At 71.6% G+C, this 54,920-nt stretch carries 53 protein-coding genes and 1 pseudogene (1 of these 54 running past the window's edge); 28 read left to right on the top strand and 26 right to left on the bottom strand.

Going from position 1 to position 54,920, the window contains the following annotated elements; genetic code table 11:
* The 5 genes from ACZ4UU_RS28590 to ACZ4UU_RS28570 form a co-directional block, all read right to left on the bottom strand.
* Positions 1 to 1,226, bottom strand: partial view of an alpha-galactosidase gene (locus ACZ4UU_RS28590; protein ID WP_471906237.1) — the 5' portion only. 844 nt of this gene lie to the left of the window's left edge; the window shows 1,226 of its 2,070 coding nt (coding positions 1-1,226); it begins with the start codon at positions 1,224 to 1,226; its stop codon lies beyond the left edge, outside the window.
* A complete protein-coding gene (locus tag ACZ4UU_RS28585) occupies positions 1,223 to 2,071 on the bottom strand; it encodes a carbohydrate ABC transporter permease (protein ID WP_471906236.1) in 849 nt (282 codons plus the stop codon). The genes ACZ4UU_RS28590 and ACZ4UU_RS28585 overlap by 4 nt, the downstream gene beginning before the upstream one ends.
* On the bottom strand, positions 2,071 to 3,009 hold the full coding sequence (locus tag ACZ4UU_RS28580; protein WP_471906235.1) for a carbohydrate ABC transporter permease: 939 nt from the start codon (positions 3,007 to 3,009) through the stop codon (positions 2,071 to 2,073). The genes ACZ4UU_RS28585 and ACZ4UU_RS28580 overlap by 1 nt, the downstream gene beginning before the upstream one ends.
* 1 nt (position 3,010) lies before the next feature.
* On the bottom strand, positions 3,011 to 4,291 hold the full coding sequence (locus ACZ4UU_RS28575; protein WP_471906234.1) for an ABC transporter substrate-binding protein: 1,281 nt from the start codon (positions 4,289 to 4,291) through the stop codon (positions 3,011 to 3,013).
* A gap of 75 nt (positions 4,292 to 4,366) precedes the next feature.
* A complete protein-coding gene (locus ACZ4UU_RS28570) occupies positions 4,367 to 6,478 on the bottom strand; it encodes a DUF8189 domain-containing protein (RefSeq protein WP_471906233.1) in 2,112 nt (703 codons plus the stop codon).
* 294 nt (positions 6,479 to 6,772) lie between these two features.
* Here ACZ4UU_RS28570 and ACZ4UU_RS28565 point away from each other — a divergent pair, with 294 nt between their 5' ends.
* Together ACZ4UU_RS28565 and ACZ4UU_RS28560 are read left to right on the top strand one after the other, a co-directional pair.
* Entirely contained in the window at positions 6,773 to 7,933 is a 1,161-nt protein-coding gene (locus ACZ4UU_RS28565) for a S1 family peptidase (RefSeq protein WP_471906232.1), read from the top strand.
* A gap of 100 nt (positions 7,934 to 8,033) precedes the next feature.
* Positions 8,034 to 8,363, top strand: coding sequence for an antibiotic biosynthesis monooxygenase family protein (locus ACZ4UU_RS28560; RefSeq protein WP_471906231.1), 330 nt, complete (start codon positions 8,034 to 8,036; stop codon positions 8,361 to 8,363).
* A 31-nt stretch (positions 8,364 to 8,394) separates the two neighbouring features.
* On the opposite strand, the gene ACZ4UU_RS28555 is transcribed toward ACZ4UU_RS28560, so the two are convergent.
* The gene (locus ACZ4UU_RS28555; RefSeq protein ID WP_471906230.1) at positions 8,395 to 9,186 is read right to left on the bottom strand and encodes a DUF817 domain-containing protein; all 792 of its coding nucleotides are present in this window, start codon (positions 9,184 to 9,186) and stop codon (positions 8,395 to 8,397) included.
* 117 nt (positions 9,187 to 9,303) lie between these two features.
* Here ACZ4UU_RS28555 and ACZ4UU_RS28550 point away from each other — a divergent pair, with 117 nt between their 5' ends.
* Entirely contained in the window at positions 9,304 to 10,230 is a 927-nt protein-coding gene (locus ACZ4UU_RS28550; RefSeq protein ID WP_471906229.1) for a GNAT family N-acetyltransferase, read from the top strand.
* Between the two features lie 109 nt (positions 10,231 to 10,339).
* Positions 10,340 to 10,810: a MarR family winged helix-turn-helix transcriptional regulator gene (locus ACZ4UU_RS28545; protein ID WP_471906228.1), complete on the top strand. Its 471-nt coding sequence runs from the start codon at positions 10,340 to 10,342 to the stop codon at positions 10,808 to 10,810.
* On the opposite strand, the gene ACZ4UU_RS28540 is transcribed toward ACZ4UU_RS28545, so the two are convergent.
* From ACZ4UU_RS28540 to ACZ4UU_RS28515, 6 genes are all read right to left on the bottom strand, one after another.
* Complete coding sequence (locus ACZ4UU_RS28540) at positions 10,780 to 12,522, bottom strand: PP2C family protein-serine/threonine phosphatase (protein ID WP_471906227.1); 1,743 nt, start codon at positions 12,520 to 12,522, stop codon at positions 10,780 to 10,782. The genes ACZ4UU_RS28545 and ACZ4UU_RS28540 overlap by 31 nt on opposite strands.
* On the bottom strand, positions 12,519 to 13,592 hold the full coding sequence (locus ACZ4UU_RS28535; RefSeq protein ID WP_471906510.1) for an ATP-binding SpoIIE family protein phosphatase: 1,074 nt from the start codon (positions 13,590 to 13,592) through the stop codon (positions 12,519 to 12,521). The genes ACZ4UU_RS28540 and ACZ4UU_RS28535 overlap by 4 nt, the downstream gene beginning before the upstream one ends.
* Positions 13,592 to 14,035: an anti-sigma regulatory factor gene (locus tag ACZ4UU_RS28530; protein ID WP_471906226.1), complete on the bottom strand. Its 444-nt coding sequence runs from the start codon at positions 14,033 to 14,035 to the stop codon at positions 13,592 to 13,594. Before ACZ4UU_RS28530 ends, ACZ4UU_RS28535 begins: the two co-directional genes overlap by 1 nt.
* Positions 14,032 to 14,454, bottom strand: a complete 423-nt coding sequence (locus ACZ4UU_RS28525) for an STAS domain-containing protein (RefSeq protein WP_471906225.1) — start codon at positions 14,452 to 14,454, stop codon at positions 14,032 to 14,034. Before ACZ4UU_RS28525 ends, ACZ4UU_RS28530 begins: the two co-directional genes overlap by 4 nt.
* Positions 14,451 to 15,344, bottom strand: a complete 894-nt coding sequence (locus ACZ4UU_RS28520) for an STAS domain-containing protein (protein WP_471906224.1) — start codon at positions 15,342 to 15,344, stop codon at positions 14,451 to 14,453. Before ACZ4UU_RS28520 ends, ACZ4UU_RS28525 begins: the two co-directional genes overlap by 4 nt.
* Positions 15,345 to 15,406: 62 nt before the next feature.
* Complete coding sequence (locus ACZ4UU_RS28515) at positions 15,407 to 16,621, bottom strand: PP2C family protein-serine/threonine phosphatase (protein ID WP_471906223.1); 1,215 nt, start codon at positions 16,619 to 16,621, stop codon at positions 15,407 to 15,409.
* Positions 16,622 to 16,776: 155 nt separating this feature from the next.
* Between ACZ4UU_RS28515 and ACZ4UU_RS28510 the strand changes: the two genes are divergently transcribed.
* Positions 16,777 to 17,265: a MarR family winged helix-turn-helix transcriptional regulator gene (locus ACZ4UU_RS28510; RefSeq protein ID WP_471906222.1), complete on the top strand. Its 489-nt coding sequence runs from the start codon at positions 16,777 to 16,779 to the stop codon at positions 17,263 to 17,265.
* Positions 17,266 to 17,429: 164 nt separating this feature from the next.
* Here ACZ4UU_RS28510 and ACZ4UU_RS28505 read toward each other — a convergent pair whose 3' ends face one another.
* Complete coding sequence (locus ACZ4UU_RS28505) at positions 17,430 to 17,828, bottom strand: STAS domain-containing protein (RefSeq protein ID WP_471906221.1); 399 nt, start codon at positions 17,826 to 17,828, stop codon at positions 17,430 to 17,432.
* Positions 17,829 to 18,153: 325 nt separating this feature from the next.
* Between ACZ4UU_RS28505 and ACZ4UU_RS28500 the strand changes: the two genes are divergently transcribed.
* Complete coding sequence (locus ACZ4UU_RS28500) at positions 18,154 to 18,627, top strand: ATP-binding protein (protein ID WP_471906220.1); 474 nt, start codon at positions 18,154 to 18,156, stop codon at positions 18,625 to 18,627.
* 522 nt (positions 18,628 to 19,149) lie between these two features.
* Here the strand turns inward: ACZ4UU_RS28500 and ACZ4UU_RS28495 are convergent.
* Positions 19,150 to 20,025, bottom strand: coding sequence for an RNA polymerase sigma factor SigF (locus ACZ4UU_RS28495; RefSeq protein ID WP_471906219.1), 876 nt, complete (start codon positions 20,023 to 20,025; stop codon positions 19,150 to 19,152).
* 381 nt (positions 20,026 to 20,406) lie between these two features.
* On the opposite strand from ACZ4UU_RS28495, the gene ACZ4UU_RS28490 reads away from it, so the two are divergent.
* From ACZ4UU_RS28490 to ACZ4UU_RS28480, 3 genes are all read left to right on the top strand, one after another.
* Complete coding sequence (locus ACZ4UU_RS28490) at positions 20,407 to 21,297, top strand: SigB/SigF/SigG family RNA polymerase sigma factor (RefSeq protein WP_471906218.1); 891 nt, start codon at positions 20,407 to 20,409, stop codon at positions 21,295 to 21,297.
* A gap of 71 nt (positions 21,298 to 21,368) precedes the next feature.
* Positions 21,369 to 21,632: a DUF5133 domain-containing protein gene (locus ACZ4UU_RS28485; protein WP_471906217.1), complete on the top strand. Its 264-nt coding sequence runs from the start codon at positions 21,369 to 21,371 to the stop codon at positions 21,630 to 21,632.
* A 149-nt stretch (positions 21,633 to 21,781) separates the two neighbouring features.
* The gene (locus ACZ4UU_RS28480; RefSeq protein ID WP_471906216.1) at positions 21,782 to 22,222 is read left to right on the top strand and encodes an ATP-binding protein; all 441 of its coding nucleotides are present in this window, start codon (positions 21,782 to 21,784) and stop codon (positions 22,220 to 22,222) included.
* A gap of 42 nt (positions 22,223 to 22,264) precedes the next feature.
* Here ACZ4UU_RS28480 and ACZ4UU_RS28475 read toward each other — a convergent pair whose 3' ends face one another.
* The 3 genes from ACZ4UU_RS28475 to ACZ4UU_RS28465 all read right to left on the bottom strand — a co-directional run bounded on the left by ACZ4UU_RS28475 (position 22,265) and on the right by ACZ4UU_RS28465 (position 23,480).
* The gene (locus ACZ4UU_RS28475) at positions 22,265 to 22,702 is read right to left on the bottom strand and encodes an ATP-binding protein (protein ID WP_471906215.1); all 438 of its coding nucleotides are present in this window, start codon (positions 22,700 to 22,702) and stop codon (positions 22,265 to 22,267) included.
* Positions 22,703 to 22,820: 118 nt separating this feature from the next.
* On the bottom strand, positions 22,821 to 23,237 hold the full coding sequence (locus ACZ4UU_RS28470; RefSeq protein WP_471906509.1) for a hypothetical protein: 417 nt from the start codon (positions 23,235 to 23,237) through the stop codon (positions 22,821 to 22,823).
* A gap of 84 nt (positions 23,238 to 23,321) precedes the next feature.
* Positions 23,322 to 23,480: a hypothetical protein gene (locus ACZ4UU_RS28465; protein ID WP_471906214.1), complete on the bottom strand. Its 159-nt coding sequence runs from the start codon at positions 23,478 to 23,480 to the stop codon at positions 23,322 to 23,324.
* A gap of 218 nt (positions 23,481 to 23,698) precedes the next feature.
* Here ACZ4UU_RS28465 and ACZ4UU_RS28460 point away from each other — a divergent pair, with 218 nt between their 5' ends.
* The 5 genes and pseudogenes from ACZ4UU_RS28460 (at position 23,699) to ACZ4UU_RS28440 (ending at position 28,742) form a co-directional block, all read left to right on the top strand.
* Positions 23,699 to 25,513: an ABC transporter ATP-binding protein gene (locus ACZ4UU_RS28460; protein ID WP_471906213.1), complete on the top strand. Its 1,815-nt coding sequence runs from the start codon at positions 23,699 to 23,701 to the stop codon at positions 25,511 to 25,513.
* A 31-nt stretch (positions 25,514 to 25,544) separates the two neighbouring features.
* Positions 25,545 to 25,742 (top strand): annotated as a pseudogene (locus tag ACZ4UU_RS28455) (MarR family transcriptional regulator); the annotation flags it as partial.
* A 55-nt stretch (positions 25,743 to 25,797) separates the two neighbouring features.
* Positions 25,798 to 26,091, top strand: coding sequence for a hypothetical protein (locus ACZ4UU_RS28450; RefSeq protein WP_471906521.1), 294 nt, complete (start codon positions 25,798 to 25,800; stop codon positions 26,089 to 26,091).
* Positions 26,092 to 26,122: 31 nt separating this feature from the next.
* Entirely contained in the window at positions 26,123 to 26,824 is a 702-nt protein-coding gene (locus ACZ4UU_RS28445; RefSeq protein ID WP_471906212.1) for a class I SAM-dependent DNA methyltransferase, read from the top strand.
* 52 nt (positions 26,825 to 26,876) lie between these two features.
* Positions 26,877 to 28,742, top strand: a complete 1,866-nt coding sequence (locus tag ACZ4UU_RS28440; protein WP_471906211.1) for a SpoIIE family protein phosphatase — start codon at positions 26,877 to 26,879, stop codon at positions 28,740 to 28,742.
* Position 28,743: 1 nt separating this feature from the next.
* Here the strand turns inward: ACZ4UU_RS28440 and ACZ4UU_RS28435 are convergent, their stop codons facing one another.
* Positions 28,744 to 30,426 carry a tetratricopeptide repeat protein gene (locus tag ACZ4UU_RS28435; protein ID WP_471906210.1) on the bottom strand — a complete coding sequence of 561 codons (1,683 nt, stop codon included), beginning with the start codon at positions 30,424 to 30,426 and terminating at the stop codon, positions 28,744 to 28,746.
* A gap of 347 nt (positions 30,427 to 30,773) precedes the next feature.
* Between ACZ4UU_RS28435 and ACZ4UU_RS28430 the strand changes: the two genes are divergently transcribed.
* From ACZ4UU_RS28430 to tgmB, 10 genes are all read left to right on the top strand, one after another.
* Positions 30,774 to 33,305 (top strand): SpoIIE family protein phosphatase, encoded by a 2,532-nt coding sequence (locus tag ACZ4UU_RS28430; RefSeq protein WP_471906209.1) that lies wholly within the window; start codon positions 30,774 to 30,776, stop codon positions 33,303 to 33,305.
* A gap of 165 nt (positions 33,306 to 33,470) precedes the next feature.
* A complete protein-coding gene (locus tag ACZ4UU_RS28425; protein WP_471906208.1) occupies positions 33,471 to 36,239 on the top strand; it encodes a SpoIIE family protein phosphatase in 2,769 nt (922 codons plus the stop codon).
* 133 nt (positions 36,240 to 36,372) lie between these two features.
* On the top strand, positions 36,373 to 37,197 hold the full coding sequence (locus ACZ4UU_RS28420) for a chitosanase (RefSeq protein ID WP_471906207.1): 825 nt from the start codon (positions 36,373 to 36,375) through the stop codon (positions 37,195 to 37,197).
* A gap of 163 nt (positions 37,198 to 37,360) precedes the next feature.
* Complete coding sequence (locus tag ACZ4UU_RS28415; protein WP_471906206.1) at positions 37,361 to 38,725, top strand: FAD-dependent oxidoreductase; 1,365 nt, start codon at positions 37,361 to 37,363, stop codon at positions 38,723 to 38,725.
* Positions 38,726 to 38,838: 113 nt separating this feature from the next.
* Positions 38,839 to 39,804, top strand: a complete 966-nt coding sequence (locus ACZ4UU_RS28410) for a DUF1152 domain-containing protein (RefSeq protein ID WP_471906205.1) — start codon at positions 38,839 to 38,841, stop codon at positions 39,802 to 39,804.
* Positions 39,805 to 39,905: 101 nt separating this feature from the next.
* Complete coding sequence (locus ACZ4UU_RS28405; RefSeq protein WP_471906204.1) at positions 39,906 to 40,400, top strand: lamin tail domain-containing protein; 495 nt, start codon at positions 39,906 to 39,908, stop codon at positions 40,398 to 40,400.
* A 223-nt stretch (positions 40,401 to 40,623) separates the two neighbouring features.
* The gene (locus tag ACZ4UU_RS28400; RefSeq protein WP_471906203.1) at positions 40,624 to 41,811 is read left to right on the top strand and encodes a hypothetical protein; all 1,188 of its coding nucleotides are present in this window, start codon (positions 40,624 to 40,626) and stop codon (positions 41,809 to 41,811) included.
* Between the two features lie 287 nt (positions 41,812 to 42,098).
* Entirely contained in the window at positions 42,099 to 42,395 is a 297-nt protein-coding gene (locus tag ACZ4UU_RS28395; RefSeq protein ID WP_234761062.1) for a DUF1232 domain-containing protein, read from the top strand.
* A 117-nt stretch (positions 42,396 to 42,512) separates the two neighbouring features.
* Entirely contained in the window at positions 42,513 to 42,704 is a 192-nt protein-coding gene (tgmA, locus tag ACZ4UU_RS28390) for a putative ATP-grasp-modified RiPP (RefSeq protein WP_217206879.1), read from the top strand.
* A 16-nt stretch (positions 42,705 to 42,720) separates the two neighbouring features.
* A complete protein-coding gene (tgmB, locus tag ACZ4UU_RS28385) occupies positions 42,721 to 43,695 on the top strand; it encodes an ATP-grasp ribosomal peptide maturase (RefSeq protein ID WP_471906202.1) in 975 nt (324 codons plus the stop codon).
* A gap of 6 nt (positions 43,696 to 43,701) precedes the next feature.
* Here tgmB and ACZ4UU_RS28380 read toward each other — a convergent pair whose 3' ends face one another.
* Together ACZ4UU_RS28380 and ACZ4UU_RS28375 are read right to left on the bottom strand one after the other, a co-directional pair.
* Positions 43,702 to 43,941: a hypothetical protein gene (locus ACZ4UU_RS28380; protein ID WP_471906201.1), complete on the bottom strand. Its 240-nt coding sequence runs from the start codon at positions 43,939 to 43,941 to the stop codon at positions 43,702 to 43,704.
* Positions 43,942 to 44,097: 156 nt separating this feature from the next.
* Entirely contained in the window at positions 44,098 to 44,559 is a 462-nt protein-coding gene (locus ACZ4UU_RS28375) for a DUF2269 family protein (RefSeq protein WP_471906200.1), read from the bottom strand.
* 156 nt (positions 44,560 to 44,715) lie between these two features.
* On the opposite strand from ACZ4UU_RS28375, the gene ACZ4UU_RS28370 reads away from it, so the two are divergent.
* Positions 44,716 to 45,681 carry a GlxA family transcriptional regulator gene (locus tag ACZ4UU_RS28370; protein ID WP_471906199.1) on the top strand — a complete coding sequence of 322 codons (966 nt, stop codon included), beginning with the start codon at positions 44,716 to 44,718 and terminating at the stop codon, positions 45,679 to 45,681.
* Between the two features lie 73 nt (positions 45,682 to 45,754).
* Entirely contained in the window at positions 45,755 to 46,102 is a 348-nt protein-coding gene (locus ACZ4UU_RS28365; RefSeq protein ID WP_471906198.1) for a hypothetical protein, read from the top strand.
* Positions 46,103 to 46,210: 108 nt separating this feature from the next.
* On the opposite strand, the gene ACZ4UU_RS28360 is transcribed toward ACZ4UU_RS28365, so the two are convergent.
* Genes ACZ4UU_RS28360 through ACZ4UU_RS28350 form a run of 3 tightly spaced genes read right to left on the bottom strand, consistent with a single transcriptional unit; the run spans position 46,211 to position 50,198 of the window.
* Positions 46,211 to 48,118 carry an acyl-CoA synthetase gene (locus tag ACZ4UU_RS28360; protein WP_471906197.1) on the bottom strand — a complete coding sequence of 636 codons (1,908 nt, stop codon included), beginning with the start codon at positions 48,116 to 48,118 and terminating at the stop codon, positions 46,211 to 46,213.
* Positions 48,115 to 49,074: a fumarylacetoacetate hydrolase family protein gene (locus tag ACZ4UU_RS28355; RefSeq protein WP_471906196.1), complete on the bottom strand. Its 960-nt coding sequence runs from the start codon at positions 49,072 to 49,074 to the stop codon at positions 48,115 to 48,117. The genes ACZ4UU_RS28360 and ACZ4UU_RS28355 overlap by 4 nt, the downstream gene beginning before the upstream one ends.
* Complete coding sequence (locus tag ACZ4UU_RS28350) at positions 49,071 to 50,198, bottom strand: VOC family protein (RefSeq protein ID WP_471906195.1); 1,128 nt, start codon at positions 50,196 to 50,198, stop codon at positions 49,071 to 49,073. The genes ACZ4UU_RS28355 and ACZ4UU_RS28350 overlap by 4 nt, the downstream gene beginning before the upstream one ends.
* Before the next feature lie 137 nt (positions 50,199 to 50,335).
* Between ACZ4UU_RS28350 and ACZ4UU_RS28345 the strand changes: the two genes are divergently transcribed.
* Both ACZ4UU_RS28345 and ACZ4UU_RS28340 read left to right on the top strand, forming a co-directional pair.
* Positions 50,336 to 50,986, top strand: coding sequence for a TetR/AcrR family transcriptional regulator (locus ACZ4UU_RS28345; RefSeq protein ID WP_471906194.1), 651 nt, complete (start codon positions 50,336 to 50,338; stop codon positions 50,984 to 50,986).
* 126 nt (positions 50,987 to 51,112) lie between these two features.
* Complete coding sequence (locus ACZ4UU_RS28340) at positions 51,113 to 51,739, top strand: TetR/AcrR family transcriptional regulator (RefSeq protein WP_471906193.1); 627 nt, start codon at positions 51,113 to 51,115, stop codon at positions 51,737 to 51,739.
* 39 nt (positions 51,740 to 51,778) lie between these two features.
* Here ACZ4UU_RS28340 and ACZ4UU_RS28335 read toward each other — a convergent pair whose 3' ends face one another.
* The 3 genes from ACZ4UU_RS28335 to ACZ4UU_RS28325 are packed head-to-tail and all read right to left on the bottom strand — an operon-like array spanning position 51,779 to position 54,797.
* Entirely contained in the window at positions 51,779 to 52,636 is an 858-nt protein-coding gene (locus tag ACZ4UU_RS28335; RefSeq protein WP_471906192.1) for an SDR family oxidoreductase, read from the bottom strand.
* Positions 52,637 to 52,692: 56 nt separating this feature from the next.
* Positions 52,693 to 53,532 carry a transferase gene (locus tag ACZ4UU_RS28330; protein WP_471906191.1) on the bottom strand — a complete coding sequence of 280 codons (840 nt, stop codon included), beginning with the start codon at positions 53,530 to 53,532 and terminating at the stop codon, positions 52,693 to 52,695.
* Positions 53,529 to 54,797 carry a glycosyltransferase family 4 protein gene (locus ACZ4UU_RS28325; RefSeq protein WP_471906190.1) on the bottom strand — a complete coding sequence of 423 codons (1,269 nt, stop codon included), beginning with the start codon at positions 54,795 to 54,797 and terminating at the stop codon, positions 53,529 to 53,531. The genes ACZ4UU_RS28330 and ACZ4UU_RS28325 overlap by 4 nt, the downstream gene beginning before the upstream one ends.
* Between the last annotated feature and the right edge of the window lie 123 nt (positions 54,798 to 54,920).

The following is a 54,920-nucleotide window of genomic DNA, read 5'->3' as shown; positions in this document are numbered from 1 at the left end:
AGCTGGTTGCGGACGAGGCGGGCGGGCCGGCCGTCGACGCGGTAGACCCAGTCGGGGTGCTCGGCGTGCAGGCGGCTGCCGGGGCTGACCGCCTCGGGCTCGACCCATAGCCCGAAGTCCAGGCCCAGGCCGCGTACGTCGGCTGTGAACCGGTCGAAGCCCTGCGGGAAGGCCGCCGGATCCGGGTACCAGTCACCCAGCCCCCCGGTGTCGTCGCCGCGCCCGGTGAACCAGCCGTCGTCGACGACGAACAGCTCGGCGCCGATCTCCGCGGCCGCCTTGGCCAGTTCGAGCTGTGCGGAGGCCTCGACGTCGAAGCCGGTGGCCTCCCAGGAGTTGTAGAGGACCTTGCGGGTGCGGTTCAGGCGGTCGCCGGCGAGGTGGCGGTCGTAGCGGTGCCAGACGCGGGAGAGCCCGTCGAGTCCGTCCGGGCTGAACGCGCAGGCGAGACGGGGCGTGGTCAGGGCGGTGCCGGGGGCCAGGAGCACCGCGCCCTGGTGCGGCACCCGCCCGGCCCGTACCCGGAGCGCGCCGCCGGGTTCCGCTTCGGCGGTGATGTGCCAGTTGCCGGACCACTCCAGGGCGACACCGTAGGCGGGGGCGTCGTCGCTCGTGCCGTCCTGCACGGCGAGCCAGGGGACGTAGGCGTGTCCGGGGACGCCTTGCAGGCTCCCGATGCCGAACGTGCCTCTGGCCAGGTCGATCCGGGTGCGCTGGAACTCCTGCGACCACTGTCCGCACAGGTACGTCAGCCGGGCGGCGCCGGTGACCGGAACGTTCACGGCGGCCGAGTCGAGCCGCTCCAGGTGGAGTTCCGCCGTGGAGGTGTGCTCGGTCCAGCGCAGGATCACGTCGGTGCCCGGCACCGTCTCGTAGCAGAGGACCGTGCGCAGGCCGAGCACGTCGTCGGTGAAGGCGAGCCGCAGGGTGCCCGCTGTCTCCTCGGCTCCGTCGAACTCCCACCACACGCCCCGCTCGCCGCCCGGCCGCGAGACGACGAGTTCGGAGCCGGTGAACGGCCGCAGCCCGTACGGCAGGTACTCGGCGGGCGCGGCGTCCGCGGGCGTGATGAAGTGCGTGCGCCGCGACCAGTCGAGGGCGGAGGGGCCGTCCTCGACGCCGAGCGGCCCCCAGGCGTCGAGTTCGGCCCACGGTCCGTCCGGGGAGAGGCGGACGGTGTAGCTGGTGCGGTCGGTGCGCAGGGTCCAGCGCCGGTACGGGGTCATTTCACCGCTCCCAGGTTGAGCCCGGCCACGAAGTGCCGCTGGAACCGGAGGAACACGGCCACGGTGGGGGCGGCGGCGATGACCGATCCGGCGGCGATCACGTTCCACATCGACACGTACTGCCCCTGAAGTCCGATGAGCGCGGCCGTGATCGGCATCTTGGTGTCGCTGCGCAGCACGGTGATCGCCCACAGCAGGTCGTTGAAGATCCAGGTGAACGACAGGGCGCTCAGCGCGGCGAGCGCGGGCCGGGTCAGCGGCAGGATGATCCGCCGGAAGATCTGCCACGGTCCGGCGCCGTCGACGACCGCCGCCTGCTGGATCTCCGCCGGGATGGCCCGCATGAACCCGTGGAGCACGAAGACGTAGAAGCCGACGCCGAAGCCGATCTGTACGCCGATCAGCGCGGGCAGGGTGTCGTGGACTCCCATGAGCTCGCTGAGCTTGGAGACGGGGATGAGCAGGATCTGCGGCGGCAGCAGGTTGCCGCCGAGCATGAGCAGCAACAGGGAGCGGCGCAGGGGCAGTTCGTAGCGGCTGAGGGCGAAAGCGGCCATGGCGGCGAGGGCCAGGGTGACAAGGACGCACGGGACGGTGACGATCAGACTGTTGATCAGGGCACGCTGCTGGCCGCCGTCGACCCAGGCCAGCCGGAAGTTGTCGAGGGTGAAGGAATGGGGCCGGCTGCCCAGCCCGTTGGCGGCGATGTCGTCGAAGGAGCGCAGGCTGGTCACCAGGACCAGGACGATGGGCAGCAGCCACAGCACGGCCAGGGCGCCCGCGCCGAGATGGAATCCGGCGGTCGCGGCCCGCCTGCGCCGCACGGCCGTGGAGTTCGCCGACATCAGTCGGCCTCCCGGAAGGCACGCACCAGATAGGAGGCGATGACGCCGAACGCCAGCAGGAAGATGACGACGGCGAGGGCGGAGCCGTATCCGAGCCGCAGGGACTGGAAAGCGGTCGAGTACATGTAGGTGCTCAGCAGTTCGGAGGAGTGGTAGGGGCCGCCGCGGGTCAGCGACCACACGACGTCGAAGGAGCGCAGCGAGTCGATGACGATGACCGACACGACGACCGCGTTGACGCTGCGGAGTTGGGGCAGGGTGACATGCCGGAAGCGTTGCCAGGCGCTCGCGCCGTCGACCTTGGCGGCCTCGTACAGGGCCGGGTCGATGCCCTTCAGTCCGGCGAGGTACAGGACCATCACATAGCCGATCTGCCGCCACAGCGCGGGCACGATGACCGCGTACAGGGCGGTGTCCTGGTCAGCCAGCCAGGCGTGCCGCAGGCTGCCCAGGCCGACCGATTCGAGGAGTTGGTTGAGGACGCCGTCGGGCTGGTAGACGGCCTGCCAGACCAGGGCGGTGGCGACCAGGGAGAACACCACGGGCAGGAAGAGCGCGGCGCGGTAGATGCCGACGCCGCGCCGCTCCTGCTGGAGCAGCAGCGCGGTGGCGAGGCCGAGCAGGGCGGACAGGCCGCCGAACAGCACCAGCCACACCACCGTGTTGCCGACCGCGCCGCGGAAGACGTCGTCGCCCGCCATCTCCCGGAAGTTGTCCAGGCCGACGAACCTGGGGGCCGAGACTCCGTCCCAGCTGGTCAGGGCGAGGTAGAAGCCCTGGAGCGCCGGCCAGAACACCCATACGGTCTCGGCGAGCAGCGGGACGAGGACGAAGGCGAGCACGAGTGGTGGTGTGCGGCCACGTCCCCGGCGCCGGCCGCCACGGGACGGCGTCGGGACCGGGAGCCTGCGGTGCGGGGTGGTGGTCAGGACGGCCATCTCAGGCCTTCCAGATCTTCTCGGCGTCGCGCTGCCAGTCGGTGAGGATGCTCCCGATCTCCTTGGGCCTGGCGAGGAACTTGGTCAGCGCGGTGTCGGCGGTGGGCTGGAGGGCGTCGCTGGAGTCGCGGTTGAAGAACTGGGTGATCTCGGCCGCCTCCTCGATGTGCCGGCGGCCCTTCTTCACCAGCGGGGTGCCGGAGTCCTCGGCGTCCGGGTGGCAGGGCAGGACGGTGCCGGACGATCCCTTGATGTAGATCTCCTGGGCCTCGGCGGTGGCGAGGTAGCCCAGCAGGTCGAGCACGCCGTCACGGCGCCCGGTGCGGGCGCTGGCGAAGTAGCCGTCGGTGGGGGCCTCCTCGGCGAGCGGCACCTTGGCGTCGATGACCGGGAAGCGGAAGAAGTCGATGTCGTCGAGGGCGTCCTTGGGCGCGGCGTCGGCGAAGAAGGTGCCGATCAGCATCATGCCGCTGCGGCCGTTGAGCAGCGCGGTCGTGGCGTCCTGGAAGGCGCCGGCGGTGCCGTTCGGGTCGAAGTACGGCAGCACCTCCTGCCAGCGGTCGAAGACCTTGCGGACCTCGGGGTCGTCGAAACGGTGCTGTCCGGCGAGCAGTTGACGGTGGTACTCGGCCCCGTTGATCCGGATGTCGAGGTAGTCGAACCAGGCGGAGGCCACCCAGGCGGTGTTGCCGCCGGCGCCCAGCCCGATCGGGGCGACACCCTTGCTCTTGAGCTTGTCGCACAGGTCGAGGAAGTCGTCCCAGCTCTTCGGCTCGCGCACGCCCCACTTGGCGAAGTCGGACTTCCGGTAGAACATGCCCCACCAGTAGTAGGTGGTGGGGACGAAGACCTTCTTGCCGGAGCTCGCGGTGCACAGCGTGTGCAGCGCCTTGGAGTAGCCCTTCAGTTCGGGCCCGTCCCAGAGCTCGCCGAGGTCGAGCAGCAGGTCCTTCTTCGCGTAGGCGTCGGCGACCGAGCCCGGGTACCAGGTGTACACGTCCGGCGGGTTGGCGGAGGTCAGATACGTCGGCAGCTGGGTGCGGAAGGTCTCCGCGGCGACCGTGTTGAGGCTGACGCCGCCCTTCTTGCCGTAGGCGGCGACGATGTCCTCCATCGCCGCCTTGGCCTGCGGTGCGGACAAGTTGGACTGGAGGGTCACCGCGCCCTCGGAGGAGGTCTTCGAGGAGGAGGTCGAGGTGACGCAGCCGCTGAGCAGCGCGGTCGTCCCGGCGGCGCCGAGTCCCGCGAGGAAGCGCCGTCGGCTGGGCTGAGGGTTCGTCATGGAGGCTCCCTGTGGGTCCGCGCGGCGGATCCAGGTTCGCGTGGCGCTCCCGCCACGTCAAGATTAATTACTAATTTATTTGAACTGGGTCCGGTGGACGCCCCCGTCAACCCCGCGGAACACCACATCGACCACCCCGTCGCCGTGCGCCGCGACCGCCCCGAGCGCACCCTCGAAGGCGGCACCGGGGAACTCATGCCGCTTCATCCAGCCCTGCCAGGCGCCGCCCTCGTAGCGCTGCTGCCAGAGCGTGTAGTCACCGGCACGCGCGTACAGCACGACGGCATCCCCCACGGCGACGAGCGTCGGACTGCCGCTCACGGTCCCGCCGAGCGAACTCCACCCCGACCACTCCCCCGACGCCTCCCGCACCCGCGTCCACACGTCGTCCGCCGAGGTGCGCACGGCGACATGCACGCGCCCCTGCGCGTCGACGACGGCGGACGGTCTGCCGTAGGTGGGCCGGTCGCCCGGCGCCCCCAGCGACGTCCAGCCGGACACCGGCCCGCGCCGCACGATCCGTCCGTCCGCCCCGCGCGCGAGGAGGGTCCAGTGCTCGGGGTCCGTGAACGCCACGGACGGCGCGTCGGTGACCTGCCCGCCCAGGCTCTGCCAGCGACCCCACCGCCCGTCGGCGAACACCCGGCGGTGGACACGGGAGTCGGCGCCGCGCACGAAGACGTCGATACGGCCGCCGTCGGAGGCGTAGGCGGCGGGCTGGCCGAGGATCCGGCCCCCCACCGGGCCGCCGAGGTCCTTCGCACGCGATGCGCCACCGCCGTCCGCGGCCGCCGTGTGCTGGAGAAGGTTCCCGCGCGGGCCGCGGAAGAACGTGGTGAGCGTGTCACCGGCGCGCACCACGGCAGGGCTCGCGGTGGCCCTCTCGCCCAGGCTCGTGCCGGGCAACGCGTCCTCGCCGGTGAGCTTCAGGAACGCGGTGCCGTGGGCGGGGACCTCGACGGTGTACGACCCGGTGTGCGTGCCCCGGTCGGCGCGGGCCCGCAGGTCGCGCACCTCGACCTGCCCGCCCAGGCCCGCGTCGGCGAAGTTCACCGTGCGCCGGACCGGCTTGTCGGAGCGGTTGAGCAGGACGACCGCGCGTCTGCCGTGCCCCGAGAGGACCTTGCTGTAGACGTCGCCCTCGGAGTCCGTGGCCACGCGGACGCCCTGGACGGCGAGCGGGTCCTGGTCGACAGCGATGATCTCAGGGTTGCGCAGGGTCCTGATCATCGACGCGGACAGGGTACGGGGGTCGGAGCCGAGGACGAGCGGCGAGGCCATCTCGGCCCACATCACGAACTGGGTGGTGGACTCCTCCTCGGTCAGCTCCAGCGCGCCGTCGGTCATGCGGCGCATGGGGATGAGGTAGTCGGGGTCGTTGTAGTGGCCGGGCCCCTGGGCCTCGGGGTGCCAGGCGTTGGCGTCCATGTTGCGCAGTACGTTGGGCCACTGGCCCGGGCTGGGTGTGCCCCAGGCGATGTCGGTCCCGGTGCGCCAGGAGTCCGCGATGGTGGGGGCGTAGGCGTAGGTGTTGTGCGCGTCCTGCTCGGGCGTGTGCGGCAGGCCCCAGTCGTCGGTGAGCGGGTTGCACAGGTTGAGCAGCATCCGACGGCCGGACTTGGCGACGGCATCACTGAACTCCTTGAAGGCGGGCCCCGGATCGAGCTTCGCGCCGATGCCGCACAGGAAGTCGACCTTGATGGCGTCGATCTTCCACTCGGCGAACTGCCGTGCGTCCTCGTCGTAGTGGCCCCGGCTGCCGAGCCCGCAGGTCTTCCCGCCGTCATAGGCGCCGGCGTCCGTGTAGATGCCGGCCTTGAGTCCGCGCCGGTGGAGGTAGGAGACCAGGGCCGGGATGCCGGACGGGAAGCGGTCGGGATGGGCCGTCAACCGCCCTTGTGCGTCACGGGGGTTGTCGGCCTGCCAGCCGCCGTCCAGCCAGACGATGTCGTAGCCGCTGTCCCGCAGGCCGCTGCCGACGAGCTTGTCGGCGACGGCGCGGACCTCCTTCTCGGTGGGCGCGCCGAGCCCGTAGTAGGTGTTCCAGCCCATGTACGGCGTCGGCGCGAGCCCGCTGTCGTAGTAGGCCGGCGCACCCTGGTCCACGGCGGTGCCGACCGGGGCGGCCGGGGTCGCGGACGCGGTCAGGACCACGGAGATCGCGGTCGTGAGAGCGAGTGAAGTCACGTGCCTCTCCCGGAGGGTTGGGAAGCATCAGGAGTGACGCGGGCCGCTCGGGCGGGGCCCTCGACGTCACGGCGAAGACTGTTGCGTGAGGCCGGAACCCTGTCAATATTAATTACTAATTTAAAGAAACATGGCATTGCCGTCGACTCGCCGAGATCGACAGTCACGGCACCCGCGGTATTGGTATGGACCTGACACGCCGTCGTCGCTATGCTCTGCCCGACCCCGAATGAGAGCGCTCTCAGATTGCGGTTGTTCCACCCCACCTTGTTGGAACGACGAAGGGCAACTCCCTTGAGACGCAAGCGCATCAGACTCACGTACGCCGCTGTCGCCGCGCTCCTCGTGTGCGGCGGCTGGACCGCGGGCGGCACCGGATCTGCCGCGGCGAGCGACAGCGACCCCGCCTCGCCACCCGCCTCCGCCGGCCTGCTGCACGCGATGCAGCGAGACCTCGGCCTGACGAAACCGCAGGCCGAGGCACGGCTGGCCGCGGAACGCGCCGCCACGGAACTCGCCCCGCAGGCACGCGACGCCGCCGGATCCGCCTACGGCGGCGCGTGGTTCGACGCGCGCAGCGAGCGGCTCACCGTGGCGGTCACGTCGGACGCCCCGCCCGCGACCGTACGAAAGCTCCGCGCCACCGGAGCGACCGTGCGCACCGTCGAGCACAGCGCGCGTGAACTGGACACGGCCAAGGCGCGCATCGACCGGCTCCCCGCGCCGTCGGGCGTGAGCAGCTGGCACGTCGATCCGGTGGCCAACTCGGTCGTCGTGAACGTCGTCCACGACCGGCGCGCCGACAACGATGTCCGACGCTTCGTCTCCGGCGCCCGAGCGGCCGGTCCCGTCACCGTACGGACGGTCACCGCCGCCCCGCGCACCTTCGCCGCCGGAACCGTCGGCGGCGACCCCTACTACACCGGCAACGTCCGCTGCTCCATCGGCTTCTCGGTGCACGGCGGCTTCATCACCGCCGGGCACTGCGGTGGGCAAGGTGCCGCTGTCCGGGGCTGGGACGGCACGCACATCGGAACGTTCCAGGGCTCCTCGTTCCCGGGCAACGACTACGCCTGGGTGAGCGTCGGCAGCGGCTGGTGGACGGTGCCGGTGGTCCTCGGCTGGGGCACGGTACCCGACCGCCTGGTGCGCGGCTCTGCCGAGGCGCCAGTCGGCGCCTCCATATGCCGGTCCGGCTCCACGACGCACTGGCACTGCGGCACCGTGCTGGCCAAGAACGAGACGGTCAACTACAGCCAGGGCGCGGTGCACCAGATGACCAAGACCAGCGTCTGCGCCGAACCCGGCGACTCCGGGGGCTCCTTCATCAGCGGCGACCAGGCGCAAGGGGTCACCTCGGGCGGCTGGGGCAACTGCTCCGGCGGCGGCGAGACGTGGTTCCAGCCCGTCAACGAGATCCTCGGCCGCTACGGGCTGGCCCTGCACACGGCCTGACCCGCGCACCGGGGGCGGTCCGGGTGGTGACCGGTGCCGGACCGCTCCCTCGCACGAGCCGCCGCGCGTGGGCCGGCGGACGTGCGGCAGGATGAGCACCATGAGCGTAGTCAAGATCAACGTACTGACCGTGCCCGCCGAGCAGCGCGAGACGCTGGAGAAGCGCTTCGCCTCGCGTGCGCACGCCGTGGAGGGCTCCGACGGGTTCGAGTGGTTCGAACTCCTGCGTCCGGTCGAGGGCACCGACACCTACCTCGTGTACACGCGGTGGCGTGACGAGGAGTCGTTCCAGGCCTGGATGGAGGGTCCGATGAAGTCGGCCCACCAGGGCGGTGGCGAGGGCGCCGGCGAGCGTCCCAAGCCGGCGGCGAGCGGGTCGACCCTGTGGTCGTTCGAGGTCGTGCAGTCGGCGGGACCGAAGAGCGCGTAGCGGTGAGCGGCGGGGGCCCGTCCCCCGCCGCTCACTCGGTCCCGGTGCGACGCGACCGGGCGACGGCCGCCAGGACGAACGTGACGCTGATCAGCAGGGACCAGGCGCCGAACTTCTCCACGCCGACGGGCTGCCAGCCGTCGAGCTGGTAGGGGTAGCGCCAGGCGCCGACATAGGTGGCGAGGTTCTCCGCGATCCAGAGGAAGAAGCCGATCAGGACGAACGACAGCGCCAGGGGCATCCGCCGACGCACGCCGCGCACCGTGAAGCGCACGGACGAGCCCGCCGTGACGGCGAGGAGCACTGCGGCCAGGAGCCAGCGTGCGTCGGGCAGCCAGTGGTGGCTGAAGAAGTTCACGTAGATGGCGGCGGCGACCACGGCCGTCGACCGCGGCCGGTACCGGACCAGCTCAAGGTCGAACAGGCGCCAGGCGCGGCAGACGTAGCTGCCGACAGCGGCGTACAGGAACCCGCCGTACAGCGGGACGCCCGCGAACTTCAGTACGGCGGGTTCCGGATAGCTCCACGAGCCGAGGGACACCTTCACCAGTTCGAAGGCCAGGCCGATGACGTGACAGACCGCGATGACGGCTATGTCCCGCCCGTTCTCCCAGCCGCGCATCCAGAACAGCAGCGTCAGCAGGACCCCGTAGACGACGAGCAGGTCATAGCGGGCCACCGGCAGGCCGGGCAGCAGGGTGGAGGCCGCCACGCCGGCCATCAGGGCGATGGCGAAGGCGCAGGACCGGGTCTGTGTCCACGCGAAATCGAACAGCTGGCGCACTGATGCCGCCAGGGGACCGGGGATGCTTGCGGTGACCATGATCCCAAGGACGAGCCCGTGGCGCTCCCGGTTGCCTCCGGCGCCGACCCGGTGGCCCTGACCTGCTGAGCGGAAATCCCGTTGCGGCCGTGTGGCCCTCCCCCGGACCCTGGGCGCATGCCTTACGTCCTTCGCCCGGCCGGCCCCACCGACGCGGCCGCCGTCACCGAACTGCTCAACGAGGTCGACCGGATCGAGATCGGCCGGCCCGAGACCGACCTGCACTCCGTGGAGGCCGATCTGTCGCGGCCCGACATCGCGCTGGACCTCGACTCGTGGCTGGCCTTCGACGGCGAACGGCTGGTGGCCTACGGCCTGTTGTGGGACGAGTCGGGCGGTGAGCGCGTCGACGTCGACCACTATGTGCTGCCCGACCACCAGCGGGCCGGGGAGCTGGTCTTCGACGCGATCGAGGCCCGCGCCCTGGACAAGGCCCGTGCGAACGGCGCGTCCAGGGCGGTGGTGCATCTGCACCTCAACACGGAGCCCACGCTCGACACCCGGCTGATCGAGGAGCGCGGCTGGTCCGTCGTACGCCGCTATCACGTGCTGCGACGGCCGCTGGACGCCGCCCGGGACCTCGCGCCGACAGTCCCGCCGGGCATACGACTGCGGCCCTGCACCGAGGAGGCGGACCGGGCGCGCGTCCACGCGCTGTACCAGTCGAGCTTCGCCCAGCACTTCGACTTCCAGCCGCGTACCTACGAGCAGTGGCTGCACGACGTCGACGCGGACCGGCTCGACTGGTCGCTGGTGTGGATCGCCGCCACGGCGGACCTGGGGGACGTCGGTTTCCTGCTCGCCCGCGACGACCGGGAGGCGATGGGGTGGATCCGCAGCATCGGTGTGGTGCGTGAGGGGCGCGGACTGGGCCTCGGTGGTCTGCTGCTGCGGCACGCCTTCGCCGCCTTCGCCGCGCGCGGACGCGACACCGTGGGACTCGGGGTGGACACCGCCAACGCCACGGGGGCTCCGGCCCTGTACGCCCGGCACGGCATGACGGTCCACTACGCCGTCGACACCTGGGAGACGGTCGTGAAGTGACCGGGGAAGGGCCGGCGCTCGTCGCGCCTGTGTAGTCTCCGTCGCTTCGGGTAGGCCCTTGCACTGATGGGCCCCAGGCCGGAGTCGACCGAGAGAGAAGTGTCGGGCCATGTGCCGCGAACCGGATCCCGAGATCCCCTCCGACCTCGCCTCCGACGACGTCGGCCCGCAGGTCGTCGAGGCCGTGGAGAGCCTGGTGACGCTCTGGTTCACGGCAGTCGAGGAGGTCCGGCCGCGCCTGCCGCCGCGCCAGCTGCGCGCCTTGCGTGCCGTCAGCCGTCGGCCCGCGCTCAACCTGACCGCCCTGGCCGAGCAGCTGCGCATCGGGCTGCCCACCGCCAGCCGGCTCTGCGACCGCCTCGAAGCCGCCGGACTGCTACGGCGCCGTGCACGCCCCGGCAACCGGCGCGAGGTGCACCTGGAGGTCACGGCCGAGGGACGGCGGTGCCTGGCCGACGTCGCCGAGCGGGTCTCCCTGCGTCTGGCCGTCGCCTTGGACGACCTGCCGCCCGCGCGACGCGCGCGGCTGACGCAGATGCTGCGCGCCTTTCACGAGGGAGGTCCTCCCGCCGACCCATAGCTGCTGTGCACATGGCACAGCAGGAGGCACACGTCGTCGTCGTGTTCGGAGTCGTGCAGCAGCGGATGCAGGAGCCGGTCGGCGGACGTCTCCAGTTCCTCGGCGAGTTCGGCCGGGCGAAAGCCGCCCAGTTCCTCGGCGAGGCGGTGGATACCGGGGTCGATCCCCTGGGCGCGGCGTTCCACCAGCCCGTCGGTGTAGAGCGCCAGTGTCGATCCGGGTGGGAGCGGCGCCGTGTGGTCGCGGATCTCCTGTTTCAGCGGGATGCCCAGCATGGCGCCGGGCTTGGCGTCGAGGGTGTGCACCTGGCCGTCGGGGGTGCGCAGCACGGGCGGCGGATGGCCGGCGGCGGCCCAGGTGAGCGTGGGGTCGTGGGGGTGGAAGCGCGCGATGACGGCGGTGGCGTAGAGGTCGAGACGCAGCCGGTGCAGGAAGAGATGCAGTCGGGTCAGGAGCTCGCCGGGGCTGCTGCCGTCGACGGCGTAGGCGCGCAGGGCGGTGCGCAGTTGGCTCATCATCACCGCGGCGTGCAGCCCGTGTCCGGTGACGTCCCCGATGACGGTGATCAGGCTGCCGTCGGGCTGGCGGAAGGCGTCGTACCAGTCTCCGCCGATGTTCAGACCCCGGGTGGCCGGGAGGTAGCGGGCGGCCAGGGTCAGGCCCGGTGTCGTGGGCAGTTCGGTGAGCAGGGCGCGCTGCAGGGTCTCGGCGATGTCCCGGTTGTGTTCGAAGCGTCTGGCGTTCTCCAGGGCGATGCTGGCCCGTCGGGTCAGTTCGATCAGCATGACGGCGTCGTCCGCGTCCCAGCGTTCGTCGGGCGGCGACAGGGTGAGGACGCCCTGCGAGGCCCGCCGGGAGAGCAGGGGGATGCACAGCAGGGGCCGGCCGGGGGCGATGGCCGAGGGCGGCTGGTCGTCGACGCCGGGCAGGCCGCCGGGGTGGTCGGCGGCGTACTGGGGCCGGCCGCGGCGGGCGGCGAGGACGGCCGCGGCCGGGTGCGGGCCGCCGCGCAGCGCGTCGTCCACGTCGTCGAACAGCCAGACGTCGACGCTGCGCGCGTATCTCGGCACCAGCAGGGCGGGCAGCAGCCGCACGATGGCCTCGTGGTTGAGGGAGGCCGTCAGCGCGGCGCTGGCGTCGGCCAGGAAGGTCAGCCGGCCGCGGGCGTTCTCCGCCTCCCTGCGGGCCTGCTGCTCGGCGTCGAAGAGCTCGCGCTGGGCACGTCCCGCGGCGTCCAGCTCGGCGTGGAGTGCCAGTACGCCCTGGTTGGTCTGGTGGAGTTCCTCGCGGTGGAAGGCGACCAGCCCTTCCTGTTCGTCGAGCCGGTCCAGCAGCAGGGCCGCGTCCTCGTCGGCGCCGAACAGGGCCTCGGCCAGTGTCGCCGGGTCGTCTGCGGCGGGCTCGACGGCGGCGAGGTGCGCGTCCTCGGCGCAGGGGACGGAGGCACGCCACGGGGGTTGCCGGTCGTCCGGGCGCCGCTTCGCCGAGACCACCTCGATGCCGAGGACGCCACCGGCGGACGACACGGTCGTCTCCGCTTCCACCCGCCACTCACCGCCCTTGGTGAGGCACTGTCGCAGCTGTGCGGTGAGCGCGGCCACCAGACGCGTGCGTTCGACGGGCGGCACGGCGCACGCGGCGGCCAGCCGCGCCGTGGCGATGCGTGCCCGGGCGGCGTCGGTGATGGTGCGGACGTACCAGGTGCGGGTCATGAGGTGCCGTCCGGGGGCCAGGGGCTCAGAACGGCGACGGCGGTGTCGTCGCGGACCGGCCGGGCGGGGCTGCTGGCGTCCCGCACGATCGTCGCGGCGATCACCGCTGGATCGAGGGGCGCCGGGGCGCCGGCGGCCGGGCCGGGACTCCAGCGGCTCGGCAGGCCGTCGCTGTGCAGGATCAGGAGGCTGTCGTCCGTCCAGTCGGCCCGGTGCTGCGGGAGGTGCGTGGGGAGGTGTGCGCCGACGATGCCGGGCCGGGAGACCAGCCCCTGCCAGCTGTCGCCGCGCCGCAGCCGGGCGCCCACATTGCCGACCCCCGCGAAGGACAACTGCCCGGCGGTGATGTCGAGTTGAGCCACGGAGACGGCCGCTCCCCTGGTGTCGCGCAGGGCGCTGTTCAGGCGCCGCAGCAGATCCGCCGGCGTCAGGTGGGGGACGCGGCGCAGTTCCTCCACCGCGGCGGAGGAGGCGCGGGCCGCGAGGGGGCCGTGGCCGAGGCCGTCGGCCAGCAGCAGCGTCACGCGGTCGGCCGTCCGCACGCAGGCCCAGGCGTCGCCGGAGAACTCCCCGCCCGCGAGGGGGATGTTGACTCCGCCGGCCCGCACCGCGAGCGGCGCGCAATGGGGACCCGTGGTGTCACGGGGCGGGCGGGAGGCGATCCTGGCCATGACGATCGTGCCCCGCCCGGGCGCGCTGTGCAGACCGAAGTCGTCGGCCGTACGCAGACAGGTGCCGAGGCCGGCGCCCAGGGTGGCGGTGGTCGAGTAGCCGTCGCGCAGGGCCGCGGCGGTGTCGGGCATGCCGGGCCCGTGGTCGACGGCCACGATCTGCACCAGGGCGCCGCGCTCGTCGCCGTAGGCCGGAGCGCCCGGTCCGACGAGGTCGAGCAGGATCCGGCCGCCACCGGCGTGCTTGAGCAGATTGGTGGCGAGTTCGGTGGTCACGAGCTCGGCGGCGGCGACCCGGTCCTCGCCAAGGCCGGCGTGCCGGGCCGCGGCCCCGGCCGCCACGCGTACGTCACGCACCCGGGTCGAGTCGTGCACGGGCACCTCCCAGACGCGCGGCATCAGGGCGCCTCGCGCGGGCCGGGCGGCCGGGAGATCCATGACGTCACCGTAACGGTGGTGCCGCCGCCGCGACGAGTGTCGATGGAGAAGTCGTGGACCAGGCGCCGGGCACCGCCCAGGCCCATCCCCAGTCCGTCACCGGAGGTGTAGCCGTCGCTCAGGGCCTGGTCCAGATCCCCGATGCCGGGGCCCTGGTCGCTGAAGACGAGCCGCACTCCCCGCACCCCGCCGCTGGTCACGGCCGTGCACTCCATCTGGCCGCCGCCGCCGTGGACGAGGGCGTTGCGGGCCAGTTCACTGGCCGCGGTGACGAGTTTGGTCTGCTCCACCAGACCGAACCCGAGTTGGGCGGTCAGCTGCCGCACATGCTGCCGTACCCGCACCAGATCGAGGTCCGAGTGGATCGGCAGGCAGGCGGAGACACTGCCGGTGCTGTGGGTCACGGGCGCTCCCCGCGGGCTCGCCCGCCACGGGGCGGCACCGACACCTCGGCCCCGAGCAGCCGCAGGGCGTCCTCGGTGGTCAGGGCGGTACGCAGGCCCGGCAGGGTCAAACCGAGTTCCACCAGTGTGATGGCCACCGCCGGGCGCATCCCGGCGACCACGGTCTGGGCCGCCAGCAGCCGGGTCATGGCCGCGACGTCGCTGAGCACCCGCCCCATGAAGGAGTCGACGATCTCGACACCGGAGAGGTCGATGACCACACCGCTGACCGCGCTGTCGGAGACGGTCTCGCCGATGTCCTGCCGCAGTCGTTCCGCCGTGCTGTCGTGCAGGTCGCCCTGGAGGGTGACCAGAAGGACCCCGCCGAGCCTGAGGACGGGGACGTGGCCTTCGTGCGGGAAGGTGGCGGCACCGGTCACTGGTGCTCCCCGGCCGGGGCGGGGACGATGTGGGCGCCCTGCTGCTGAAGAGCGTAGGCGAGCGCGTCCGCGAGGCTGGCGCGGGTGAGCACCGAGCTGAGGTCGATGCCGAGGTGGACGATGGTCTGCGCGATGGCGGGCCGGATCCCGGAGACTATGCACTCCGCCCCCATCAGCCGCGCCGCCGCCACGGTCTTCATCAGATGCTGCGCGACCAGGGAGTCGACCGTGGGCACTCCGGTGATGTCCAGGATCGCGATGCGGGCGTGCTGCTCGACGACGGCGTCCAGGAGGGTCTCCATCACCACCTGGCTGCGGGCGCTGTCGAGCGTGCCGATCAGCGGTACGGCGACGATGCCTTCCCACAGCTTGATGACGGGGGTGGCGACCTCAAGGAGTTCGAGGCGCTGGCGGTTGATGAGTTCCTGCCCGGCGCTCATCGCCGTCTCCATCATGACCAGCCGCAGGGTGCCCATCAGCACGGCCAGTGCCGTCGTGCACTTGCGCACGTGCTCGGTGGGTGCCTCGGAGAGCTCGTCCAGCAGCAGGTCGTTGACGGGCGGGCGCAGCGCGTCCATCTCGGCCGAGATCTGCGCGAGGGTCGCGCCGGTGCGGGCCCGGGAATGCGCCGTACGCGCCAACTGCTCGCGCACGACCGCGAACCCGTCGGCCTCCGCGTCCTCCAGGCGTCCTGCGGCGGCAACGGCGGCGAGGGCCTCCACCACGGCCCGGCCGGCTTCCACCGCCTCGTCCCGGGAGACGGTGAACACGGTGCGGAACAGCGCCGCGTCGGCCCAGCGCTGGGCGATCTGCTCCCGGCGCCGTCGCAGGAAGGTACCGACCTCCTGCGTCGGCTTGGTCTGCTCTTCTGCCGTTTGCTGCTCCGGCACGTACTTCCCTCCTCATACGGTGTGCGCCGCCCCGACGGTACGGGGAGCGCCGGACGGTTCGGTCAGGGCGAGCGCCGCGGCCCGAACCAGTCGAGACAGACCACGAGCGCGTCGTCGTCGGGCACGGGTGTGCCGCGGTGACCGGCCAGTTCTCTCAGCACGGCGCGGGGGACCTCCGCCGCGGGCAGCAGGCTGGTGGACACGATGGCGCGGGCCAGCGCGCGCTCCCCGTACCGCTCGCCGCCGGGCGCGGCGACGGCGTACACCCCGTCGCTGGCGAAGACGAGCCGGTCGCCGGGTTCGAGGTCCAGGTCGAGTTCCTGGGCGACGTAGTCCGTCTCCTCGAACATGCCCAGGGGAAGCTGCTCGTCGAGTGCGAAGGCGGTGACGGTACGGCCGCGCAGCCGCAGCATCTGCGGTGATCCGGCGTCGACGACCTGGAGCCGGCCCGTGCGCAGGTCGAGGTCGAGCAGCAGCACGGACAGATGGGCGTCGCCCCGGTACTGGGCGTGGACGGCCTGGTCGGCGAGGGCGGCCTGGTCCGCGATGGACAGGCCGGCTCGCCGTGCGTTGCGCAGCGCGTTGATGCCCAGGTTGGTCAGGAGGGAGGCCTCGATCCCTTCGCCCATGCCGTTGGTGATGTAGAGCATCAGGCGGTCGGCGTCGGCGGACCAGTCGAAGTTGTCGCCGAAGATCGCGTAGGCGGGTTCGAGCTGGGCGCCGATCGCGTACTCGGCGCGGGTGCAGGAGCGGCCCGGCAGGAGTTGCCACTGCATCTCCGCGGCCAGGGTGAGCCGGTCGGTGCGGCGTACCCGCAGGTACAGGTCGGTGTCCCGGTCGGCGACGACCACCTCGTGCCCGAGTACCTGTGCCACGTCGGCCAGTTCGTCCAGGCACTCCTCGGCCTGCTCGGCGGACGGCATGGTGACGGCCAGGACGCCGAGCCGGTCGCCGCGTACGGTCACCGGCAGGTGCAGGCGTACCCGGCCGTCGGACAGCTTCTCGGCGAAGGGCTCCTGGGAGCCGAAGGCCCGTCCGGCGGGGCTCCCGTGCGCCGACACCGGTTCGGGCGGACCGGCCGCCGGGGCGCCGGGTCGGCCGGGGTCGGTGCCGTGGCCGGTGGGCACGGGCTGGAGGGTGGCGAGGCCGTAGTCGGCCAGGAAGAGCTGGACGGTCGTCGCCGCGTACTCGTCGCACAGTACTTCGCAGACCGCGTCCACCAGTTGGTGCGGGGCGGCGGAGCGAAGCGCCCGCTCGGCTGCCACGAATCTGTTCACGATGTCGGATACGCCAATCTTGTCACGGTGACGGCGCTGGACCCGCGCTGCCGCGGACGCCGCCCATCGGTCCTTGTTGTCCGTATCTAGTGTTCTGCACGTATTGTCCGGAGCCGCGGGCTGACAGTGCCGGTGAAGCCTGGAAGAGTGGGGGCGTGACTTCCTCCTACTCGCATCCGCGGCCGGACGAGGTGGCGCGTGTGACCTCCGAGGCCGCCGAGTTGCTGGAGGTCCTGTGGGGCCGGGCCTCGACGGCGCCGGTGTCCGCCTCCCAGATCCGGGTGCTCTTCATCCTGGAGCACAGCGACGGCATCAACCTGCGCATGCTCGCCGAGGCCCTCGGCTCCACGCCGCCCTCGACCAGCCGGCTCTGCGACCGCCTCCAGGCGGTGGGCTTCGTCGAGCGGGCGCCCAGCGCCGCCAGCCGCCGGGAACTGCGCCTGCATCTGAGCCGGCACGGACGGACCTTCCTGACGGAGTTGCGCGCCCGGCGTGAGGCGGCGCTCCAGTCCGTGCTGGAGCAGATGCCCGTCACCAAGCGCACCGCCCTGCTGGAGGGACTGGAGGCGTTCTGCGCGGCGGCGTCCGCGGAGATCCACGAGGGCGACGAAGCCTCCGACGCGACAGACGCGCGAAGCGCGTGAAACCCGGCGACGCGGTCCGTCCTCGTTGCTGACCGGCACGTTCCACACCCCTCCCGCGCTTGACTAGCTCACTCTGTTGCCTCATGGCCATAGTTGTCAAACGGCAACTGTCAGGGGTGTGGGTGCACTCGTGCTCGCTGAACTGCCCTTCCGGGCAACGGCCTTCACTCCTCCGTCGAGCACGAGGGCCCTGGATCCGGCTGGGAGTCAGCGGTCGCGAGCGCTTCCTCGGCGCTCTCCACGATCGGGACGGTGATGCTGACACCGGTGAGATCCATGATCCGGCGGACGGCGGGCGTCGGGGAGATGACGTACACGCCTCCCGGGATCTCCCGCACCTCCTGATAGGCCCTCAGGACGATGTTCATGCCGGACGAGTCCATGAAGGGGACGCCGGCGATGTCGAGCAGGAAGTGCCGGCGACCGTGGTGGAGCTGGTTGGCGAGGTGGTGCTGCAACTCGGTGGCCGTATCCATGTCCAGGTCGCCCTCGACCGTCAGCAGTACGGCGTCTTCCCGGGGCACTTCCACCTTGATCGACAGGGGATTCTGGGCAACGGACACAAGTACCTCCCACAGGCGTTGACGATCGGGACGGGTGCCCCGACGAACGGATTTGATGCATCGCGTTCCGCGCGGGCGGTGACCGTCCGTCGATGCGTTCGCCCGCCTACCCCCGAATGTCGGCAGCACACAGGGCTCGTGCGAGCAAGCGGTGCGCGTCACCTTTCTGGCTGTTTTTGCGTGCATCAGCGCCCTGAACGGTTTGGTGGCCGATCGAACGGTCACGCGATGGGAGAGAAGCATCACGCGATGTGGAGGAGGGACGGGGCCTCGGGCCGACGCGCCGGAGTCCGCCTCCCGCCTCTGTCAGTCAGGGAGCGAAGGGATGAGTGAGAAGTACCTGACCGGTCCCACCAGCGCCTCGGCGGGTACGGGCCGTCTGCACGGCAGGCCGCGCAGTCCGGCCGAGGCCCGCGGAACCGTACGCCGGATCCTGTCCGAACAGACCCGCGCCCAGGGCACCATCTGCGCCCCGGACACGCTCTCGGACGCACTGCTGGTGACGTCGGAACTGACGACCAACGCCATGCTGCACGGCGGCGGCATCACCGACTTCGACGTCGAGGTCGTCGGCCAGAACCTGTACCTGTCCGTCAGCGACCGAGAACGCCGCCACCCGGTCACCCTCAACCCGACCGACCCCCGCGGTCGCCACCGCTGCGGCGGCCGAGGCTGGCCGATCGTGTGCCGGCTCGCCCGCACGGTACGGATCGCGGACCTGCCGACCGGGGGCAAGCGGGTCACTGCGGTGATTCCCCTGAGGGGGGCGGTGGGGAGGGGGGCTGTTGATCGGGCTTGACGGGGTGTGGGGTGGAGGGCTGAGGGCTCGGCCCTGAGCCGATTGGGGTTGGACGAGTGCGTCGAGGGGCGGCGTCACCTCACCGGACCGGGCGATGTTCGGGGGCGGGGCCCGGGCGCGGCGACCGACTCGGCGGGGCCGGGAGCCAGACAGGTCAGAAGCGGTGAGGTCCGCAGGCCGTGAGGCTGGGCCTCGGACAGACCAGGAAGCGGGCAGGGCGGGAAGTCGCCCACGCCGACGGTCGCCAGGCCGGGGGCGCACAAGCCGACGGGCGGAGGAGCCAGCCCTCGGCCGGCAGGCGGGACTTTCGCACCCCTCCAGGCCTGGTCCGGCTCCAACCAGCCGGGAACACACAGCTGACGCCCCGGGCCCACAAGAACGGCAGCAACCGCGGCGACCGTGAACTCGGCTGAACCGGAACGTCAGCCAGCCCTGGCCCTAGCCATCGCGCGCGTCGATACGCAGACGGTCCCGCCCCGCTGACGCTGCCGTTCCTCCGCGAGAGCGACCCCGTAGGTCCCCTCAGGCGACCCCGGGCTCCAGCAGTCCGGCGCGCAGTTGCTTGATGATGCGGCTGATGAGGCGGGAGACGTGCATCTGGGAGACGCCGATGCGGTCGGCGATCTGGGCCTGGGTGAGTTCCTCGACGAAGCGCAGGTGGATGATGCGGCGCTCACGTTCGCCCAGTTCGGCGATGAGGGGCGCCAACGAGTGGAAGTCCTCGACGAGTTCCAGCGACGGATCCTCCTCGCCGAGGAACGCAGCCAGTACGGACTCGCTGTTCTCGGCGTCGGAGGTGACGGCCGCGTCCAGGGAGGCGGACTGGTAGCAGTTGGCGGCCTTGCGGGCCTCGATGACCTCTTCCTCCGACAGCGACATCAGCTCCGAGAGCTCACGCGTGGTCGGGGTCCGGCCCAGCCGGGAGCCGAGCTCCTCCGTCGCCTTGGCCAGCTCCGCACGCGCCTCCTGGAGCCGGCGCGGCACATGGACGGCCCAGCTCGTGTCGCGGAAGAAGCGCTTGATCTCGCCGACGATGTACGGCACCGCGAAGGTCGTGAACTCGACCTCCCGGGACACCTCGAAGCGGTCGATGGCCTTGATCAGCCCGATGGTTCCGACCTGGACGATGTCCTCCAGCGAGTCCCCGCGGGCGCGGAACCGCGACGCCGTGTACCGCACGAGCGACAGGTTCATCTCGATCAGCGTGTTGCGCACGTACTGGTAGTCGTGCGTGCCCTCTTCCAGCATGACCAGTCGGTCGAAGAACTGACGCGACAACTCGCGTGCGTCCTGCGGGCTCACCCTCGTCGGGTCCTCGATCTGCGGCAGCGCCGCCCCGTCCGTCGTGACCGTCTCCTCTGCCGTGGCCGTTGCCTGCGCCACCGTCACGGCTGCCATGCCGCCCTCCCCATCACCGGAACAAGTTGTCCTTCCCCGCGTGCCCGAACTCGCGCGTCTCATGCGCCTTCCGACGACCTCCTTCGCCGCGCGAGGGCACAACGGCGAGTTCTGGCGTGAAGCCAACCCTTTGGCGAAGTCCGATCCATGGGCCCCGACACATCGGCTGCGCAACACCGCAGCCCACCACCCCTTCCCCCATCCTTCGTCCACCCGCACTCGTTTGCGTACGGAGTTGCGGGGCATGCGGGATCTCGTGCTTCGGACCAGAGGCGCTCCGGTGCGACAGGTGTGACCACTCCAGGGCCGTTCCGCCCGGGCACCCGCACCCGCACCGTTTCCACGGAGATTCCCTGAGAAGCCGTTCAGGAGCTGTTCCGCATGCTGGTTGAGACGTCCGCACACGGTTCCGACCGATCCGCCCGTCCCCGCGTGTCCGGTGGCCGCGTCCACGACGACGCCCCCGACACCGCGTCCGACTTCGCCCGCCTCGCCGACCTGCCCGAGGGGGCCGAGCGAGACGCGGTGCGGGACGAACTGACCAAGGTGTGGCTGCCCATGGCGCACCGCATCGCCGGCCGATTCCGCAACCGCGGTGAGTCGCTGGAGGATCTGCGTCAGGTCGCGGCCCTCGGACTGGTGAAGGCGATAGACCGATACGAACCCGGCCGAGGCGCCTTCGAGAGCTACGCCGTGCCCACCATCACCGGGGAGATCAAGCGCCACTTCCGGGACCGGATGTGGGCCCTCAGGGTCCCCCGTCGCGTCCAGGAGCTGCGCAACAAGGTACGGATCGCGCGCCGCGACCTGACCGACAACGCCGGCGGCGCCAACCCGTCGGTCGCCGAGATCGCCGCCCACGCGGGGCTCACCGAGGACGAGGTCAACACCGGGCTGGAGGCCCTGGAGAGCTTCAGCACCCTGTCCCTCGACGCCGAGATGTCCGCCAGCGACGACGGCTTCAGCCTCGCCGACACGATCGGCGGCTGCGACGAGGCGTACGACGTCGTCGTCGACCGGGAGGCGGCGAAGGCGGGGCTACGGCGCCTGCCCGAGCGTGAACGCGCCATTTTGTACATGCGCTTCTTCGAGGACATGACGCAGAGCCGCATCGCCGAGCAGCTTGGCATCTCCCAGATGCATGTCTCCCGTCTCATCAGCCGGTGCTGCGCGCGGATCCGGGACGAGGCGCTGGACCAGGGGGCGCACCACGGACCTTGCTGCGACGACGACGGCGGCGGCAACGGCAGCGGTGGTGGCCGGTTCGCGTAGTGGCCGGTTCGAGTAGCGGTGGGCCGCACGACGCCCGACGTCCCCAGTTCGCCTCACCCAGGAGCCCACACATGCTGATGCCCCATCCGACGATGCTGCGCAGACTCGTCGAGGAGTACGAGACTCTCATGGCCCAGCAGGGCGACACGCAGGACGGTCTGAGCCGGCGCGACCCGCGCGCGCAGGATCTGGCCTACACACTGTGCGTGTCGACCGGAACACGCGAGGTGGGGCGGGCCCTGGAGGCGGCCCGTCGGCTGCTCGCCGCCGCCGCGCACGACCCCGGCGGCACCTGTGGCGCACCCGCGCCCCATGATTCGGCCGCGCACGGGTAGGCGCAGCCCCAGGAACCCGGACGGACGAACGAGGATCGGAGACGACAGCGTGCGAGGAATGGTGAAGTGACCGAAGCCGCAGACATCTTGGTGCCCGCCCGCGACGCTCGGGGAGTGATGAGCGCTTCGCGGGCGGCGCACGAGCAACCGTGAAGCCGATCGAGCGCCGTCCGGCCGGGGACCGCCGCACGGTGTGTCCCCGGCCGGTCCCGATCACCAGCGCGGCGACGGCACGGAGTTACGTGCGGTCGGTCGTGGAAGAGCACAGGGGTGCTCCGTCCGGCCCGGCGAGTGAGCGAGCCGTCATGGATCTGCTGCTCGTCGTGTCGGAGGCGGTCACCAACGCCATCCGGCACGGCGGCGGCCTCGCGGGGTTCGAGGTGGCGCTGCTGCCGGAGGGGGTGAGACTGAGCGTGCACGACTACAGCGACGCCGTCCCCTCCGCCGCGTACGGACCCGGCACGCTCCCCCCCGCCCATGAGGGCAGCGGATACGGATGGCCCCTGATCATCCGGCTGTCCCGCGAGATCCACATCGAGCGCCGCCGCACGGGCGGCAAGACGGTCACCGTGCTGGTGCCGCTGACCTGAGTGTCCGCGCCCGAGCCCGCTGGGGAACGTCACCGGATCAGGTCACCAGGGCAGGAACGCGTGCACGTCCTTGCCGTCCTCCCGCACCACCACGCTCACCTGGTCGCAGAGCGTGTGGATCAGATACCAGCCGATGCCGCCGCCACTTCCGGTGCCGGGGTGGAAGGGCCGCGGGGCGGGCGGTGTGGTGCTCGTGTCGCTGAGCGTCACATGGACACCGTCGAACGCCTTGCGCAGCGTCAGTCCGAACGGCCCGGGCGCGTACTGGATCGCGTTGGCGGCGAGTTCGGTGACCACCAGCACGATGTCGTCCCGGTACTCGGGCGTCTGCGGTGGTGCGGACCGCGCGAGCGTCGTCAGGTACTTCTCCGCGCTGAGGCGGGCTCTCGTCACATCACCGAATCCCCCGTCAAACCTGACCTCGCAGTCCTGTGTCCCTTCGGAAGACGGTTTGCCGCCTCCACGCGATTCGGTCGCCATCACACCTTCTCGGGCCCGTCTGCCGTTGGCCGCGGTGACTCGTTCTGGTACTTCCAACGCTGCTGGTTCCCAGGCTGAGCGCGGCTACGCGTCCGGAATGGTAGGAGCCCCCGGGACATCACGGAAGAGAGGGGCTTCTGGGGCGCTCCTGGGCAGGCCGTATCCCGGCTCGCCGCTCGTGGCGCAGCGCCACCCCGGTGACGACCGCGCCGGTCCCCTCCCACAGGCCCACGCCGAGCAAGCCTGCGGGAGCCCGGCCGGTGATCACCGCGAGAGTGAAGACGGTGCAGGTCAGCAGGCGGAAGGGGACGGTCCAGCGGAAGAAGGCCGTCCAGTCGGAGAGCGCGGCCAGCACGTAGTACACGCCCATGTTGAGCGCCGCCATGGAGGATGCGGTCAGGAAGACCAGGGTGTGGTCGCCCTCCGCCCGCCGGGCACCCTCGGCCGGGGCGAAACCCATGACCGTGAGCAGGGCGTCCGGCGCGACCAGTCCCACACCCCCCATGACGGCGGCGAGGACGCCGAACACGGCCATGGTCCAGCCGGACACCGATCGGGGCAGAAGTCGCACGAAGTCCTCCACGGGTCAGGGGAGTCGAACCCTCGGCGGCTCGGCCCCTCAGCGTCGGGCGCCGCCTCTGCGGGCGTTGTTGTACAGGCGTAGCAGGTGCTTGGCGACCGCGCACGGGGCCGCGTCCGCATGGCACTGCCGGCAGGCCCGCATGTGGTGCTCGTAGTCGGCAAGCGCTTGCTGAAGGGCTTCGTTCGGAGCTGACATCGATGTCCTCGGGGTTCTACGACATGGAGGGGGGCGGGCCCGACGGGCGCCGAGAGTGACCGCGACGGGGCACTCGAGAGAGAAGTTGATCATGTTACTCGTGGTACGGGGAAGTCGCGGCCGCGCCGCCACCGGCCGGAAAACCCTTGGACGCCCGGCCCGCCGACACGGGACACTGCGTACTCGAACCGTAACTCCAAGTAGTCGTCAGGGGTGGGATGGGAACGCCTGAATCACGCAGGGTCCTACCGGGCAAACGCTCGGTGCTTCTCGCACTTCGTTACTACGGACGGGAGTTGGCCCGTCTGCGATGGCTGACGGTACCGGCGATGCTGTTGTCGGCCGTGGGCAACATCGGGATCAACTACATCGCGCCGCTGATCGTCGCCAAGCTGGTCGGCGGCATCGCGAGCGACAAGGACGTCACCCTCGGCTCGACCCTGCCGTACGTCCTCGGCTTCGTCGGGGTGCTGCTGCTCGCGGAAGCGCTGTGGCGCGTCGCCCTGCACTGTCTGAACCGGCTGGACGCCCTGGGCATCGAGCATCTGTACGTCATCGGGATGGACGAGCTGTTCGCCAAGGACGCCGCGTTCTTCCACGACAACTTCGCCGGGTCGCTCACCAAGCGCGTGCTGAGCTTCGCGTCCCGTTTCGAGCAGTTCGTCGACACCCTGACGTTCCAGATCGTGGGCAGCTTCGTGCCGTTGGTGTTCGGCGCGGTGGTGCTGTGGCGCTACGAACCGCTGCTGGTCGTCGGGCTGCTGACGATGATCGCGGTGACCGCGCTGTGCGTGGTACCCCTGATCCGGCGCCGTCAGGCGCTCGTCGACCTGCGGGAGGAGGCCATCGCCCGGGTGGCCGGGCATGTCGCCGACAGCCTGATGAACATGGACACGGTGCGGGCGTTCGCCGCCGAAGGCCGCGAGGCCGCCGAGCACCGCTCCCGCGTCGCGGCGTCGCGCCGGCTCACGCTGCGGTCGTGGGACTACGGCAATCTGCGCATCGACACACTGGTCGCGCCGATGTCGGTGTTGACCAACGCGCTGGGCCTGCTGCTCGCGGTCACGCTCGGCGGCGGCGCGCACGGCGTGGAGGCGATCGTGGTCGCGTTCACCTACTACACCAACGCGACGCGGATCATGTTCGAGTTCAACCAGATCTACCGTCGGCTGGAGAGCTCGATGACGGAGGCCGCGCAGTTCACCGAGTTGCTGCTGAGGCCGCCGACCGTGCTCGACCCGCCGTCGCCGGAGCCGCTGCTGCCCGGTGCGGCCGATGTCCGCTTCGAGAAGGTGACCTTCGCGCACGCCGGGGGCCGGCCACTGTTCCAGGGACTTGAGCTGGAGGTGCCCGACGGGGCGAAGATCGGTCTGGTCGGCCGGTCGGGCGGTGGCAAGACCACGCTCACCCGGCTGCTGCTGCGGATGACGGACATCGAGAGCGGGCGCATCCTGGTCGGCGGTCAGGACATCAGCCGACTGCGCCAGGCGGACCTGCGCGGCCTGATGGCGTACGTGCCGCAGGACCCGGCGATGTTCCACCGCACCCTGCGGGACAACATCGCCTTCGCCCGGCCGGACGCCACCGATGCCGAGATCCGCCGCGCGGCCGAGGCGGCCCATGTCACGGAGTTCGCCGACGCCCTGCCGGACGGCTTCGACACCATGGTGGGCGAACGCGGCGTCAAGCTGTCGGGCGGTCAGCGCCAGCGGGTCGCCCTCGCCCGGGCGATCCTGCGCGACGCGCCGATCCTGCTGCTCGACGAGGCGACCAGCGCCCTGGACTCCGAGAGCGAGGTCCTGGTCCAGGAAGCGCTGTGGCGGCTCATGGACGGGCGGACGGCGCTGGTGGTGGCGCACCGGCTGAGCACGGTCGCCGGCATGGACCGGCTCGTCGTCCTCGACCGTGGGCAGATCGTCGAGCAGGGCACGCACGACGGGCTCCTCGCGTTGGACGGTGCCTACGCCAAGCTGTGGAAGCACCAGTCGGGCGGCTTCCTCGACGACACCCCCGCACAGGCCGAGCTGCCCTGACCTCGGTGGGAGTACGCCCGCTGTTGTTCGGTTCGACGTCCTCACCGCGCTGCGCCGGGCAGGCGCCCCGTACCGGCTCACCGCCGGACTGCCGGCCGCCTCGGGCCTCACCTCGTCCGCGGGGGTGACGCTGCGTCTCGACCGGCTGGAGAACGACGGGCTGAACGTGCGCGAGCGCGACGCGGTCGACCGGCGCGTCGTCTACTCGCGACTCACCGACGCCGGGCTGAAGGGGGGACGAGGTCTTCGCCGAGGGCCAGTTCGGCGGCGACTCGGCGGGCAGCGTGCTGATCTGGACGCCCCTGTCAGCGGTGTTGTTCTTCGGCGGCAACATCTGCCTGTACCTGTACACGCCCAAGCCCTTCCCGACCCGGATGCGAGCCCTCGGCGTCATCCTCGGCCCGATCGTCGTCGGCGCGGTGTACGCGGGCGGCGCCCTCGGCACCGTCTTCGTGACGCTCGCTGCGGTCGCCCTCGTCGGGGCGGTCACGGCGAGGGGTGGCCGCGGAGGAGACGGCCGGGCGGCGGCTGGAGGACGTGGCGCCGTAGCGTGTCCGTCAGTACAGGTGTCCGTATAGATTCCTGTATGGATCCGAAAAATGCCCCATAATGCCTCAGAGGAGACACCTTGTGAGTAACCCTGCCGACGAGCTCGACCACGGGACCCTACGGCCCGACCGCACAGGTCAGGCCGAGGCCTTCGACGCCATCGGCGAGCGTTACGACGAGGCCTTCCCGCACAAGGAAGGGCAGGTCGCGGCAGCCGAATGGCTCATCGGGTCGCTGCCGGCGGGATCCCGGGCGCTGGACCTCGGGTGCGGCACCGGGCTCCCGACCGCGGGCCAGCTGGCGGCGGCCGGCGTCGAGGTCGTCGGGGTGGATCTGTCGGACGGGATGGTCACGCTGGCCCGCGCCAACGTGCCCGGCGGGGTGTTCCACCAGGCGGACATCGCCGATCTGCGGCCCGGCGGGGCGCTGGACCTCGGCCGCTTCGACGCGGTGACCGCCTTCTTCTCCCTGCTCATGCTGCCGCGCGACGAGATTCCCGTCGCCCTGCGGACCATCCGCCATCTGCTGGTCCCGCAGGGCCTTCTCGCGCTGTCGATGGTGGAGGCCGACGTGGACGACTTCGAGATCCCGTTCCTCGGCAACAGCATCCGCGTCTCCGGCTATCTGCGGGACGAGCTGCGCGAGGTGGTCGAGGCGGCGGACTTCGAGATCCTCGACGAGTCCTCGTACAGCTACGCCCCTGCGGCCGCCGACATCCAGCCCGAGGTGCAGATCTTCCTGCGGTGCAGGCGGCACGCCTGACGACTGCCGATCCGTCCGCTCCCGCGCGGGCCGCACGGCCGGAAGGACAGGGATGACGAAGCAGCCCGGGGCCGGTGAGGACATCCGGGGACAGACGCCCGGCGTGCGCGAACGTGCCGCGCTCGCCTGCCGGCCGCAGCAGCCCGGCCCGTCGCCCCGGCCCGCGGAAGCCGTTCGTGGATCCCCGCGCGGCGACGGTCCCGCCGTCACCGAACCGCAGACCGACAGGCTCCGGTACCTCGACGCGGCGACCCGCCGGATCGCGCGCGGCATGGACCTCGACGAGACCCTCGACGAGCTGTGCCGGGCGGCTGTCCCGGCCTTCGCCGACACGGCGTTCGTCCATCTGTACGCCCCGCTCCCGGTCGGCGACGAGACCGGCGCCGCCCCCGGCATACTGCGCCTGCACACCGTGGACCGCGCACCGCCCCGGGACCCCGCCCCGCGGGGCTGCGGACCTCCCCCGCCCGGCACCGGCCCGGCCCGGGCGGCGGACACCGTACGCCCCGCCGGCGACGGACCGCTCGCCGCTCTGCTGCGGGACGGGCGGCCGGTGCTGGGACACACCCGGGGCGCCGCGGCCGCGGCGGCCGAGCTGCTGGGTACGGCGAACGTGCCGCCGGCGGGACCGTCCGGACGGCGGCTCGTCATCGCCCCGCTGCACGGCCGCAGCCATGTCCTGGGCAGCGTCGTCCTCGTGCGCGACCCGGGCCGGCCGGACTTCACCGGCGACGACCTGCTCGTGGCCTCGCAGCTCGCCACGCACACCGCACTCGGGCTGGAGAAGGCGATGCTGTACGAGCGGGAGGCGTCCGTCGCGGACGCGTTGCAGCGCACGATGCTCCCGCCGTCCCTCCCGGAGCCGCCCGGCGTGCGACTGGCCAGCCGCTATCTGCCGTCCTCGCGGACCGCGCAGGTCGGCGGCGACTGGTACGACGCGATCCCCCTGCCCGGCAACCGCGTCGCTCTGGTCATCGGCGATGTGATGGGCCACTCCATGACGTCGGCCGCGATCATGGGTCAGCTGCGCACCAGCGTGCAGACCCTGGCCGGGCTCGACCTGCCCCCGGACGAGGTCCTCCACCACCTCGACGAACAGGCGGCCCGGCTCGGCAGCGAGCACACGGCGACCTGCCTGTACGCCCTGTACGACCCCGTGCAGCACCGGCTGCTGCTGTCCAACGCGGGCCATCTGCCGCCGGTGCTGCTGCGTCCCGACGGCGGCGTGGAGGTCCTCCAGGTCCCGCCCGGCGCGCCGATCGGCGTCGGCAGCGGCGGATTCGAGTCCGTGGAGACCCACGCGCCAGCCGGGGCCGCGCTGCTGCTGTACACCGACGGCCTGGTCGAGTCCCGTGACTCGGACGTCCTGACCGGGGTGGAGCGGCTGTGCGCACGGCTGCGCGCCGCCGCCTCCGGCGCCACGCCGCTCGCCTTGGAGACACTGTGCGACGAGGCCCTCGGCACGCTCGGCCCGGACGGCCGGGACGACGATGTCGCGCTGCTCGCCGCCCGCTTCGAGGGTCTGCTGCCGGAGACCGTCGCCTACTGGTACATGGCGCCTCGCCCGCAGACCGCCGGCCAGGCCCGGCGGCTGACCCGCAGGACGCTCGGCCACTGGGGGCTGGACTCGATCGTGGAGACCACCGAGCTCATGGTCAGCGAGGTGGTGGCCAACGCCGTACGGTTCGCGTCCCGGCCGATCACGCTGCGGCTGCTCTGCACGGACGTACTGCGCTGCGAAGTGGGTGACGACTCCCCCGTGGTGCCGAGGATGCGGCACGCGCGGCTGAGCGACGAGGGCGGCCGCGGGTTGTTCCTGGTCGACCAGCTGGCCCGGCGCTGGGGCGCGACGAGGGTGAGCACGGGCAAGATCGTCTGGTTCGAGCAGCCCCTGCCCGGCCCACCCCCGGACCGGTGAGTCAACCGGCGCAGCAGTCCCCGTGGGCGGCCGCCCGGGTGGTCGTGTCGAGTCGGCAGAAGCAGGAGGCCTCGATCGGTACGTCCGCCAGCGCGGCGGCCAGACGCAGCTGCTGGGCCAGCATCTGTGCCTCCCCCGTCCGGCCAAGGCGCATCAGGCACTCGTGCAGTCCGTGCAGGGACCAGACGTTCCCGGGGTGCTGCAACGGGCGCGGGAGAGTCCCGTCGAGGCCCAGGTCGGCCCGGTAGACCGCTTCCGCCTCCTCGACGCGTCCCTGTTCGAGCAGGAGGGCGCCATAGGCGTGCCGGGTGGGCTGCATCCAGCCCCACGGCTCGTCGTAGGGGAGGTTGTCGTCCAGGTCGATGGAGCGTTCCAGGGCGGCGAAGGCGGCGTCGTGGTTGCCCTTGCGGTACTCCAGTTCGCCGTCGAGCATCGCCGAGGCGACGGCGAGGATGTCGGCGCAGGTGTTGTTGAAGAGCATGCGGGTCTCGGGGACCCGGGCGACGGCCGCGTGGAAGAGCCGGCGTTCGGCGTCGGCCTCGGGGACGCGGTGGGTGGCGGAGAGGGCGACGCCCCGGGCGTAGTGGAGCATCGCCGTCGTCATGCAGTACAGCTCGGGGTCGGCGGGCATCGGCAGGTCCAGGATGTCGTCCCAGCGGCCGAAGCGGATCAGGACGTGCACCCGCATGGCGAGGAACGCCTCCAGCCAGTCGGCCATGGGCGGGCTCGGCACGCGCAGCAGGTCTTCCGGGATGGACGCCTCCAGTTGCGCCGCGGTGTCGAGGGCGACCTGGCTCTGGCCGAGGAACATCGCGCCGTAGATCTTGAAGTGGTAGTTGTGCGAGCGGTACAGGGTGTAGAAGTTCATCGCCCCGGCCCGGGCGTGGTATTTCTCGTCGGCCGCGATCGCCGCGGTGTTGTCGGAGACCACCCGTCGGTAGTCGCCGCACAGCACCTCCAGGTGCGAGGGCATGTGCAGCAGGTGCCCGGCGTCCGGAACCAGGCCGCGCAGCCGGTCCGCGACGGCCAGGGCCGCCTCGGGGGTCGGGGACATCTCCATCAGGTGGATGTACATGTGGACCACCCCCGTGTGCTCGCGTCCCGCGTCGGTGGCCAGAGCACGGTCGAGGACGGCCTTGGCCTCCGCGGTACGGGCGCCCTCGGCCGGTTCGCCCGTCCTCAGGTCCCACAGCTGCCAGGGCGTGAGGTTCATCAGGGCGTCGGCGTACAGGGTCGCGATGTCCGGGTCGTCCGGGGCGTGCTCGTAGACCGTGCGCATGCTGTCGGCGTAGGGGGCGTTCCAGACCGAGCAGTCCTCGACGGCCTTCGCCTGCGGGTAGCGGGCGCGCAGTGCGGCGATCAGAGCCTGTTCCACCGGGGTGGCGGCCGCCGCCTTCTCGTGCGCCAGCTCCACGGCGGCGTGGGTACGGTCGACGGTGCGGACGAGGTCCTGTTCGTCGAAGAACTCCCAGGGTTTGTTGTAGTTCGGGCCGAGTGCGTAGGCGATGCCCCAGTGGGCCATGGCGCAGTCCGGATCGGCCTGCGCTGCGGCCTCGAAGCAGGCGACGGCCTCCTCGTGGTGGAAGGCGTACGTCCACGTCAGACCGCGGTCGAACCAGAGCTGCGCCTGGGCGGAGGACGTGGTCACGGAGCGGGTGTAGGTGCCGAGGTCGTAGTACTCCATGGTCGGTCTCCTGCCTGTGCTGCGCCCGGCGGTCAGTTCCCGAGTCTTCCCGAGGAGCTCGGGTCTCGCACCGACAACGGGGCGGGCCCGTGCGCGGTTTCGGGCCGGGCGTCCCGGCGCCGGAGAATTCAGACGGTGCCTCGCACCCGGGGCGCTTTTCGGACCGGGGCCGCCGGCGCGCGCCGGCGGCCGAACGGCGTCGGTCCGGGTCCGCTGGGTACCCGGCCCACGGTGCGGCGGCGGCTCGGCGAGGCGGCGAAGTGGGCCGCCCCAGGTGCGGGCGAGGGGGCTCGTGGCGCATTCTTGCTGTGTCGCGCGCGTGAAGGCGTACGGACGAGGTAGGGCCGATGACTGGGAGCGCCGAAGGCGCAGAGCGCACGCCCGGCAGGCTGGCGGCGCTGCTGATCGATGCCTCGGCGGAGGCGATCAGCGCGGCCGGTGGTCGCGTCGGCGGGGTATATCTGCGCTCCGGCACGCCCGGGCTGCTGCGGCTGGCGGTGCTGGAAGGGTTGCCCGGCCCGCTGTTCCGGCCATGGTGGCGCGTGCACGTGGACCGGCCGTTCCCCGTGGCGGACGCCTACCGGCTCGGCGTCGAGGTCGTGCTGCCGAACGCCACGGAGGCGATGCGCCGCTATCCGCAGTACGCGGCCGGTCTGCCCTTCCCGTTCGGCTCCCTGTACGCGCCCGTCGCGGGCCGGTCGAGCATCTACGGAGTGCTGACGGCGCTGCTGCCGTCGGCGGCGGACGCCACGGAGCTGCTGCCTGTGCGCGAGCGCATGGCGCAGCTCGCCGAGGAGCTGGGCACGGCCCTGGAGAAGCTGGAGGACCAGGACCCGTCGGCGGTGGCCTGGGAGGGCGGGCCCCTGTGTGTCCGGCCGCCCGCGAGCCGCCCGCCCTCCGGGCACCTCGGACGGTTCGCCTGGGATCCGGTGAGCGGTCTCCTGACGGCGGACGAGCGCCTGAACGTCGAACTGGGTTCGGCCGCGGCCGAGGCCCACGGCACCGCGGAAGGGTTCGCGGACGCGGTCGCTCCGGGGGACGCGGAGCGGATCCTGGCGGCGCTGCGGGAGGCGGCCGGTGGCCGTCCGCCCGCCCTGCCGCTGGTCGTGCGCGGCCCCGACGGTGCGCCCCGGCTGGTCGAGGTCTGGGGACCGTACGACGACTCGGGCCTGCCCCGGGCGGCGACCGTACGGGGTGTCGTCCTGGACCCGGGGCCCGGCACGGTGGCGGACGCGGCGGCCGATCTGCTGCCGGACGGGGTGCTGTGCCTGGACCGGCTCGGGGCGGTCGTCTACGCGAATCCGCACGCGGCCCGGCTGCTGCGCCGGCCGCGCACCGAGCTGTTGGGCCGGCCCCTGTGGGAGGGCGTGCCGTGGCTCAATCAGCCCACCCTCGAGGACCATCTGCGTGGAGCGCTGCTGTCCCCGGACCCGGTGCACTTCCATGTCCGCAGACCGTCCGCCCATGGACGTGAGCCCGCCGCGCCCGCCATCGCGGGCGACTGGCTGGCCCTGTCCGTCTATCCCGGCCCGGACCTGCTGACCTGCACGATCCGGCTGGGCCACCGGGTGGCGGACAGCCCGTCCGCCCCCGCCCTGCCCGATGCGCTCGGCGCGCCGGAACCGGCCGGCGCTCCGTCGCTCAGCCCCCTGTACCGGCCCATCGTGCTCGCCATCGCACTCACCGAGGCGGTCACCGCCCGCCAGGTGTCCGCCGTGGTGATGCGGGAGCTGCTGCCCGCGTTCGGCGGGCGTCGGCTGGCCATCTATCTGCTCCAGGAGCGGCATCTGTACCTGGCCTGGGAGACCGGCTTCCCCAAGGGGTTCCTCGCCCCGTTCGACGGAGTGGGGCTGGACGAGCGGCTGCCGGGGGTCGAGACGCTGACCAGCGGGCGCCCGCTGTTCTTCGACTCGATGCAGCAGCTCGCCGACGCCTATCCGGGGATCGCGCTGGACGCGACGGAGGGCGCGCGCGCCTTCCTGCCGCTGATCGCCTCCGGGCGTCCGGTCGGCTCCTGCATCCTCGGTTTCGACCGGCCGCGCGGCTTCAGCACCGAGGAACGCACGGTGCTCACCGCCATGGCCGGGCTGATCGCCCACGCCATGGAGAAGGCGCAGCGCTACGAGAGCGAGGCCGCGCTGGCCAGGGGGCTGCAGCAGGCGCTGCTTCCGCGGCGGCTGTCGCAGCACCCGCTGATGGAGACCGCCGGACGCTATCTCCCCGGCACCCAGGGCATGGAGGTCGGCGGCGACTGGTACGACGTCGTCGCCGCCGGCGACGGGCTGGCCCTGGTCATCGGCGATGTGCAGGGGCACGGGGTGCAGGCGGCGGCCACCATGGGCCAGCTGCGCAGCGCCGTGCGGGCCTTCGCCCTCGGCGACCGGCCGCCCGACGAAGTCATGAGCGGCACCAATCACCTGCTCATCGACCTCGACGCCGGTCTGTTCGCGAGCTGCTGCTACATCCGGCTGGACCCCGCGACCGGCATCGCCCAGGCCGCCGTGGCCGGGCATCCGCCGCCGCTGCTGCGCCGCCCGGACGGCCGCACGCAGGTCGTCGACCTGCCCGGCGGGGTGGTGCTCGGCGTGGACCCGCAGGCCACCTATCCGGTGGCGGAGCTGCGGATGGAGCCGGGCGCCGTCCTGGCGCTCTACACGGACGGGCTGGTGGAGCGGCCCGGGGTCGACATCGACGACGGGATCAGCGCGCTGCGGGTGGCGTTGGCCAAGGCCGGTGCGCCCGGTGCCCGGCCCGGCGGGCGGACGCTGGCGGGCGTCGCCGACCGGCTGACCGCGGCCGCCCGGCACTCGGCCGACCGCCCCGACGACATCGCGCTGCTGCTGGCCACCCGACGGGCCGCCGCCCCGCGCCGGAAGTGACCCCGCGAGCGGCCGGGATCCGGCGGCGTAACCCTGTTGCGGGGGCGGGAGTTGCGCGGATCCTGCGCTTCACACCTGTGGCGGATGTGTGGGGGACGCGGCATGCGCTGTCACGGGCTGTTGCGTCTCTCGCCTCCGAAGGCCCGGCAGTGTAGACATGGGCACATGGTCCGACTATGGGGTCGCTCCGGGGCCCGGTCGGCCCGTCGTCCGAGCGGTGTGCGCACAGGGGAGGCGCCCGGCCGCGTCCGCGGGGTGTCCGCGGGCGTGCTGCCGCGCGAGGAGCAGCGCCAGGGACGGTTCCCCGGGGTGCGGGCGACGCTCGGTGGGCGCAGCGTCGCAGGTCAGGTGTTCGTGCTGCAAGTGGTGATCGTGCTGCTGCTGGTGGTCGCCGCGGTGGTGGCCCTGGTGCTCCAGGTGCGGTACGACACCACTGAGGAGGCCCGCAACCGTTCGGTGGCGGTCGCCGAGTCGTTCGCCAACGCTCCCGGCACCCGGGAGGCGCTGGACGGCCCCGACCCCACGGCCGTGCTGCAACCACGGGCGGAGGCGGCGCGCGAGGCGACGGGCGTGGACTTCATCGTCGTCATGAACACCGACGGCATCCGCTACACCCACCCGAAGACGGACCGGATCGGGAAGAAGTTCGTCGGGAACCTGGAACCGGCTCTGCAGGGCCGGGTCGTGACCGAGCAGATCACCGGCACCATCGGGCCGCTGGTGCAGGCCGTGGTCCCGGTCGAGGATCCCGACGGGAAGGTCGTCGGGCTGGTGTCGGCCGGAATCACGACGGCGACGGTGGGCGGCACGGCGGACCGGCAGCTGCCGCTCGTCCTCACCGCCGCGGCGGTGGCACTCGCCCTGGCCACGGCGGGTACGGCGCTGGTCAGCAGGCGGCTGCTGCGGCAGACGCACGGTCTGGGGCCGGACGAGATGACCCGGATGTACGAGCACCACGACGCCGTTCTGCACGCCGTCCGGGAGGGCGTGATCATCGTCGGCACCGAAGGGCGGCTGCTGCTCGCCAACGACGAGGCGCACCGGCTGCTCGATCTGCCCGCGGACGCCGAGGGCCGCAGGGTGCTGCACCTCGGCCTCGCGCCGGACACCGCCGAACTGCTGGACTCAGGCCGAATGGCCACCGACGAGGTGCACCTGGTCAAGGACCGGCTGCTGGCGGTCAACCAGCGCCCCACCACGCTCCGGGGCCGCCCGTCCGGCAGCGTCGCCACGCTGCGCGACTCGACCGAGCTGCGGGCCCTGTCCGGCCGCGCCGAGGAGGCCCGCGAGCGTCTGAACATGCTGTACGACGCCGGTGTGGGCATCGGCACCAGCCTGGACGTCACCCGGACCGCCGAGGAACTGGCGGAGCTGGCGGTGCCCCGGTTCGCGGACTTCGCCACCGTCGACCTGTTCGAGGCCGTGCTGGGCGGCGGGCAGCCGGAGGGCGTGACGCGGCTGCGCCGCACGGCGTGCGGCGGCATACGCAAGGACGCGCCGCTGTACCCGGTGGGCGAGGAGATCCGGTTCGTGGACTCCTCACCGCAGGCACGCGCGCTGAAGGACGGGCAGGCCGTCGTCGAGCCGCGGCTGGAGGAGGCGCCGGGCTGGCGTGCCCAGGATCCGGAGCGGTCGGCGCAGGTGGTGGACTTCGGCATCCACTCGCTGGTCGCGGTGCCGCTCCGGGCGGGGTCCCTGGTGCTGGGTGTGGTGAGCTTCTGGCGGTCGCGGAAGGCCGAGCCGTTCGACGCCGACGAGGTGGCTCTCGCCGAGGAACTGGTCGCCCGGGCCGCGGTGTCCATCGACAACGCCCGTCGGTACACGCGCGAGCACAGCATGGCGGTGACGCTCCAGCGCAGTCTGCTGCCGCGCAGCCTGCCCGAGCAGAACGCGCTCGACATCGCCTACCGGTATCTGCCGGCGCAGGCCGGTGTCGGCGGGGACTGGTTCGACGTGCTGCCGCTGTCCGGTGCGCGGGTCGCGCTGGTGGTGGGGGACGTCGTGGGCCACGGGCTGCACGCGGCGGCCACGATGGGCCGGCTGCGGACGGCGGTGCACAACTTCTCCGCCCTGGACCTGCCGCCCGACGAACTGCTCGCGCTCCTGGACGAGCTGGTCGCCCGGATCGACCAGGACGAGACGGAGGAGGACGCCGACACCGCCCCGGTGACCGGAGCGACCTGTCTGTACGCGGTGTACGACCCGGTGTCCCAGCGGTGCACGATCGCCCGCGCCGGCCATCCGCCGCCGGCCCTGATCCAGCCGGACGGCTCGGTCGACTTCCCGGACGTCCCCGCCGGTCCGCCGCTCGGTCTGGGCGGGCTGCCGTTCGAGACGGCCGAGCTGGAGCTGGCCGAGGACAGCCGGCTGGTGCTCTACACGGACGGGCTCGTGGAGGACCGGGGGCGGGACATCGACGAGGGTCTGGAGCTGCTGCGCGCCGCGCTGGCCCGGGCCGGCCGGTCACCGGAGGAGACCTGCCAGGCCGTACTGGAGGCCCGGCAGCCGGGCCGGGCGAGCGACGACATCGCACTGATCGTGGCGCGTACCCGGGCGCTCGGGACGGACCTGGTCGCCGAGTGGCAGGTGCCGTCCGATCCGGCGGCCGTGGGCCAGGTGCGCTCGGCCGTGACCCGGACTCTTCAGGTGTGGGGCCTGGAGGAGCTGTCGTTCACCACGGAACTCATCCTGAGCGAGCTGGTCACCAACGCGATCCGGTACGGCGGTGAGCCGATCCGGGTGCGGATGCTGCGCGACCGCAGTCTGATCTGCGAGGTCTTCGACAGCAGCAGCACCTCGCCGCATCTGCGGTACGCGACCATGACGGACGAGGGCGGGCGCGGACTGTTCCTGGTCGCGCAGCTGGCCGACCGCTGGGGCACGCGTTATCTGCCCGCGGGCAAGGTGATCTGGGCGGAGCAGCCGCTGCCGTAGTCCCGCGGCTGTTTGTGCATAGGTACGAACCTTTGACGCGACCGGTGCCCCTCGCACTCCGCTTCTGGTAGGAAACTTTCCTATCAGTATCCAACGGCCAACTCCCCACCCCCCACCATCACTTGGAGCCGCCGTGAAGCACCCCTCGCACCTCTCGCGCCGCCGCGCCCTCCTCGCCCTGTCCGGGGCGTCGCTGGCGTCGGTCCCGCTCCTCAACTCCCCGCATGCCGCCGCGCTGTGCGCCACCGCCGCGGGCCTCGACGACCCGGCGAAGAAGGAGATCGCCATGCAACTGGTGTCGAGCGCGGAGAACTCCTCGCTCGACTGGAAGGCGCAGTACAAGTACATCGAGGACATCGGCGACGGCCGCGGCTACACGGCCGGGATCATCGGCTTCTGCTCCGGCACGGGCGACATGCTCGACCTGGTCGAGCTGTACGCCCACCGCCGCCCCGGCAACGCCCTAGCCCGGTACCTGCCGGCCCTGCGCCGGGTGAACGGCTCCGACTCGCACGACGGACTCGACCCGGACTTCCCCCGCGACTGGGCCCGGGCCGCGCAGGACCAGGAGTTCCGGCGGGCGCAGAACGACGAACGGGACCGGGTGTACTTCGACCCGGCCGTGCGACAGGGCAAGACCGACGGGCTGCGCGTGCTCGGGCAGTTCGCGTACTACGACGCCATCGTCATGCACGGCGACGGCAGCGACCCGGCCGGCTTCCGCAACATCCGTAAGCGCGCCCTGAACCGGGCCAAGCCGCCGGCGCAGGGCGGCGACGAGGTGACCTATCTGCACGCCTTCCTGGACGCGCGGGTGTGGGCCATGAAGCAGGAGGAGGCGCACAGCGACACCAGCAGGGTCGACACGGCCCAGCGGGTCTTCCTGCGCGAGGGCAACCTCGACCTCGATCCGCCGCTCGACTGGAAGGTGTACGGGGACAGCTACCACATAGGCTGACGGCGACCCGGGGTTGTCGTTCCGCCGCGTGGTACGGCAACCCCGGAATTACCCATAGAATCGATTTATGAGCTCATAGGTTGGACCCGCGTACCGACTTAGGCTTGCCTTAGTTTAGGCTTCCCGACGAGATCGCTTGTCACCACTCGAAGGGACCCTGATCATGCCCCGCCCCCTGCGGGTAGCCATCGTCGGAGCCGGCCCCGCCGGGATCTACGCCGCCGACGCTCTGCTCAAGTCCGACGTGGCCGCCGAACCCGGCGTGTCCATCGACCTCTTCGAGCGCATGCCGGCGCCGTTCGGCCTGATCCGTTACGGCGTGGCGCCCGACCACCCGCGCATCAAGGGCATCATCACGGCCCTCCACCAGGTGCTCGACAAGCCGCAGATCCGCCTCTTCGGCAACGTCGACTACCCGACGGACCTCAACCTGGACGACCTGCGCGCGTTCTACGACGCCGTGATCTTCTCCACCGGCGCGACGGCCGACCGGGCGCTGCCGATCCCCGGCATCGACCTCGACGGATCGTACGGCGCCGCGGACTTCGTCTCCTGGTACGACGGCCACCCGGACGTGCCGCGCACCTGGCCGCTTCAGGCCGAGAAGGTCGCCGTCCTCGGCGTCGGCAACGTCGCCCTCGACGTGGCCCGCATCCTCGCCAAGACGGCGGACGAGCTGCTGCCCACGGAGATCCCGCCGAACGTCTACGACGGACTGAAGGCCAACAAGGCCTTGGAGGTCCACGTGTTCGGCCGCCGTGGCCCGGCGCAGGCGAAGTTCTCCCCGATGGAGCTGCGGGAGCTGGACCACTCCCCCAACATCGAGGTCATCGTCGACCCCGAGGACATCGACTACGACGAGGGCTCGATCGAGACCCGGCGCGGCAACAAGCAGGCCGACATGGTCGCCAAGACCCTGGAGAACTGGGCGATCCGCGACGTCGGCAACCGGCCGCACAAGCTCTTCCTGCACTTCTTCGAGTCGCCCTCGGAGATCCTCGGCGAGGACGGCAAGGTCGTCGGCCTGCGCACCGAGCGCACCACCCTCGACGGCACCGGCAACGTCAAGGGCACCGGCGAGTTCAAGGACTGGGACGTCACCGCGATCTACCGCGCCGTCGGCTACCTCTCCGACAAACTCCCCAAGCTGCCCTGGGACATCGAGTCGGGCACGGTCCCGGACGCGGGCGGCCGCGTCATACAGGAGAGCGGCGAGCACCTTCAGTCGACGTATGTCACCGGCTGGATCCGGCGCGGCCCGGTGGGTCTGATCGGCCACACCAAGGGCGACGCCAACGAGACGGTGGCCAACCTCCTGGACGACTTCGCGAACGGCCGTCTGCAGACGCCTGTCTCGCCCGAGCCGGAGGCCGTGGACGCCTTCCTCGCCGAGCGCGAGGTCCGCTTCACCACGTGGGAGGGCTGGTACAAGCTCGACGCCGCCGAGAAGGCACTGGGCGAGCCGCAGGGCCGCGAGCGCGTGAAGCTCGTCGAGCGCGAGGACATGCTGCGCGAGAGCGGCGCGTGAGTCGCGTGCGGTGACACGACGCCGGAGAGGGCCGGGGGTTCGTCCCCGGCCCTCTCCGGCTTCTCACGGGCTTCACGGGCTGCGCGGTGATCGCCACCTGTTAACGTCCCCCGGTGTTCTCACTACTGGAGCCCCCCTTCTTCACCCGGCTGCGTGACGCGCGCCGGGTTCTCGTCGCCGGCGCGGGCGGCGGTTTCGACGTGTACGCCGGTGTGCCGCTGGCCCTCGCGCTGCGGGCGGCCGGCAAGGAGGTCCACCTGGCCAACCTGTCCTTCTCGGATCTGTACGGGCTGGACCTCGACGTGTGGGTGGACCACGACGTCGCGGCGATACGCCCGGACACCACCATCCGCGGCGACTACTTCCCCGAACGGGCTCTCGCCGGCTGGCTCGCCCTCCAGGACCTGCCCGACACGGTGTACGCCTTCCCGCTCACCGGCGTCCGGCCCCTCAGGGACGCCTACCGGGCCCTGCTGGAGCACCTGGGCGGCGTGGACGCCATCGTGCTGGTGGACGGCGGGACCGACATCCTGATGCGCGGCGACGAGCACGGGCTGGGCACACCGGAGGAGGACATGGCGAGCCTCGCCGCCGTGTCCGGACTCGATGAGGTCCCGGTACGACTCGTGGCCTGTCTCGGGTTCGGCGTGGACTCCTACCACGGGGTCAACCACTCCCTCGTGCTGGAGAACCTCGCCGCGCTGGAGCGCGAGGGCGGCTACCTCGGCACCTTCTCGCTGCCTCGCCACAGCCGCGAGGGCAGCCTGTTCCTCGACGCGGTCGAGCACGCCCGGCGGTGCACGCCGGACCACCCGAGCATCGTCCAGGGTTCCGTGGCGGCGGCCGTACGCGGCGACTTCGGCGACGTCCGGTTCACCGAGCGCACCAAGGACAGCGAGCTGTTCATCAATCCGCTGATGGCCCTGTACTTCTGCGTCGACGCGCCCGCCCTGGCCCGGCGCAACCTCTATCTCGACCGGCTCGCGAACACCGCGCTGATGCGCCAGGTCAGCTCGGTCATCGCGGAGTTCCGCGACGAACTCCCGCGCCAGCGGCCACCGCGGGCGTACCCGCACTGACGCGCTTTTGTCTCACATTCCGGTGAAGTCGCCCCAGTCGGCTCGCGACCCACATACACTCCTGATCTTCACAGAAGCTCCATACAGGGGGGTATTTCTCCATGCGCATACGCATCTTCGCCACAACCGCTGTCGCGGCCGGCACCCTCGCCGCGCTGTCGGCCGTTCCGGCCCAGGCCACCGAGTACTCGTCCGCGCTGAAGATCAAGGGCATCCAGTACGACGCGCCCGGCCGCGACTCCAACAACTGCCGCACCGGCAACACGGACGAGGAGTACCTGACGCTCAAGAACTACTCGTCCGGCACCACGGTCAACCTCAAGGGCTACGTGGTGAAGGACAAGGCCGGCAACCGGTTCAGGTTCACCGCCAACCACTACCTCCAGCCCGGCGACTACGTGAAGCTCCGGGGCGGCAACGGCACGGACTCCGACACGCGCAACGTCGTCTACCGCGACAACTGCAACTTCATGTGGAACAACGACAAGGACTCGATCTACCTGTACAAGCCCTCGGGCGCCGGGGCGGATTCGCACTCCTACACCAAGAGCGGCAACGACCGGGACGGCAACGGCTACATCACGTACCACAACTGAGCGGGATCGCGGCGATGAGCAGGACCCGCCCCGATGCGGATGGTGGGCGGGTCCTGCTCACCGGGTCATTCTCATGACCGGGCGCGGCGCGGACCACGAGTGAGCGACGGCCGGCCGGTGCGGACCGCACACACCCCGTGTGCGCACCCCCCGCTCCGTCGGCATCCTCCTGCGGCGACGATACTGGTACGCGTACGTGTGCCCCCGGCCAGCAGATGGACCCATGCCCAGCTCCTCCAGCACCCGCCCCACCGCTCCCGCCTCGGTGTGGTCGGCCCGTGGCCGCCACCTCGGGCCCGCCGCCGAAGACGTACTCCGGCCCGCTCTCCAGCAGCTCAAGGACAGCCGGACCATCGACGACCACATGGAACTGCCCGAGACCGAGGGCGCCCAGGCTTCGGTCTTCGAGGCACGCTGGCGTGTCGCGGGGTCGGTGACCGTGCGCGCCCGGCTGACCGTCGGGCGCGACCTCGGCGACGGGCAGGAGTGGACGCTGGTCGCCGAGGCCGAAGCGCCGTGGGATCCGCGCTGGCCGTCCCCGGTGGCCATGTTCTGGCCGCAGGGACCGGACGCGGGCTGGGACCACGAGGCGGTCGCGGGCCTGCGCCTGACGGACATCAACCCCCTGCCTTCGGACGACAAGGCGGTACGGCGCATACTGCGGGACGCCGCGCGCGACGGCTGGTGCGTCCACGTCGTCGTCCACGAGGCCATGACCACCGACGAACGCGGCCTGACGCCCCTGGCCGGGATGCTGCCGACGAGTCTGCGGCACCGGGTGGTCGAGCATCGCGCCGCGCCGAGCCAACTGCGCGTCGTGAACTGGGCGCTGCGGGAGTTCGGGGTGGAGGTGCCGCGCGGCGGTGCCGTGGTGCTGCCCGGGTCTCCGGTGCCGGAAGGCTACGACGCGGACGAATTCGCCGTGCGCACGGTCTTCCTGGACGGCTCCGAGCCGGCCGAGCTCATCCACGCCGTGACGCGGTTCGCGGCGCTGCCGCGTCCGTTGCCGGACGGTGCCGAGGACGCCGTCACCGCGCTGCGTGAGGACTGGCGGCTGCTGACCCTGGAGGAGGAACTCGACCGGGAACGCAAGCTCGTGGCGATGTACGCCGAGGCGCTCGACGCGATGACGAAGTCCCGCGACCTGTACCGGGAGGCCGCCGAACAGGCCCATGCGGCGCTGGCCGCCTTCCGCGAGTCCGCCGACGCCGCACCCGAGCCCCGGCCCCAGTCGCCCGCCTCCCCTGCCGCGTCCCCGCTTCAGCAGCTGACGCGGACCTTCGAACGCCTCAAGGGCTCAGCCCGGACCCGCAGGCCCTCCCCCTCGCCCGCCCCCACCCCCTCCTCCGACGCGGGCGAGACAGAGGAAGGCAAGGCCGTCGAGGCGCAGCCGAAGTCTGCTGACCGTTGACCCCGGGCGGTCCGGCATGAGGCGGCACCGCGTGCCGCCTCAGTGGACGTAGTGCGGCTGCGCCGTATCCGTGAGTGGGGCGTACTGCGTCGAGCGGGCGCGCATCGGTGCGTGGGTGGACGGCTCGGGCGCCTGCCCGAGCAGGTGACCGGGCCGATTGTGCGTCTTCCGTCCTGACGAGTGATGGTGTGCGGCCGAGTGACGGCCGCCATGCAATGCACCCGCCGCAAGGGGGAATCCGACCGGCAGGTGCGCATCGGTGCGCGCCGTCGGCAGGAGGAGGGTCCGTGGGGTCGACCACCGAGGTGATCGTCGTCGCCGTGGTCCTGGCGGCCGTCGTGCTCGCCGTGGCCGTCCGGTTGCTGGTGCGGCTCGTGCGAACCCGCCGCCTGATGCGGCGCGCCGGGCTGCCGACCGGGCCGCGCTGGGTGTTCTGGGGTGCCGTCCTGTACTTCGTACTGCCCGCCGATCTGGTGCCCGATCCGGTGTATCTGGACGACATCGGCGTGCTCTTGCTGGCACTGCGTACCCTGCGCCGCTCTCCCGAGGCGGGGCCCCCGGACGCCGCTGGTTACAGAAAGTAAGGAAACCAATCACTCGTTCGATTCGTTTAAGTAAGAGGGAGCCCAAAAGCGCCGGCGCGGTGAGTGACGCCAGTGGGCGACCAGCTCGATCGGAGCAGCACCTGTGAGGGAGAGACGATGCAACCGTTCGCGCTCAACTATGCACGGCCGGCAGCGGAGTTGGAGGTCACCGCTGCGTACGTCTACGACTCCGGTCTGCAGTTGAACGTGCTGCGTGACGGGCGGATAGCCGCCCGTGATCACGCGCTCTTGCGGGAGTTGGGAACCACGACGTCCACGGCGGGCTCGAAGACCCACTTCGACGACTGAACGCAGGTCGCCGACGATGACCGTCTTGATTGTGACCAACGAAGAGGACGTGACGGCGGACATGGTGGTCGTGCACCTGAACGCGTCCGGTGTCCCGGTGGTCCGACTCGATCCCGCCGACCTGACCGGCGGGGTCGCCCTGTCGGGTGAGTTCGTGCACGGTGCCTTCCGCGGCCATCTGTCGTCCGCGGGACGCCTGGTGAGCGTCGACGGGCTGCGGTCGATATGGATGCGCAGGCCGGGAGCGGCGGCGGCGCGCGCGGCCGCGCCGTCGCCCTGGCTGACGGAGGAGGCGGGGCAGGCGCTGTACGGCATGCTGCGCGGCTGTGACGTGCGCTGGATGAACCATCCCGACGCGGCCCGCCGGGCGCGCTACAAGCCGTGGCAGCTGAGGCTGGCCCAGCGCTGCGGCCTGCCCGTTCCGGCCACGTTGATCACGACGTTCCCGCAGGCCGCCCGTGAGTTCGCCGCGCGCTATCCGGATCTGGTGGTCAAGCCGGTCTCCGGCTCCCATCCACAGGATCCGCCCCGCGCGGTGCCGACCAGCAGGGTGGCCCCGGACGCCGACTTCTCCGCCGTCGCGTTCGGGCCCACCCTGCTGCAACGCCGTGTCGCCAAGCGGGCCGACATCCGGCTGACCGTGGTGGGCGAGCGAATGCTGGCCGCCGCGAAGGTGGCCGACGCCGAGGCCGAGGTGGACGTCCGCTTCGCCGCCTCGAACGCGCCGTGGCAGCCCGTCGAGGTGGCGCCGCGCGTCGCCAAAACGGTCCGCGCCTATATGCGGGAGGCCGAACTCGCCTACGGCGCCTTCGACTTCGTCGAGGACGCCGACGGCACGTGGTGGTTCCTGGAGTGCAACCAGTCGGGGCAGTTCGGGTTCATCGAGGTGGACACGGGCCAGCCGATATCGCTGAGCATCGCCGAGTGGCTCGCCCGGCCCGCCTCGGGGGAACAGCCGCACGCCAACGGGGCCGGCGCGAAGGTTCCCTGACCGGGCTCAGCGCTGCTGCGGCCCGGGCGGCAGGGCACTGCGCTGCCAGGTCGGGGCCGGTTGCGTCGGGCGTCCGGGGGCCGCCGCCGGGCCGCCGGGCGGCAGCAGCGACTGCCCGGACTGGAGCAGCGGCTGCATGGCGAACTCGACTTCCCTGCTGACGCGTTCGGCCTCCCTGCGCACCTGGAGGGGGATGTCGCCGCGCTCCGCGATGAGCCGGTCGTAAATGGGGGAATCCTGGAACACCCGTCAACGCGCCTTTCATGTCGTGGCCCCGTGTGCATTTGGGCACGGCTGTCGAGTCTAGGCGCCGACGCACACTGAAGTACGAATTCTGCCAGAGCGCTTGACGGCCGCCGCACGGGCACTACGGCGTCGTCGAGGCACCTCCCGACGGTCGCCTCAGGCACCCGTCGTCGAACCGGGCCGGACGATCATCAGGACGGTGACTGTCGCCCAGAGCAGGTTGAAGACGCCGGTGAACATGGCGAGTCGCACCGTGGCCACGTGCTCCACGGCCCTCTCGGCACCCAGTTGCTCGAGGAGTTCCTCCTGGCGGGGCAGAACGAAGGCGACCAGGACGCCGGCGGCCGCGGCGGTGAGGGCGATGGACGTGATGAGCCAGCCGCTGCCGAGCACGCCCATCGCCAGTGCCGTGGCCAGGCCGAGGACGGGGACCGAGACCCCGACGGCCGCGTAGACGCGGCAGATGCGGTGCAGCAGCCGGACGGTGCCCACCGCCACGGCCCCGTCCGTCGCCGGGACGCGGCGCGCGGCCGGCGGGAACATGCTGGCCGCGACGGTGACGGGGCCGACGGCGACGATGGCGGCCAGGACGTGAAGGGTGAGGAGGATCTTGGTCACCCGCCCCACGCTAGGGATGTCACGGATGATCGGACAGAGGCTGAAACGACAGCCTCCAACGGGTTCCCGCCAACGCCCCTGCCCGCACCATCGGCCCAGCCCACTCACATGACCTGGCCTTATACCCCTGGCGGGAATCCGCCTAGGGTGTCCGACATGCACACCGTGGCGATCCTGGTTCTCGACAGCGTGGTGCCGTTCGACATGGCGGCCCCCTTCCAGATGTTCAGCTGGACCCGGCTGCCGGACGGCCGCCGCCCCTACCGGGTCCGGCTGTGCGCCGAGTCGCCTGAGGTGCCCACGGAAGGCTTCGCCCTGCGGATCGAGCGTGGCCTCGACGGGCTGGCGGACGCGGACACGATCATCGTGCCGGGCTGCGACGACACCGGGCCGCCCTCCCCCCAGGTCGTGACGGCCCTGCGGCAGGCGGCGCAGGCCGGTACCCGGATCGCTTCCGTGTGCGTGGGCGCCTTCGTCCTGGCCGAGGCCGGACTGCTGGACGGGCTGCGCGCCACCACCCACTGGATGGCCACGGACGACCTGGCGCGTCGCTTCCCTGACGTCCATGTCGAGCCGGACGTGCTGTACGTCGACAACGGGCGGATCCTCACCTCCGCCGGAGCCGCCGCGGGACTGGACATGTGCCTGCACATGATCCGGCGGGACCTGGGCTCGGCCGTGGCCGCGCACACCGCGCGCATGTCCGTCGTACCGCTGGAACGGGAGGGCGGGCAGGCGCAGTTCATCGTGCACGAGCACCCGCCCGTGCCACGCGGTTCGGCGCTCGAACCCCTGCTGGAGTGGCTCGAGGACAATCTGGCCGGGGAGATCACCCTGGGGGCGATGGCGGGGCGGTCGGGGATGAGCGAGCGCACCTTCAGCCGCCGGTTCCGTGAGCAGACCGGGACCACTCCCCTCCAGTGGCTGCTGCGGGCGCGGGTGCGGCGGGCCCAGTATCTGCTGGAGAACAGCGACCACCCGATCGAACGGATCGCACGGCAGGCCGGGTTCGGGTCGCCGACGGCTTTCCGTGAGCGCTTCCGCCGGGTGGTGGGCACCACGCCGCACGCCTATCGCGCCGCGTTCCAGGGGAAGACGGACGCGTCAGTCACGGTGGGATAAATCACCCGAGTCCACACGGGCCGTTAGCAGTTGGACAAGGGGTATCGATCCTCCCCAAGGACGGTGTACGCCCATGAACTGCTCCAGCCGTTTCCTCTGCGCCCTCTACATCGCCACGAGCGCGGGGCTCGCGTGGACCACGGTCCTCGAAGTCCGCTACGGCCCCGCCTGGGCCGCGTGCCTGTTCGCCGCCGCCAGCCTCGTGCCGGTGATCGCCGTCGTACGGGAGACCGTGATCGGCGAACAGCGGCGCTGGCTGCTGGAGCTGGCCGCGCGGGCCGGGCGCGGGGGCGATGCCGCCGAGGCGATCATCCGTGCGGAGATCGACTCGGCGTGCTGCGAACGCTGGTGGACGAGCCTCGGCAGCGAGCACGACGTGACGTGCCGGCACGGAATGCCCCGCAGCAGCAGTGCCGCGTGAACGTCAGCGTGCCGCCCCGCACGGCGTGGAGCACAACGCACCCGCGAGGCGACCCGGTGTTTCTCGACCGTCCCGGGCCTCGGGGCGTCCTCGATTCGGGGGAGCACCTCAGTCGTCCCCTCCGTGCCGCCCGACGATCCGGCAGGGCACGGCGAAGCCGGCGACCCGGCGCTCGACTTCGGCCCTTGTGCCGGCCGGCGTCGAGGGGCGCAGGGTGACGGTGACCGTCACGGACCCGGAGTCGGCCTCGGCGCTGACGCCTTCCACGTGATCGAGGTCGGCGAGGACGTCGGTCAGCACACGGCGGGCGGCGTCGGCTCGGAGCGGAAGCTTGTACGGCTTGCCGACCGCGGTGACGGGGAGGGCGTCGAGGACGCGGACGGCCTTGGGGGCGGCGGCCGCCTCACTGACGTGGGCCGCGGCCCAGGCCCGGAGGTCGTCCTCGGTCACGGCGGGGTCGGTGACCGTCACATACGCCACCGGGACCTCGCCCGCCCGCCGGTCCGGCTGTCCGACGGCCTGGGCCCCGGTGACCGCGGGGTGCGCGAGCAGGGCGTCCTCGATCACCGCGGGGTCGATGTTGTGGCCGCCGCGGATGATCAGGTCCTTGGCCCGCCCGGTGAGGTGGAGGAAGCCGTCCTTGTCGAGGTGGCCGAGGTCGCCGGTGTCCAGCCAGCCGTCGGCCACCTTGCCCTGATCGCTGATCAGGAAGCCGTCGGCGTCCCGGCCCTGGACGTAGCCGGGGAAGACGGTGGGGCCGCTGATGAGGATGGCGCCCACCTCGCCGGGCGCCCGTTCCTCGCCCGAGTCCGGGTCGACGATCCTGATGTCCTGGTACGGCAGCCGCTGGCCGACCGAGCCGGGCCTGCGGACGTCGAGGAAGCCGCGCACACTGGCGCAGGTCGCCTCGGTCAGGCCGTACCCCTCCAGCAGCGGGATCCCGGTGGCCGTCTCGAAGTCGGTCCGCACGCCTTCCGGCAGCGCGGAGGCGCCGACCATGGCGCAGCGCATCGAGCCGATGTCCGCTCCGTCGACGGGACAGGTGGCCAGCACCGCGTACACCGTGGGCACCGCGCTCATCGCGGCGATCCGGTAGTGCTCGACGATCCGCCAGAACTCCGCGTACAGCGTGAGGTCGCGATAGCCCAGCGGCCCGGCCCAGACGACCTGCCGGCCGCGCAGCAGCGGCGCGAGCAGCGTGACGACGAGGGCGTTGACGTGGAACAGCGGCAGCGCGGCGAACACGACCGAGTCCTCGTCGAGTACGGAGTTGGCCGCGATCATCCAGGCGTCGGTGATCTCGTTGGCGTGCGTGTGCGCGGCGAGTCTGGGGGCTCCCGTGGTGCCGCCGGTGTGGAAGAAGGCGGCGAGACCGGTGGCGGTGGGCGGCTCGCCGAGGAACTCTTCGTGCGGGCAGTCGGCCGCGGCGTCGGCGAGGCGGGCCACGGAGGCGTTCTCCACCGTCGGCAGCTCCGCGTGGTCCTGCCCGGCCCCGGTGGGGCGCAGGAGGAGCACGTGGTCGACCAGGCCCTGCCGGGCCAGTTCGGCACTGGTCGCGAAGGCCTCGGGGTCCAGTTCCGGGGAGGCGGTGACGACCACGCGGGCGCCGGCCCGGCGGATCAGCTCGCCGACGTGGTCGCGGGCGAGCGCCGGGTTGACGGGTGTGGCAATCCCGGCGAGCTGGGCGGCCAGGAGCGCGGTGACCAGTTCCTCGCAGTTCGGGGAGAGCAGCGCGACGGCGTCGGTGCGGCGCACGCCGAGCCGGTGCAGGGCGTTGGCCGCGCGGTGCACGTCGGCGAGCAGGCCGGCGTAGGTGCGGCTGCTGGGCGTGCGCCAGGACGCGGCGTCGGGCAGGACGGTGAGCGCGGTCCGCCCGGGCCACTGCTCGGCCGCTCGGCGCAGCAGGTCGTACGAGGTGCCTGGCAGTCCGCGGTCGGTGAGCGGGGTCGCCTCGATGACGGCCAGGTCGTCGGGGTGGTCGTAGCGCGGCCAGGCGCTGCGGGTCTCGGTGGTCACGCGTACCTCACCTTGTTCTGCTGGGTGCCGAGGTCGAGGGCTCCGTCGGGGGTGCGGATGGACAGCTCCACCACGTCGCCGTCCCGCAGGTACTTCTGGTTCCTCGCCTGGGAGTTGAAGAACGCCTTCCACTTCAGCGCGGGCGGCAGGAGCGAGCCGATGATCTCGACCGGCTTGGGCGGCGCCTTGAGGGCCGTACCGCCAGGGGTGCCGGTGAGGACGAGGTCGCCGGGGGCGAGGGCCTGGAAGCGGGAGAGCTCCTGGAGGGCCTGGAGCGGGTGGTGGATCATGTCGGTCAGGTCGCTGTTCTGGCGGATCTCGCCGTTGACCGTGAGGACCAGCCTGAGCTCGGCGAGCCGGTCGAGTTCCTCGGCGTCGAGCAGGACCAGGGCGGGGCCGACCGGGGTGAAGGTCGGGTAGGACTTGGCCTCGTAGAACTGGGTCTTGGGGAGCTGTACGTCGCGTGCGGAGAGGTCGTTGGTGACGACCAAGGCGGCGACGTGGTCCTTCCAGTTGGCGGCCGTCACGGTGGCGCCGACGTCGAGGGGGCGTCCGATGACGAGGCCGAGCTCGATCTCGTAGTCGAGGAAGCGGACATGGGTCGGCTTGACGATCTCGTCGTACGGGCCGCAGATCGAGCCGGAGGTCTTGCGGAAGAAGGTCAGCGGGACGGTCTCGGGGTTCATGCCCGAGTCATGGACGTGGGAGACGTAGTTGGTCATCTGCGCGACCACCCGGCACGGCGCGGTGACCGGGGAGACGAGCGGGAGTCCGGCGATACGGCTCGGCTCGGCCGCGAGGGTGCCCGAGCGGGCCTCGGCCAGGGCCATGTGGATCGTGACCACGTCGTCGAGGAGTTCGGCGGTCGTCGTCGCGGAGGTCTCGACCGGGACGGCACGGTGTGCGTCGAGCGCGACCCACCACGCGTCGGGGGTACGAAGGACGGAGATGGTCATGAGGTAGCCACTTTCAACAGGCCGCGCAGGCGTTCGAAGTCGAACTCGTTGTCGTCGGATCGGAGGGCGGTGATCATCGAGCGCAGCTCGGCCAGCGACTCGCGGCCGGGTGCCACGCCCAGGAAGTCCTTGGTGGCGGGCGGGCCCCACTGCGCCAGGCCGGAGGCCGTCATCGGCGCCCAGCCGGGCTCCAGGGTGGAGTCGAACATGTCGCTGTCCGTGAAGTGCTCGACCAGGAAGCCGTCGGGGTCGCGCCAGTAGTCGAAGATCTGGCTGCCCTGGATGTGCCGGCCGATGCCCCAGGACCGGCGGTACCCCTCTTCGAGCAGGTGCCGGCCGCCGGCGGCGAGCGCGTCGAGGTCGGTGACCTCGTACGCCGAGTGCACATACCGGTTGGAGGGTCCCAGCGTCAGGGCCAGGGTGTGGTGGTCGGTCAGGGTGCTGCCGCGGTCGCAGCGGATGAAGCTCATCGTCGGACCGCGCTCGCGCTGACCCTCGTAGTAGAGGAAGTCGCTGACGATCAGGCCTAGATGCTCCAGGTACCAGTTCAGCGTGCGCAGATAGCCGGTGGTCTGCAGGACCACGTGCCCGAGGCGCCGTACGCCGGCCGGCTCCCGGGGCGGACGCTGCGTGGCGTTGGCCCGGTCGAGGGCGCCGCCGAAGTTGAACTTCCGCGGCGACCGGCCCACCACCGGGGGCAGTTCGTCCGTGCCGGCGACGACGCGGACCCGCAGGCCGCTGGGGTCGAGCAGGTCCACGGCCGACCCGCCGACCGGCTGGGGCAGCGGGTGCACCCGGGTGCCGGTGGCGTCGGCCAGCCGCAGCAGGTCGCCGGCCTCGGCGGCGCGGAAGGCGGGGCCGAGGAACCGTGACTTTCGCCCCCTGCGGATGATCACGCACGGTGCGCCGGCCTGGGTGCCCCGCAGGTGCAGCTCACGGCCGTCCCGGTACGACGTGACGAAGCCGAACGCCTGGGCGAAGGCCTCGGCGCGGTCCAGGTCGGGCTTGAAGAACTCCAGCCACGCGATGTCGTGGACCTTGATCACCGGGTTCACCGCCCGGCCCGGATGCTCGCCCCGGAGTGCGCCCTGCTCGGAGTGCAGGTCGTTGTGCGTGCCGCCCATGGCCACCACCTCCTGAAGAAATGTTCACTTCCGAATCTGACGTCAGTCAATAGAACTGAAGAAATCTTCAAGAAACAAGTCGAGCCGACTAGAGTGCGGGGTGAAGTGGGGCCCGGGGCGTGAGGGAGGATGGCGGGATGACCGAGCGGACCGCACCGAGACGAGTCGACCGACGCAGGGCACGCACGCGCACAGCCCTGGTGGGCGCGGCCCAGCGGCTGCTGGCCGAAGGGCGGACCGACGTCCCCATCCTGGAGATCACCGAGCTCGCCGACATCGGCGTGGGGTCGTTCTACAACCACTTCGACAGCAAGGAGGAGCTCTTCCGCGCGGCGGTCGAGGACGCGCTGGAGTGGTGGGGGAACCTCATGGACCGTCTCACCGCGGACATCGACGACCCGGCGGTGGCCTACGCCCAGAGCTTCCGGATGACCGGCCGGCTGCACCGCCGCCACCCCGAGCTGAGCCGCGTCCTGCTGAGCCAGGGGCCCGAACTGGCCCACTCCGACCAGGGCCTGGCGCCCCGGGCGTTCCACGACATCCGCACCGCCGTGGACGCCGGGCGCTTCGAGGTGGAGGACCTGGACCTGGCCCTCGCGATGACGGCGGCGGCCGCGCTGGCGCTCGGCTGGCTGCTGCACGCCCAGCCGGACCGTGACGACGCGACGTCCTCGGACCTGGTGGCCGTCAGTCTGCTGCGGCAGTTCGGCATCCCCGCCGACGAGGCCGCCCGGATCTGCGCGCTGGAGCTGCCGGACCTCGATGTCGTGGACACCATGGTCGGCTGAGCGCCGCCGCGGTGAGGGCACCGCTGCTGCTGTAGGGGATGCTCCAATTAGAGTGGATGCTTCAGAAGGCCGATCGTCCCCGTCCGGGTCGACGGCCCTTGTCCGACCGGGAGACACGAGGCATCCATGACCAGGCCACAGGCGCCGCGCCGGAAGCGGGCGAACGGGGTGGAGTCACGCCAGCGGATCCTCGACGCCGCTGTGGAGATCGCCGGTGAGCGCGGTTACGACGGCACGTCGATCGCGGCCGTCAGCGCCAAGTGCGGGCTGCCCGCCAGCTCCATCTACTGGCACTTCAAGGACAAGGACGACCTGATCGCGGCGGTCATCGAGCGCAGCTTCGAGACCTGGCTCACGGCCGTCCAGCTGCCGGACGAGAAGGTCGGTACGCCCCTGGAGCGGGTCACCGCCATGGCCGCCAACGTGGCGAAGTCGCTCGTCGACGCCCCCGACTTCCTCCGCCTCGGCCTCATGCTCGCCCTGGAGCGGCGCCCCACCGAGCCACGGGGCCGCACGGTTTTCCTCCAGGTCCGTGAGATCACCCACCAGAAGATCGCCGAGGTGACGAGGACCCTGTTCCCCAGCCTGGACGAGGCCGCGGTGAACACCCTGACCACCTACGCCATCGCAGGCGCCGACGGCCTGTTCGTGCACCGCGAGGTGGGCGGCGACTCCGTCGACCTCGTGGCGTTGTTCGAGCTGCACGCACAGCTGGTCCATGACGCGGCGGCCCGTATGGCGGCGGACCGGTAGGGGCCGCCGCCACACAGGACCAGGGACGAGGGGCGTGGGCTACGACACCGCCTCGCCCGGCCGCGGCGTGAAGACGTCCGCGTGCTCGGCGGCCCACTGGGCGAAGGTGCGGGCCTGGCGACCGGTGACCTTCTCCACGGTGTCGACGACGGTACGGCCCACCTCCGGGGTGTTGCCGTACGCCTCCAGCAGGAAGCCGATCACGTCCTCCGGGTGACCGGCCGCCCGCCACTGGGCGACGGCCTGTTCCTCGGTCAGCTCGACCAGGGCGATCTCCCGGCCGCGGGCGGCCGCGACGGCGGCCACCTTGTCGGTCACGGTGAGCAGTTCGGGTCCGGTGATCACGTACTCCTGACCGCCGTGCCCCTCCTCGGTGAGCGCAACCGCGGCGACAGCCCCTATGTCGCCCTCGTGGACCATGGCGCTCAGCCGCGAGACGAACGGCTCGCGCACCTCGTCCGCGGCCACGATGCCGTCGGCCCACTCCAGGGCGTTGCCCATGAACTCGACCGGCATGAGGACGGTCCAGTCCACGACGTCGTCCACCCGCACGGCGTCCTCCAGCGGGGACGGCCCGCCGCCGTGCAGCACGGTGACCCGCCGCGCACCGGCCGCGCGGGCCGCCTCCAGGATGCGGGGGCCCGTCTCCAGCGGGGCGAAGTAGGCCCCGCCGAAGGTGATCAGATGGAGCCCGCTCACGCCTTCGAGAGCCGGGATCAGGGTCTCGGGTTCGGTCAGGTCGCCCTGGACCACCTCGACACCGGCCGGGAGGTCGGCCCGCGCGGCGTCCCGGGTGAGTGCGCGGACCGCGTGGCCGCGGGCCAGGAGTTCGGCGACGACTTGGCGGCCGACGGTTCCGGTGGCACCGGTGACAAGGATCTTCTGCGTCTGCGTCATGGAACGACCGTAGGAAGACTTGCGGTCAGCTTCTGTCCGCGAGCCTCGGCCGCGCGTCACTTCACCTCCACCGAGAGGTCGTTGTCGAGGGTGAAGTAGGGACGCGCGACGCCACCGGCGACCACGGCCGTGGGATAGACGAAGACATCCTTGCGGTCCGCCACGTCGTCCAGGAGGCGGCCGATCCGGATCGGAGCCGCTCCCTCATCGGAGGATGCCTGGACGCTCAGGTCCCAGATCCGATCGCGGGTGCCGCCGTCGCCGACCAGGTTCGCGTAGTCCACGACGAAGGAGAACGCCCGCCCGTCGCCCCCACCCCGCAACTCCACGACCCGTACGGTGCCGTCGCCCCGCAAGCGCAGCCGCACGGCGGCCCCTTCGGCGAGCGAGGCACCGTGCAGTCGGGCTCGGACCGTCATCGAGCGGTCGGTGACATCGATGCCCTCGACCTCCGCGTGAGCGGTGCGCAGCCAGGCCCGCACCGCGAGGTAGCCGTCCTTGGTGCCGTACGGGACGCGCACCGCCACCGGCGACGACCGGTCACGGGTGTGGCCGTCGACGAGGGCCCGCAGGTCACGCAGGCCAGGACGCAGACGTCGTCGGGGCGCGTCGGGTTCGGGCAGGAGGCAGACGTCCCAGCGGCCCTCGGTGAGAGCGGGCTGTCGTTCGAGGACGGCGAGGAGGCGGCCGTCGGCGGCGGGTTCCAGGTCGAGGAGGTGGACGGTCTCCTCCGGTTGGCCCTTCTCGGGGCACAGCAGCAACCGGGCCGAGCAGGCACCGTCGGCCGCTGTCGGCGGGAGGGCGAAGACGATCCGGCCGTCCGCGTCGGCCGTGCAGTCGACGCGCAGATGCGTGCCCCGCGTCGTGTCGGGTTTCGTGTCGGGTTCGGTGTTCAACGCCGTCCCCTCCGTACGGTGCGCAGCGCGCCGGAGGCCACGGTGTACGCGGCGTCGCGTGCGGCGAAGCCCTGGCTGACCAGGGCGCGTTGTATTCGGCCGCCTTCCGGGGGAGCGCCCGGTCGTCCCGTCCCGCGCGCCGACCGCGCCTCGTCGATCAGCCGCTCGGCCTGCTCCACGACGGGGACGGGGGCGAAGCGCCGGGCGTTCGCCATGGCCGTACGGCCCATCCGCCGGCGCCGTTCGTCGTCGCGGACGAGGTCCAGGAGTGCGGCGCCCAGGGCGTCGGGGTCCCCGACCGGTACCAGCAGGCCGTCGACGCCGTCCTCGATGATCTCGCCGGGGCCGTAGGGGCAGTCGGTGCTCACCACGGGCAGGCCGCAGCGCATGGCCTCGACGATGGTCATGCCGAACGGCTCGAAGTCGGACGCGCACGCGGCGATCGAGCCCTTGACCCACTCGGCCTCCATTGGGGCCGCCGCGCCCATCAGCAGAGCCTTGTCGGACAGGCCCAGGCGCTGGATGAGCTGTCGCAGCCGGGCCTGCTCCTCCCCCCTGCCGTAGATGCGCAGTTGCCAGTCCGGGTGTGCGGCGGCGACCGGCGCGAAGGCCTCGATGAGCAGGTCGTAGCGCTTCACCGGGACCAGCCGGCTGGCCGCGACGACCACCTTCGCGGTGCCGTCCGCGGCGGGCAGCACCGGATCGGGCACGCTGTTCGGCAGGGCCTCCACCCGGACCCCCGGCAGCCGCATCTTGCGCCGGTAGGCGGCGGCGTCCGCCTCGGTGACCGTGGTGAGCACGTCGAGCCGGCGGTAGGCACGGCGCAGCGTGGTGCGCAGGCGGGGCGGATGGTTGTCGAGGGTGAGGTGCTCCTGCCCGACGCGGACGACGTGCTCCGGTGCCTGGAGCGCGAGGTGCACGTTGAGGCCGGGGCGGGTGCCGATGACGACGTCGGCGTCGGTCGCCGCCAGGCATGCGCCGATCCGCTGGTCGGTCAACTCGCTGTACTGCCGGTAGCGGTATTCGGCGACGGGGAACACTTTCGCCGGTCTGAGATGCAGGGGGTGTTCCTTCTCCTGCCGCAGGTCGACCAGCGGCCGTATGGACACTCTCGGGTCCAGGGCGAGGTTCGGGTGTTCGCGGGGCCGCAGCACCGAGACGATCTCCACTTCGTGCCGCTCGGCCAGTGCCCGCGCCAGGTTGAAGGTGGTGGCGATCGTGCCTCCGATCCCATAGGCGTCGTGCAGCAGGAAAGAGATCTTCATGGCGGACTAGACAGCGCCAATCCCCCTTTAGAGCTTGTAACACGATCTTGTGCTCTCGGAGGCTGGACCGCTGATGCCGGGCTGCGCACCTCCCCGTGATACTTGGACGATGGACAGCTACGA

Source organism: Streptomyces sp. NPDC028907 (assembly GCF_055564995.1).
This window is presented reverse-complemented; position numbering and strand designations above follow the sequence as displayed.

What these genes read in the sequence shown, in the direction of transcription:
- ACZ4UU_RS28415 (WP_471906206.1), top strand. Translation starts at nt 37,361, where the DNA reads ATGCCCCGCCCCCTGCGGGTAGCCATCGTCGGAGCCGGCCCCGCCGGG.
- ACZ4UU_RS28460 (WP_471906213.1), top strand. Translation starts at nt 23,699, where the DNA reads ATGGGAACGCCTGAATCACGCAGGGTCCTACCGGGCAAACGCTCGGTG.
- ACZ4UU_RS28495 (WP_471906219.1), bottom strand. Translation starts at nt 20,025, where the DNA reads ATGGCAGCCGTGACGGTGGCGCAGGCAACGGCCACGGCAGAGGAGACG.
- ACZ4UU_RS28500 (WP_471906220.1), top strand. Translation starts at nt 18,154, where the DNA reads ATGAGTGAGAAGTACCTGACCGGTCCCACCAGCGCCTCGGCGGGTACG.
- ACZ4UU_RS28550 (WP_471906229.1), top strand. Translation starts at nt 9,304, where the DNA reads ATGCCTTACGTCCTTCGCCCGGCCGGCCCCACCGACGCGGCCGCCGTC.
- ACZ4UU_RS28440 (WP_471906211.1), top strand. Translation starts at nt 26,877, where the DNA reads ATGACGAAGCAGCCCGGGGCCGGTGAGGACATCCGGGGACAGACGCCC.
- ACZ4UU_RS28370 (WP_471906199.1), top strand. Translation starts at nt 44,716, where the DNA reads ATGCACACCGTGGCGATCCTGGTTCTCGACAGCGTGGTGCCGTTCGAC.
- ACZ4UU_RS28435 (WP_471906210.1), bottom strand. Translation starts at nt 30,426, where the DNA reads ATGGAGTACTACGACCTCGGCACCTACACCCGCTCCGTGACCACGTCC.
- ACZ4UU_RS28535 (WP_471906510.1), bottom strand. Translation starts at nt 13,592, where the DNA reads ATGCCGCGCGTCTGGGAGGTGCCCGTGCACGACTCGACCCGGGTGCGT.
- ACZ4UU_RS28585 (WP_471906236.1), bottom strand. Translation starts at nt 2,071, where the DNA reads ATGTCGGCGAACTCCACGGCCGTGCGGCGCAGGCGGGCCGCGACCGCC.
- ACZ4UU_RS28475 (WP_471906215.1), bottom strand. Translation starts at nt 22,702, where the DNA reads ATGGCGACCGAATCGCGTGGAGGCGGCAAACCGTCTTCCGAAGGGACA.
- ACZ4UU_RS28425 (WP_471906208.1), top strand. Translation starts at nt 33,471, where the DNA reads ATGGTCCGACTATGGGGTCGCTCCGGGGCCCGGTCGGCCCGTCGTCCG.
- ACZ4UU_RS28400 (WP_471906203.1), top strand. Translation starts at nt 40,624, where the DNA reads ATGCCCAGCTCCTCCAGCACCCGCCCCACCGCTCCCGCCTCGGTGTGG.
- ACZ4UU_RS28335 (WP_471906192.1), bottom strand. Translation starts at nt 52,636, where the DNA reads ATGACGCAGACGCAGAAGATCCTTGTCACCGGTGCCACCGGAACCGTC.
- ACZ4UU_RS28350 (WP_471906195.1), bottom strand. Translation starts at nt 50,198, where the DNA reads ATGGGCGGCACGCACAACGACCTGCACTCCGAGCAGGGCGCACTCCGG.
- ACZ4UU_RS28540 (WP_471906227.1), bottom strand. Translation starts at nt 12,522, where the DNA reads ATGACCCGCACCTGGTACGTCCGCACCATCACCGACGCCGCCCGGGCA.
- ACZ4UU_RS28355 (WP_471906196.1), bottom strand. Translation starts at nt 49,074, where the DNA reads ATGACCATCTCCGTCCTTCGTACCCCCGACGCGTGGTGGGTCGCGCTC.
- ACZ4UU_RS28485 (WP_471906217.1), top strand. Translation starts at nt 21,369, where the DNA reads ATGCTGATGCCCCATCCGACGATGCTGCGCAGACTCGTCGAGGAGTAC.
- ACZ4UU_RS28575 (WP_471906234.1), bottom strand. Translation starts at nt 4,291, where the DNA reads ATGACGAACCCTCAGCCCAGCCGACGGCGCTTCCTCGCGGGACTCGGC.
- ACZ4UU_RS28545 (WP_471906228.1), top strand. Translation starts at nt 10,340, where the DNA reads ATGTGCCGCGAACCGGATCCCGAGATCCCCTCCGACCTCGCCTCCGAC.
- ACZ4UU_RS28470 (WP_471906509.1), bottom strand. Translation starts at nt 23,237, where the DNA reads ATGGCCGTGTTCGGCGTCCTCGCCGCCGTCATGGGGGGTGTGGGACTG.
- ACZ4UU_RS28325 (WP_471906190.1), bottom strand. Translation starts at nt 54,797, where the DNA reads ATGAAGATCTCTTTCCTGCTGCACGACGCCTATGGGATCGGAGGCACG.
- ACZ4UU_RS28465 (WP_471906214.1), bottom strand. Translation starts at nt 23,480, where the DNA reads ATGTCAGCTCCGAACGAAGCCCTTCAGCAAGCGCTTGCCGACTACGAG.
- ACZ4UU_RS28345 (WP_471906194.1), top strand. Translation starts at nt 50,336, where the DNA reads ATGACCGAGCGGACCGCACCGAGACGAGTCGACCGACGCAGGGCACGC.
- ACZ4UU_RS28445 (WP_471906212.1), top strand. Translation starts at nt 26,123, where the DNA reads ATGCCTCAGAGGAGACACCTTGTGAGTAACCCTGCCGACGAGCTCGAC.
- ACZ4UU_RS28490 (WP_471906218.1), top strand. Translation starts at nt 20,407, where the DNA reads ATGCTGGTTGAGACGTCCGCACACGGTTCCGACCGATCCGCCCGTCCC.
- ACZ4UU_RS28580 (WP_471906235.1), bottom strand. Translation starts at nt 3,009, where the DNA reads ATGGCCGTCCTGACCACCACCCCGCACCGCAGGCTCCCGGTCCCGACG.
- ACZ4UU_RS28340 (WP_471906193.1), top strand. Translation starts at nt 51,113, where the DNA reads ATGACCAGGCCACAGGCGCCGCGCCGGAAGCGGGCGAACGGGGTGGAG.
- ACZ4UU_RS28555 (WP_471906230.1), bottom strand. Translation starts at nt 9,186, where the DNA reads ATGGTCACCGCAAGCATCCCCGGTCCCCTGGCGGCATCAGTGCGCCAG.
- ACZ4UU_RS28430 (WP_471906209.1), top strand. Translation starts at nt 30,774, where the DNA reads ATGACTGGGAGCGCCGAAGGCGCAGAGCGCACGCCCGGCAGGCTGGCG.
- tgmA (WP_217206879.1), top strand. Translation starts at nt 42,513, where the DNA reads ATGCAACCGTTCGCGCTCAACTATGCACGGCCGGCAGCGGAGTTGGAG.
- ACZ4UU_RS28365 (WP_471906198.1), top strand. Translation starts at nt 45,755, where the DNA reads ATGAACTGCTCCAGCCGTTTCCTCTGCGCCCTCTACATCGCCACGAGC.
- ACZ4UU_RS28405 (WP_471906204.1), top strand. Translation starts at nt 39,906, where the DNA reads ATGCGCATACGCATCTTCGCCACAACCGCTGTCGCGGCCGGCACCCTC.
- tgmB (WP_471906202.1), top strand. Translation starts at nt 42,721, where the DNA reads ATGACCGTCTTGATTGTGACCAACGAAGAGGACGTGACGGCGGACATG.
- ACZ4UU_RS28560 (WP_471906231.1), top strand. Translation starts at nt 8,034, where the DNA reads ATGAGCGTAGTCAAGATCAACGTACTGACCGTGCCCGCCGAGCAGCGC.